Annotated in this window: 53 protein-coding genes, 1 tRNA gene and 1 pseudogene (1 of these 55 only partly in view); 24 read left to right on the forward strand and 31 right to left on the reverse strand. The window is 60.6% G+C overall.

Annotated features, from left to right (window positions below):
- The 4 genes from QNH97_RS01285 to QNH97_RS01300 form a co-directional block, all read right to left on the reverse strand.
- Positions 1–328, reverse strand: the start of a protein-coding gene (locus tag QNH97_RS01285) for an ABC transporter permease (RefSeq protein ID WP_283555247.1). It extends 362 nt beyond the left edge of the window; only the first 328 of its 690 coding nucleotides appear in the window; its start codon is at positions 326–328; the stop codon falls past the left edge of the window.
- Positions 325–1,020, reverse strand: coding sequence for an ABC transporter permease (locus tag QNH97_RS01290; RefSeq protein WP_283555248.1), 696 nt, complete (start codon positions 1,018–1,020; stop codon positions 325–327). The genes QNH97_RS01285 and QNH97_RS01290 overlap by 4 nt, the downstream gene beginning before the upstream one ends.
- A gap of 78 nt (positions 1,021–1,098) precedes the next feature.
- Complete coding sequence (locus QNH97_RS01295; protein WP_283555249.1) at positions 1,099–1,851, reverse strand: ABC transporter substrate-binding protein; 753 nt, start codon at positions 1,849–1,851, stop codon at positions 1,099–1,101.
- A gap of 13 nt (positions 1,852–1,864) precedes the next feature.
- Complete coding sequence (locus QNH97_RS01300; RefSeq protein WP_283555250.1) at positions 1,865–2,638, reverse strand: ABC transporter ATP-binding protein; 774 nt, start codon at positions 2,636–2,638, stop codon at positions 1,865–1,867.
- A 395-nt stretch (positions 2,639–3,033) separates the two neighbouring features.
- On the opposite strand from QNH97_RS01300, the gene QNH97_RS01305 reads away from it, so the two are divergent.
- Positions 3,034–3,483, forward strand: coding sequence for a carboxypeptidase regulatory-like domain-containing protein (locus QNH97_RS01305; RefSeq protein WP_283555251.1), 450 nt, complete (start codon positions 3,034–3,036; stop codon positions 3,481–3,483).
- A gap of 9 nt (positions 3,484–3,492) precedes the next feature.
- Here the strand turns inward: QNH97_RS01305 and QNH97_RS01310 are convergent, their stop codons facing one another.
- The 11 genes and pseudogenes from QNH97_RS01310 to QNH97_RS01355 all read right to left on the reverse strand — a co-directional run bounded on the left by QNH97_RS01310 (position 3,493) and on the right by QNH97_RS01355 (position 12,694).
- Positions 3,493–3,939 (reverse strand): hypothetical protein, encoded by a 447-nt coding sequence (locus QNH97_RS01310; RefSeq protein WP_123345529.1) that lies wholly within the window; start codon positions 3,937–3,939, stop codon positions 3,493–3,495.
- A 44-nt stretch (positions 3,940–3,983) separates the two neighbouring features.
- Positions 3,984–6,218 carry an ATP-binding protein gene (locus QNH97_RS01315; protein WP_283555252.1) on the reverse strand — a complete coding sequence of 745 codons (2,235 nt, stop codon included), beginning with the start codon at positions 6,216–6,218 and terminating at the stop codon, positions 3,984–3,986.
- The gene (locus tag QNH97_RS01320; protein WP_283557583.1) at positions 6,215–6,820 is read right to left on the reverse strand and encodes a biliverdin-producing heme oxygenase; all 606 of its coding nucleotides are present in this window, start codon (positions 6,818–6,820) and stop codon (positions 6,215–6,217) included. The genes QNH97_RS01315 and QNH97_RS01320 overlap by 4 nt, the downstream gene beginning before the upstream one ends.
- A gap of 225 nt (positions 6,821–7,045) precedes the next feature.
- Positions 7,046–7,207: pseudogene (locus tag QNH97_RS29390) on the reverse strand (PDDEXK nuclease domain-containing protein); the annotation flags it as partial.
- 220 nt (positions 7,208–7,427) lie between these two features.
- Positions 7,428–7,835, reverse strand: a complete 408-nt coding sequence (locus tag QNH97_RS01325) for a hypothetical protein (RefSeq protein ID WP_283555253.1) — start codon at positions 7,833–7,835, stop codon at positions 7,428–7,430.
- 66 nt (positions 7,836–7,901) lie between these two features.
- A complete protein-coding gene (locus tag QNH97_RS01330) occupies positions 7,902–8,231 on the reverse strand; it encodes a DHCW motif cupin fold protein (RefSeq protein WP_123414909.1) in 330 nt (109 codons plus the stop codon).
- 191 nt (positions 8,232–8,422) lie between these two features.
- Positions 8,423–8,498: transfer RNA gene (locus tag QNH97_RS01335), tRNA-Phe, on the reverse strand.
- 102 nt (positions 8,499–8,600) lie between these two features.
- On the reverse strand, positions 8,601–8,873 hold the full coding sequence (locus QNH97_RS01340; protein WP_283555254.1) for an oxidative damage protection protein: 273 nt from the start codon (positions 8,871–8,873) through the stop codon (positions 8,601–8,603).
- Positions 8,870–9,937: an A/G-specific adenine glycosylase gene (gene mutY, locus QNH97_RS01345; protein ID WP_283555255.1), complete on the reverse strand. Its 1,068-nt coding sequence runs from the start codon at positions 9,935–9,937 to the stop codon at positions 8,870–8,872. Before mutY ends, QNH97_RS01340 begins: the two co-directional genes overlap by 4 nt.
- Positions 9,934–12,159, reverse strand: a complete 2,226-nt coding sequence (locus tag QNH97_RS01350; RefSeq protein WP_283555256.1) for an AsmA family protein — start codon at positions 12,157–12,159, stop codon at positions 9,934–9,936. The genes mutY and QNH97_RS01350 overlap by 4 nt, the downstream gene beginning before the upstream one ends.
- 127 nt (positions 12,160–12,286) lie before the next feature.
- On the reverse strand, positions 12,287–12,694 hold the full coding sequence (locus QNH97_RS01355; protein ID WP_283555257.1) for an acetyl-CoA sensor PanZ family protein: 408 nt from the start codon (positions 12,692–12,694) through the stop codon (positions 12,287–12,289).
- A gap of 262 nt (positions 12,695–12,956) precedes the next feature.
- On the opposite strand from QNH97_RS01355, the gene QNH97_RS01360 reads away from it, so the two are divergent.
- The 7 genes from QNH97_RS01360 to QNH97_RS01390 all read left to right on the forward strand — a co-directional run bounded on the left by QNH97_RS01360 (position 12,957) and on the right by QNH97_RS01390 (position 18,762).
- The gene (locus tag QNH97_RS01360) at positions 12,957–14,618 is read left to right on the forward strand and encodes an OFA family MFS transporter (RefSeq protein ID WP_283555258.1); all 1,662 of its coding nucleotides are present in this window, start codon (positions 12,957–12,959) and stop codon (positions 14,616–14,618) included.
- A 288-nt stretch (positions 14,619–14,906) separates the two neighbouring features.
- On the forward strand, positions 14,907–15,500 hold the full coding sequence (gene hisB, locus QNH97_RS01365) for an imidazoleglycerol-phosphate dehydratase HisB (protein ID WP_003186751.1): 594 nt from the start codon (positions 14,907–14,909) through the stop codon (positions 15,498–15,500).
- A complete protein-coding gene (hisH, locus tag QNH97_RS01370) occupies positions 15,500–16,138 on the forward strand; it encodes an imidazole glycerol phosphate synthase subunit HisH (protein WP_283555259.1) in 639 nt (212 codons plus the stop codon). The genes hisB and hisH overlap by 1 nt, the downstream gene beginning before the upstream one ends.
- Positions 16,138–16,392 (forward strand): DUF2164 domain-containing protein, encoded by a 255-nt coding sequence (locus QNH97_RS01375; RefSeq protein WP_003186749.1) that lies wholly within the window; start codon positions 16,138–16,140, stop codon positions 16,390–16,392. Before hisH ends, QNH97_RS01375 begins: the two co-directional genes overlap by 1 nt.
- 42 nt (positions 16,393–16,434) lie before the next feature.
- Positions 16,435–17,172 carry a 1-(5-phosphoribosyl)-5-[(5-phosphoribosylamino)methylideneamino]imidazole-4-carboxamide isomerase gene (gene hisA, locus QNH97_RS01380; protein WP_283555260.1) on the forward strand — a complete coding sequence of 246 codons (738 nt, stop codon included), beginning with the start codon at positions 16,435–16,437 and terminating at the stop codon, positions 17,170–17,172.
- 9 nt (positions 17,173–17,181) lie between these two features.
- Complete coding sequence (gene hisF / locus QNH97_RS01385; protein ID WP_123345509.1) at positions 17,182–17,952, forward strand: imidazole glycerol phosphate synthase subunit HisF; 771 nt, start codon at positions 17,182–17,184, stop codon at positions 17,950–17,952.
- 63 nt (positions 17,953–18,015) lie between these two features.
- Entirely contained in the window at positions 18,016–18,762 is a 747-nt protein-coding gene (locus QNH97_RS01390; protein ID WP_283555261.1) for a substrate-binding periplasmic protein, read from the forward strand.
- A 189-nt stretch (positions 18,763–18,951) separates the two neighbouring features.
- Here the strand turns inward: QNH97_RS01390 and QNH97_RS01395 are convergent, their stop codons facing one another.
- From QNH97_RS01395 to gpmI, 4 genes are all read right to left on the reverse strand, one after another.
- A complete protein-coding gene (locus tag QNH97_RS01395) occupies positions 18,952–19,734 on the reverse strand; it encodes a divergent polysaccharide deacetylase family protein (RefSeq protein WP_283555262.1) in 783 nt (260 codons plus the stop codon).
- A 1-nt stretch (position 19,735) separates the two neighbouring features.
- Entirely contained in the window at positions 19,736–21,052 is a 1,317-nt protein-coding gene (locus QNH97_RS01400) for a S41 family peptidase (RefSeq protein WP_283555263.1), read from the reverse strand.
- Positions 21,053–21,084: 32 nt separating this feature from the next.
- On the reverse strand, positions 21,085–22,377 hold the full coding sequence (locus QNH97_RS01405) for a murein hydrolase activator EnvC family protein (RefSeq protein ID WP_283555264.1): 1,293 nt from the start codon (positions 22,375–22,377) through the stop codon (positions 21,085–21,087).
- A 217-nt stretch (positions 22,378–22,594) separates the two neighbouring features.
- Entirely contained in the window at positions 22,595–24,124 is a 1,530-nt protein-coding gene (gene gpmI, locus QNH97_RS01410; protein WP_283555265.1) for a 2,3-bisphosphoglycerate-independent phosphoglycerate mutase, read from the reverse strand.
- 152 nt (positions 24,125–24,276) lie between these two features.
- On the opposite strand from gpmI, the gene QNH97_RS01415 reads away from it, so the two are divergent.
- From QNH97_RS01415 to secB, 3 genes are read left to right on the forward strand one after another with little or no spacing between them, the layout of a single operon-like run.
- Positions 24,277–24,690 (forward strand): rhodanese-like domain-containing protein, encoded by a 414-nt coding sequence (locus QNH97_RS01415; RefSeq protein WP_283555266.1) that lies wholly within the window; start codon positions 24,277–24,279, stop codon positions 24,688–24,690.
- Position 24,691: 1 nt separating this feature from the next.
- Positions 24,692–24,946 (forward strand): glutaredoxin 3, encoded by a 255-nt coding sequence (gene grxC, locus QNH97_RS01420; RefSeq protein ID WP_283555267.1) that lies wholly within the window; start codon positions 24,692–24,694, stop codon positions 24,944–24,946.
- A gap of 40 nt (positions 24,947–24,986) precedes the next feature.
- Positions 24,987–25,469, forward strand: a complete 483-nt coding sequence (gene secB, locus QNH97_RS01425) for a protein-export chaperone SecB (protein ID WP_283555268.1) — start codon at positions 24,987–24,989, stop codon at positions 25,467–25,469.
- Between the two features lie 159 nt (positions 25,470–25,628).
- On the opposite strand, the gene trmL is transcribed toward secB, so the two are convergent.
- Positions 25,629–26,084, reverse strand: a complete 456-nt coding sequence (gene trmL / locus QNH97_RS01430) for a tRNA (uridine(34)/cytosine(34)/5-carboxymethylaminomethyluridine(34)-2'-O)-methyltransferase TrmL (protein WP_283555269.1) — start codon at positions 26,082–26,084, stop codon at positions 25,629–25,631.
- Here trmL and QNH97_RS01435 point away from each other — a divergent pair.
- On the forward strand, positions 26,083–26,523 hold the full coding sequence (locus QNH97_RS01435) for a hypothetical protein (RefSeq protein WP_283555270.1): 441 nt from the start codon (positions 26,083–26,085) through the stop codon (positions 26,521–26,523). The two genes, trmL and QNH97_RS01435, sit on opposite strands and share 2 nt — an antisense overlap.
- Before the next feature lie 495 nt (positions 26,524–27,018).
- Here QNH97_RS01435 and ntrC read toward each other — a convergent pair whose 3' ends face one another.
- From ntrC to glnA, 6 genes are all read right to left on the reverse strand, one after another.
- Positions 27,019–28,455, reverse strand: a complete 1,437-nt coding sequence (ntrC, locus tag QNH97_RS01440) for a nitrogen regulation protein NR(I) (protein ID WP_123414924.1) — start codon at positions 28,453–28,455, stop codon at positions 27,019–27,021.
- Entirely contained in the window at positions 28,452–29,537 is a 1,086-nt protein-coding gene (glnL, locus tag QNH97_RS01445; RefSeq protein WP_256229453.1) for a nitrogen regulation protein NR(II), read from the reverse strand. Before glnL ends, ntrC begins: the two co-directional genes overlap by 4 nt.
- Positions 29,538–29,768: 231 nt before the next feature.
- Positions 29,769–30,389: a DUF4124 domain-containing protein gene (locus tag QNH97_RS01450; protein WP_283555271.1), complete on the reverse strand. Its 621-nt coding sequence runs from the start codon at positions 30,387–30,389 to the stop codon at positions 29,769–29,771.
- A complete protein-coding gene (locus tag QNH97_RS01455; RefSeq protein WP_283555272.1) occupies positions 30,386–30,904 on the reverse strand; it encodes a DUF4124 domain-containing protein in 519 nt (172 codons plus the stop codon). The genes QNH97_RS01450 and QNH97_RS01455 overlap by 4 nt, the downstream gene beginning before the upstream one ends.
- Before the next feature lie 219 nt (positions 30,905–31,123).
- Entirely contained in the window at positions 31,124–31,681 is a 558-nt protein-coding gene (locus QNH97_RS01460) for a chorismate mutase (RefSeq protein ID WP_283555273.1), read from the reverse strand.
- A gap of 120 nt (positions 31,682–31,801) precedes the next feature.
- On the reverse strand, positions 31,802–33,208 hold the full coding sequence (gene glnA / locus QNH97_RS01465) for a type I glutamate--ammonia ligase (protein ID WP_186638815.1): 1,407 nt from the start codon (positions 33,206–33,208) through the stop codon (positions 31,802–31,804).
- A gap of 328 nt (positions 33,209–33,536) precedes the next feature.
- Here glnA and thiI point away from each other — a divergent pair, with 328 nt between their 5' ends.
- Together thiI and typA are read left to right on the forward strand one after the other, a co-directional pair.
- The gene (gene thiI / locus QNH97_RS01470) at positions 33,537–34,991 is read left to right on the forward strand and encodes a tRNA uracil 4-sulfurtransferase ThiI (protein WP_283555274.1); all 1,455 of its coding nucleotides are present in this window, start codon (positions 33,537–33,539) and stop codon (positions 34,989–34,991) included.
- Between the two features lie 138 nt (positions 34,992–35,129).
- Positions 35,130–36,950 (forward strand): translational GTPase TypA, encoded by a 1,821-nt coding sequence (gene typA / locus QNH97_RS01475; protein WP_283555275.1) that lies wholly within the window; start codon positions 35,130–35,132, stop codon positions 36,948–36,950.
- 225 nt (positions 36,951–37,175) lie between these two features.
- Here the strand turns inward: typA and QNH97_RS01480 are convergent, their stop codons facing one another.
- On the reverse strand, positions 37,176–37,613 hold the full coding sequence (locus tag QNH97_RS01480) for a YkgJ family cysteine cluster protein (RefSeq protein WP_283555276.1): 438 nt from the start codon (positions 37,611–37,613) through the stop codon (positions 37,176–37,178).
- A 254-nt stretch (positions 37,614–37,867) separates the two neighbouring features.
- Here QNH97_RS01480 and QNH97_RS01485 point away from each other — a divergent pair, with 254 nt between their 5' ends.
- The 5 genes from QNH97_RS01485 to QNH97_RS01505 all read left to right on the forward strand — a co-directional run bounded on the left by QNH97_RS01485 (position 37,868) and on the right by QNH97_RS01505 (position 47,439).
- Positions 37,868–40,318, forward strand: a complete 2,451-nt coding sequence (locus QNH97_RS01485) for a glycogen/starch/alpha-glucan phosphorylase (RefSeq protein ID WP_283555277.1) — start codon at positions 37,868–37,870, stop codon at positions 40,316–40,318.
- A 289-nt stretch (positions 40,319–40,607) separates the two neighbouring features.
- Entirely contained in the window at positions 40,608–44,222 is a 3,615-nt protein-coding gene (locus tag QNH97_RS01490) for a DUF2339 domain-containing protein (protein ID WP_283555278.1), read from the forward strand.
- Positions 44,219–45,595: a DUF3999 domain-containing protein gene (locus QNH97_RS01495; RefSeq protein ID WP_283555279.1), complete on the forward strand. Its 1,377-nt coding sequence runs from the start codon at positions 44,219–44,221 to the stop codon at positions 45,593–45,595. The genes QNH97_RS01490 and QNH97_RS01495 overlap by 4 nt, the downstream gene beginning before the upstream one ends.
- 233 nt (positions 45,596–45,828) lie before the next feature.
- Positions 45,829–46,839, forward strand: coding sequence for a class 1 fructose-bisphosphatase (locus tag QNH97_RS01500; RefSeq protein WP_283555280.1), 1,011 nt, complete (start codon positions 45,829–45,831; stop codon positions 46,837–46,839).
- Between the two features lie 3 nt (positions 46,840–46,842).
- The gene (locus QNH97_RS01505; RefSeq protein WP_283555281.1) at positions 46,843–47,439 is read left to right on the forward strand and encodes a DUF924 family protein; all 597 of its coding nucleotides are present in this window, start codon (positions 46,843–46,845) and stop codon (positions 47,437–47,439) included.
- Positions 47,440–47,445: 6 nt separating this feature from the next.
- Here the strand turns inward: QNH97_RS01505 and QNH97_RS01510 are convergent, their stop codons facing one another.
- From QNH97_RS01510 to QNH97_RS01520, 3 genes are all read right to left on the reverse strand, one after another.
- Positions 47,446–47,778, reverse strand: a complete 333-nt coding sequence (locus QNH97_RS01510) for a type II toxin-antitoxin system RelE/ParE family toxin (protein ID WP_283555282.1) — start codon at positions 47,776–47,778, stop codon at positions 47,446–47,448.
- Positions 47,775–48,047, reverse strand: a complete 273-nt coding sequence (locus QNH97_RS01515; protein ID WP_283555283.1) for a type II toxin-antitoxin system Phd/YefM family antitoxin — start codon at positions 48,045–48,047, stop codon at positions 47,775–47,777. The genes QNH97_RS01510 and QNH97_RS01515 overlap by 4 nt, the downstream gene beginning before the upstream one ends.
- Before the next feature lie 138 nt (positions 48,048–48,185).
- On the reverse strand, positions 48,186–50,078 hold the full coding sequence (locus tag QNH97_RS01520) for a methyl-accepting chemotaxis protein (RefSeq protein ID WP_283555284.1): 1,893 nt from the start codon (positions 50,076–50,078) through the stop codon (positions 48,186–48,188).
- Between the two features lie 284 nt (positions 50,079–50,362).
- Between QNH97_RS01520 and QNH97_RS01525 the strand changes: the two genes are divergently transcribed.
- Both QNH97_RS01525 and QNH97_RS01530 read left to right on the forward strand, forming a co-directional pair.
- Positions 50,363–50,617: a hypothetical protein gene (locus QNH97_RS01525; RefSeq protein WP_092328762.1), complete on the forward strand. Its 255-nt coding sequence runs from the start codon at positions 50,363–50,365 to the stop codon at positions 50,615–50,617.
- 95 nt (positions 50,618–50,712) lie between these two features.
- Positions 50,713–51,282 carry a lipocalin family protein gene (locus QNH97_RS01530; RefSeq protein WP_283555285.1) on the forward strand — a complete coding sequence of 190 codons (570 nt, stop codon included), beginning with the start codon at positions 50,713–50,715 and terminating at the stop codon, positions 51,280–51,282.
- A gap of 121 nt (positions 51,283–51,403) precedes the next feature.
- On the opposite strand, the gene QNH97_RS01535 is transcribed toward QNH97_RS01530, so the two are convergent.
- Positions 51,404–52,768: a formimidoylglutamate deiminase gene (locus QNH97_RS01535; protein ID WP_283555286.1), complete on the reverse strand. Its 1,365-nt coding sequence runs from the start codon at positions 52,766–52,768 to the stop codon at positions 51,404–51,406.
- 143 nt (positions 52,769–52,911) lie between these two features.
- Here QNH97_RS01535 and hutC point away from each other — a divergent pair, with 143 nt between their 5' ends.
- From hutC to hutU, 3 genes are all read left to right on the forward strand, one after another.
- The gene (hutC, locus tag QNH97_RS01540) at positions 52,912–53,622 is read left to right on the forward strand and encodes a histidine utilization transcriptional repressor HutC (protein WP_283557584.1); all 711 of its coding nucleotides are present in this window, start codon (positions 52,912–52,914) and stop codon (positions 53,620–53,622) included.
- On the forward strand, positions 53,619–54,188 hold the full coding sequence (locus QNH97_RS01545) for a HutD/Ves family protein (RefSeq protein ID WP_283555287.1): 570 nt from the start codon (positions 53,619–53,621) through the stop codon (positions 54,186–54,188). The genes hutC and QNH97_RS01545 overlap by 4 nt, the downstream gene beginning before the upstream one ends.
- A gap of 449 nt (positions 54,189–54,637) precedes the next feature.
- Positions 54,638–56,326, forward strand: a complete 1,689-nt coding sequence (gene hutU / locus QNH97_RS01550; protein ID WP_283555288.1) for a urocanate hydratase — start codon at positions 54,638–54,640, stop codon at positions 56,324–56,326.
- Positions 56,327–56,357 lie beyond the last annotated feature (31 nt).

Consider the following 56,357-nt stretch of genomic DNA (forward strand, 5'->3'; position numbering starts at 1 on the left):
TGTAGGCGGCGGTGTGCAGGGTCATGGTGACCGTGGCGCACCAGAACGGATCGCGCAGATACGGCCACAACGCGCTGCTGCGCACGGCATCGAATTGCGCCAGGCCGTAATAGACCAGGAACAGCTGAACCAATAACGGCGTGCCACGAAAAAAGAAGATGTAGGCGTAGGGAAAAGCCCGCACGTACCACAGGCGTGAAGAGCGCGCGATGCCCAGGGGGATCGCCAGCAGCAGGCCGGCAATCACGGCGATGGCCACCAGTTCCAGGGTCAGTGTGGCGCCCTGGGCCAGCTTCGGCAGCCACTTGATGATGACTTCCCAGTTCATTGGGTGCTCCTGGCAAAACCACGGGCGGCGCGTCGTTCCAGTAGGTGCATGCCGATCATGGCGAGCACCGTCAGCCCCAGGTACATGAACGCCGCCACCATATAGAAGGTGAACGGTTGCTTGGACACGGTCACGCCGGTTTGTGCGTGGCGCATGATTTCTTCCAGTCCGATCACCGAGACCAGGGCCGTGTCTTTCATCAGGATCATGAACAGGTTGCCAAGGCCGGGCAGGGCGATGCGCCACATCTGCGGCAAGATCAGTCGAGTGAAGATGCGCCACTTGGACAGGCCCAAGGCGACGCCGGCTTCACGATGACCCTTGGGAATCGCCAGGATCGCGCCACGAAACACTTCCGTGGCATAGGCGCCAAAGCACAGGCCCAGGGCGACGACGCCAGCGGCGAAGGCGTTAAGGGCAAGGTCGGGATAGCCGACGGATTCGCCCAAGGCCCGCATCAGGTTGACGGTGCCGAAGTAGATCAGCAGCACCCAGAGCAGCTCCGGGATGCCGCGGACCAGTGTCGAATAGGTGCCGCCAAGCCATTGCAGCGGCTTATACGGGGACGTCTTGGCCAAGGCACCGAGCAGGCCGAGCACCAGCCCCAGGCACAGGGCCGAGAGTGCCAGTTTGACGGTCATCAGCGCCCCTGCGGCGAGCGCCGGGCCGAATCCGTAGAGATCGATCATCATGGGTGTGTGTTCATATCGCGGCAGGCTTTGCAAAGGGCCGGCGCTGCCGGGGAGCAGCGTCGGCCAGGCACGTCAGCATCAATAGATGTTGAACGGGAAGTACTTGTCGTTGATTTTTTTATAGGTGCCATCGGCGACGATTTCTTTCAGTGCGGCGTTCAGCTTGTCGCGCAGCGGGTCACCCTTGCGTACGGCGATGCCGATCTTGTCGCTTTCCACCAGCGGGTCGCCCTTGAATTCATAAGCGCGGCCGGCCTCGGTTTTCAGCCAGTCGTAGTTCACGTATTTGTCCGCCAGAATCGCGTCGACGCGGCCGGAGGTCAGGTCCAGGTAGGCGTTTTCCTGAGTGTCGTAGAGCTTGAGGGTGATGGCGTCCTCATAGTTGTCTTCAAGATAAGTGCCGGCCAGGGTAGAGCGTTGGGCGCCGATGACCTTGCCTTGGAGCGAGTCTTTATCGGTTTTGAAGTCGACGTTCTTGGGTGCAATGAATTGCAGCTTGTTGGAGTAGTACGGGTCGGTGAAGTCCACGGCCTGCTTGCGCTCGTCGGTGATCGACAGCGAAGAGATCAGGAAATCGAATTTCTTGGCGTTCAGGGCCGGGATGATGCCGTCCCAATCGGAAGTGACCACTTCGCACTCGACTTGCATCTTGGCGCACAGGGCGTCGCCGATGTCTTTATCGAAACCCACGACCTGGCCGCTGGCGTCCTTGTTGTTGAACGGCGGGTAGGCTGCTTCGATGCCCATCTTCAGTTTGTCGGCTGCCATGGCACTGGCTGAGAAGACCAGGCTGGCGGCTGCGGCCAGGAGGAATTTCTTGTAGGTCTGCATGTGTACTGCTCCGTTAGCGGTTGCTAGACATGAATTGTTTGCAGCGTGCCGAAAGCGGGTTCTCGAAGACCTGCTGCGGCGATCCTTGCTCCTCGACCAGGCCCTGATGGAGGAACACCACTTCGCTGGAAACCTGACGGGCGAAGCCCATTTCGTGGGTCACCAACAGCATGGTGCGACCCTCTTCGGCCAGGGCGCGGATCACACTAAGTACTTCCTGAACCATTTCCGGGTCAAGGGCGGAGGTGGGTTCGTCGAACAGGATCACTTTGGGCTGCATCGCCAGCGTGCGGGCGATGGCGGCGCGTTGCTGCTGGCCGCCGGACAGCTCGCCAGGGTAGGCGTGGCGTTTGTCGGCGATGCCGACCTTGGCCAGCAAGGCTTCGGCGACTTCGACAGCTTCGGCCTTGCTTTGGCCGAGCACCCGGCGCGGGGCTTCGATGATGTTGTCGAGCACGCTCATGTGGGGCCAGAGATTAAAGTTTTGAAACACAAAACCGATCTCGCTGCGCATGCGGTTGATCTGTTTGCCGTCGGCGGCCACCAGTTCACCGTTTTTCGCTGCCTTGAGCTTGAGCTCCTCGCCGGCCACCAGAATCTGCCCCTGGTTGGGGTTTTCCAGCAGGTTGATGCAGCGCAGGAACGTGGATTTGCCGGAACCGGAGGAGCCCAGGATCGAGATCACATCGCCGTCGCGGGCGGTCAGCGAGACGCCTTTGAGCACCTCCAGCTGGCCGTAGCGTTTGTGCAGGTTGCGGATTTCAAGCGCGGGCGTGGCCTGGGCCATGTGCGGTCCTCATGGTGTGTGCTCCCTTGCTGTTGGTGGCCTTCCTGGCGAGGCGGCCAAGCTAGCATGCGTCCGAATGGCCGCCAACAGTGCTGCGGGTGGTAAACCGGGGATGTGCGGCAGGTTGTCGCATCGGCGCAGCAGACTGTCGCGTCATCAACAACCGAACGGCCGCCTGGACCCTTGCTACCGGTGAAAAGCCCGGGGAGTCGCGTAAAAAAAGGCGCGATGGTGCCAGCTTTGGGCGGGGGTTGGAAGGGTTAATCGGATGAGCGTGTCGCTGTGCTTTGAGGGGTTTCTCGGTTTCCGTTCATAGCCAATAGATCTAAACCTTGGCGTGTAATCAAAATCAAAAGAGAACTCATGAGCTGTTTCCAGTACCTGGAGTCCTCGCCATGAAGCATAGCCATTACTTTTTGCTGCCCTTCCTCGTGCTTGGCGCACTGTTGTTTCCCGTCATGCTCAGCGCCACGAACCTGGCCCCAGTAGACAGTGCCGGCGTGCAGGTCCAGCCGCAACAGCAGAACGGCATCACGTACCTGTCCGGAGGGATTGGCGAGGATGAAGCCAGCGCTATTGGGCAGGCCCAGGGTTACAACCTGCACATGACGTTCGCCGTCGGGCCGGAAAACAAATACATCCCGGATGTGAGCGTCGCCGTTCAGAATGCTTCAGGGCAAACGCTGCTGACGCTGAACGAGGCGGGCCCGCTGGTTTACGTACAGTTGCCGCCGGGCAAGTACACGGTGGTGGCGACACGCAACGGTGAGGCGCGGCGCGACACCGCCGAAATCGGCAGCGGCGCCGCACGCAAGTTGGTGTTCCATTGGAACAGTGACGAATAGCTGAGCGGCTTATTCGCTGGCCGGCTCTTCCATCGACTGGCGATAACGGTCCAGCGCTTCGCTGAAGTCCTTGATGAACTCCGGGGTGCTGAGCCAGCGCTGCGCCGTTTCGCGGTCCATTTCGTCGACCCACATGCGGTAGTCCACCAACATGTCGGCCGCCAGATTGGTGGCGGCCATGCTTTCGTTTTCAGCGTTTTTCAGGTCCAGCAGGCCTGGGCGTTCGCTGATCATCACACTCAGGGACGCGAGCAGCGTGTCGAGCATTTCGCTGCGGCTGATGGCCTCCGCTTCGCGCAGTTTGGCAAACAACTCCAACACGTAGACCGGTGGTTGCGCGGTGGCATGGGCCGGGTCGCCATACATCGGGATGGATTTACGCCCACTCATGCGGATCTGCTTGGCTTTGTCTTTGGCGCGCTTTGCACGTTTTTGCTGCTTGTTCGGTGAGGCCATTGGGCTTCGGTTTCCAATTTCGTTAGGGGAGGAGCGTGCCCGGTTCAGTCGATTTTCGGCACGGTAAAGCAGAATTCGCTGCCCTGGCCTGGCTGGCTTTCGGCGTACAGTTTACCGCCATGGGCCTGGACAATCCCCTTGGAAATATACAATCCCAGACCGGTACCATTCGGGTTTCCTTCCTTGACCGTCCAGTAACGGTCAAAAACGTGAGGCAACTGCTCCGCCGTAATGCCTTCACCGGTGTCGCGAACGCTGAACACGATTTCATCACCCACCGACATCGCACTGATGCCCACTGCGCCGTCCTGAGGCGTGAACTTGATGGCATTGCCAATCAAGTTGGACAACACCTGGAACAATCGCTCGGGATCGGCGTTGATCCTCAGGTTGGGTTCGGCGTGGAAGGATATGTCGATGGCCTTGGCGGTGGCCAGCGGCGTCAGCAGCGAGCATGCGTCTTCGAATATTTGGCTGACGTCCATCGGCTGGGGGTTAATGGTGTAGCGCCCAGCGTCGATACGAGAGGTGTCGAGCAGGTCTTCCAGCAACGCGTTCATGCGGCTGGCGGCCTGTTGCATGGTATCGATGGCTGAGGCAATGCGTTTTGAGCTGTGGGATCCGTCGGAGCTGAAGGCCTTTTGCATCATGCCGCAGAGCATGGAAATGATCGTCATCGGGTTGCGAAGGTCATGGGAGACAACTGCCACCAACTCATCGCGGGACTGTACGGCCTGGCGTTCCTTGTTGACCTGTCGGGCCAAGTCGTTTTCCAGGGCCGAACGCCGCAGGTCGTTGGCGGCGAACAGGTCGCCATGGGTCCATTTCGTGCTGATGCCGGCCATCTCGACTTTCCAGATTTCGAAGGACGTCCGGGGGCGCAGGCGCAGGCCGGTCTCGCTGTTTTCCAGGTCCAGGGGCTTTTGCGGATCGCCGCTCCATTGGATGGTTTGCTTGACCTCGGGGCGAAACCACAGCACGCCATTTTCCACAGGTTTTGGCAGGTGGATCGCCAGCACGCCGCTCGCCACGTCCTGATAAGCCTGGGCCGCAGGGAAAACGCTGCTTAGGCTGTGATGGGAGAACACCGGTTGACCGGTCGCCAGGACCCATTTGTGCAGCTCACGGATCTGCTCCGGTTCCGGGCATTGGCCATGGCGGTGCAGTTTGTTGTTTTCGAAGATCGCGACGCCAGTGGCTCCGGTCAGGTCCATCAGCCGTTGTGGGTCATGGGATAAACCGTCGAAGACATTGTCGCTGGACTCCGCCATGACGGTGGCGAGGACCTTGAGGTCATCAAGCTTGGCGTCCCGTTGGCGAGTCAGCTCCAGCGCTTCCATGGCGCTGATCTGCAGCGACAGCACTTGGCCGATGGTTTGGCAGGCCATGCGCATTTCATGGGGGACAAGCAGCGGCTGGCGGTTGCCACAGCTGATCAACCCCCACAACCGCTCGCCTTCCATCAGCGAGATGCTCATGGACGACAGCACGCCCATGTTCTTCATGTATTGGCGGTGGATCGGCGAGACGCTGCGCAGGGTGGAAAAACTCAGGTCCAGCGACGCCTGGGTGTCAGGCCGCAACTCCGGTACCAGCGGTATTGGGGCATAGTCGGCATTGGGGATGATGCGCAGCCAGTTGGTGCGGTACAGCTCGCGGGCCTGTTCGGGAATATCCGATGCCGGGAAAAACAGGCCTTTGTAGAGCTCCATCGACGGCGCGCTGGCTTCGGCGATCACCTGCCCGTGGCCTTCCTCTTCGAAACGATAGATCAGCACGCGATCGTAGCCGGTCATGGCCTGGATTTCCCGAACGCTGATTTCGTACAGGGCCTGGAGCGTTTTTGCACTTTGCAGACGCTGCAGCATGCGGCCCATATTGGCCTCGCCGCTGGCGCCTTCGGGGCGATAGTCGCTCAGGTGTTGCTCCAGTTCGACGATCAGGGCGCCCTGGTGACGATGAACCAATGCGTCAAAACGCTGCTGGTTTATGACGATAGCCACGGGCACGTTGTCGCTTTCCACGTCGGCGCGACAGGCGACGAGGATGGCTTCGGCCTGCTCCGGGCCGAACAGTGCGTCGAGCGTCTGGCCCAGAAGCCTGTCGGGATCGTGCCCCATCAACTGCAACACGTTGGCGCTGACCTGACGGATCACGAAGTCGGGCTCGGACAACATCAACAACACGCCGTGAGGCTGGATGGCCCCGGGGAAGCGGATCGGTTCGTCTGCGCAGTTGACCAGCAGTTCTTCGAAGGCTTCCTGGTTTTCCGGGTTCATAACAGTACCTTTTGGCTGTCCAGCCAGCGTTCGAAATAAGTGAACGTCGCTTTGGCGGCGCGTGTGACTTCGAACACCTGGGCGTCGCCAAGGTTCCTGTCGCCCAGGTATTGGAGAAAATCCTTCCAGCGTCGGCCAGTCAGCTCGCCATACACATTGAGGAAGGCTGCGCCGCTGGAGGCGTCAAGACCCAACTGCTCGGCCACCCTACGCCGCAGGATCTGCCCACCGAGCGTCGCGCCTTCCAGCACATAGGACACGCCGAGTGCCGCGGCACGGGAGTCGATCAACGGCAACGCCTGGCAGGTGGGCAGCGCTTCGATAGCGGCCTCTTCCAAGCCCAGTGCCGTGAGATCTGCCCGCAGGACCGGAAGTTTGATCCGGAGGGATTGGTCCAGCCCGGTCGGCGTCAGTGCAAGTACATGAAGACGTTGTTCCAACGGTTGATAAAAACCGTAGTAGGCCGCCATCAGGCGCCGATACAGATCGAGGTCCAGTTGTTCGGAGAAAAACGGCAGGCGCTTTTCCAGGGCGATGTGCCGTTCAGCGGTTTCGGTCCGCAATGCCTGGATCAGAGAGGGGTGGGGAGCGGCCGATGACATGCGAGATAGAGCTCTTTGATTGGAGCGTTGCGGAAAAAAACGCATGAATCTTACATGGGTTTTTGTGTGTGCAGTCATCGTCGGCATTGGCGGCCCGAGGAATTCCAGAACCACCGGGTCCCTGACGATATCCCTTGGACCGAGGTTCAGTTCCTTGAGGTTGACGAGGGCCTCCTGCTCCACCGCCGGCCGGTCGCGGCTGGCCAGTAGGCGTTCGGATCCGCCTTGTTCGAATTCAATGATGTGTCGCCCGATCTGCCAGCACGTTTGTACCTGGAGCGTATCAACGGCGCGCAAGACCTTCTGGCGTGCCTGCTGGATCAGTTGGCCGAGTTCACTGATCAGTGGCGCGAGCTGCGGGTCGTCTTGAGGTGAAATTGAAGTCATCGATGGGTCCAGCCATTGAGGGGGCGGACCCAAAGCATGCTCCGGAGGAAGTGTTGCTGATGCAGGACGGGGCTGATTGCCCTGGAGGAAATAAAGGTGATTCACGCAGTAGGGAGATGACGCCGCTATATGTCGATTAACCCTGGTCTGTAGGAGCTATCCCAGCAGAGTGTCATCCACCGCAAGCGCCCTCGCCACAAAGCGTCTGGCGGGGCGGTGCTCAGGCAGAGTCTTGCGCCAGCGCCTGGGATGCGGCCACATAATCAGCCTGGAATTGCTTGCTCTCGACCCAGTCCAGTGCGGTCTGCTCATCGACGCCGGTGGTCATGCGCCGATATTCGATCAGGGCGGTAATGATGAAGTCAGTGGCTTCTTCCTCACCTTCCTGTTCCAGCACGAGCGCCAGCAGTGGATGTCCCAGGAAGACCGCGCACATGGCCTGCTGGCTGACCTTTTCAGCGGCGTGCATGACCTGGAACAACTCCGATAGATCCACCGTCTCCAAGTCGATGCGCTCCTCGTTCGGATCGAGGAACTCGTTCGGCGCAGCGGCGCGTTGAATCCGGTTTTTCTTGGCCTTCGCCTTGGCGCGCTGGTTGCGTTTCTGCTGCTTGTCTGCCGATGACATGGTCAGATTCCTGACATGAAAAGTAAGGCCGCCTATCCTACAGCTTCATGGCGAGCGCTTCGAATCTCAATCGACCACGAACAAGGTCGCACCCAGCGACGTTGAAGAACGATGAGGCTCGGCCTGGTCGGCCACTTGATAACTCATGCCAGGCTTGAGCACGAACTGCCGCCCGTCCTCCAGCTCAGTGTTCAACTCACCCTTCAGGCAAAACAGAATGTGCCCCTTGGTGCACCAGTGATCGGCAAGATACCCCGCCGTGTATTCCACCATCCGGACCCGGATGTTCCCGAACTGCCGGGTGCGCCAATAGGCGGTTCCGGTGACGCCTTTGTGTTCGGTAGGTTCGATGGTTGACCAATCGGTGGTGCCAAAGGGGATGCCGGTGATGTCCATGTCGACTCGTCTGTCGGGGGATGGACGAATGTAGCCGAGTCGGTGGGGCGGAGGGAAGAGCACGACTTGATGAGCTATCCAGCCCTCGCTATTGGCGTTCTGCTTGCGAAGGCATCTCTACGGACAGGGTGCAAAAAACCCAGCCAATAAAAAAACCCCGATCAATTTCTTGATCGGGGTTTTCGGTATTTTGGTGCCCAGAGACGGAATCGAACCGCCGACACGGGGATTTTCAATCCCCTGCTCTACCGACTGAGCTATCTGGGCAACGGGGCGCATTAAACGGGTTTTTCAGGGGGTCGTCAAGCACGTTTTCAAAAAATATTTAATTATTACCGTCGCTTACGATCCGCCCCGGTTCTGAGCGGCTTATTCGGACGGCGGCACGTAGCCTTCGGCCTTGGCGTATTCTTCGCCGGAAAAGAACTTGTCCATCTCGCCTTGAAGGTATTTGCGGTCTTCGGCGTTCATCATGTTCAGGCGTTTTTCGTTGATCAGCAGGGTCTGGTGTTTTTGCCAGTCGCCCCAGGCCTTGGCCGAGACGTTGTCGTAGATATCCTGGCCTTTGGCGCCCGGAAATGGCGCGCGCTCCAGGCCTTCGAGTTCTTCTTTGTACTTGCGGCACATGATGATGCGGGTCATGACGACTCTCCTGCGTTCAATACGGCGGCCGCGCGTTCGAGCAAGGTTTTGACCGGGGCGGCAAGGCCCAGGCGCGGCGGGGTGGCGAGGTTATACCAGAGCCAGTCGGCCTCGGCCACGTGATGGCCGGTTTCCCGGACCCGGACCAGCCAGGGTTCGATCGCCAACTGGAAGTGGCTGAAGGTGTGCACCAGGCTTGGCATTTCCTGTTGCTTGCCCAATTCCAGCGAGTGTTGCAACGCCAAGTGCTGCAAGTCGTCGAGGTCGTCGAGTTCCGGCAGGCTCCACAGGCCGCCCCACAGGCCGACGGATGGGCGACGGTAAAGCAGAATCGCGCCTTCGTGGTTGGCCAGCATCGGCATCAGGGTGCGTTTTTTCGGCACTTCCTTGCGTGGCTTGGGGATCGGATAGCGCGTCTCCAGGCCCAGCATGTGGGCTTCGCAGCCTTTTTTCAGTGGGCAAAGCAGGCAGCTGGGCTTGCTGCGGGTGCAGAGCGTGGCGCCCAGGTCCATCATCGCCTGGGTGTAGGCGTTGACCCGGTCCTGGGGCGTGAAGCGCTCGGCGGTGGCCCATAGCTGTTTCGCCACCTTGGGTTCGCCCGGATAGCCCTCCTGGGCGGTGAAGCGCGCCAGCACGCGCTTGACGTTGCCATCGAGGATCGGCGCCCGCAGGCCCATGCTGATGCTGGCGATGGCGCCAGCGGTGGACAGGCCGATTCCCGGCAGTTCGGTGAGCTTTTCCACGTCGCGGGGGAACTCACCGTCGTACTGGTCGACGACAATTTTCGCGGTCTTCTGCAGGTTGCGAGCGCGGGTGTAGTAGCCCAATCCGGTCCACAGGTGCAGCACTTCGTCCTCTGGCGCCGCGGCCAAGGCTTCCACCGTAGGCAGCGAGGCCATGAACCGGTCGAAGTAATTGAGCACGGTGCTGACCTGGGTCTGCTGCAACATGATTTCCGAGACCCACACCCGATATGGGGTGATGTCCTGTTGCCAGGGCAAATCGTGGCGCCCGTGGCGGTCGAACCAATCCAGTACGGCGGTGGAAAACTGCTCGGCTGTCATCGCTTGAACAGTCCCTTGAGCGCGTTTTTCAGTTCGGGACTGACCTTGTCGCCCAGCTTCTCGTCGATCTTGTCACCGAGGCGGTCGCCGGCCAGCTTCGCCGCCACCTTGCCCAGCCCCTCGTTGTCCAGTCGGCAGGCCTTGGCACCCAGCTCCAGCGGCCCGCGGCAGCGCAACGGCCATTCGACGTCGACGTAGCGTTCGTTGACCTGGCAGGCCGGGTCGGGCATGTCGCTCTTGTCGCCTTCGACGATGATGCCGACGCGGTAGTCCATGCCCAGCACCCGCAGGTCGATATCGCCATTGCCGTTGACGGTCATGCCGGGGATGCGGACTTTCAGGTCCGGGTTGCTGGCCACGCCATTATGGAAGGTGAGGTTGCCGTTGAGTTGTTGGAACGGTGTGTCCTTGCCCCGCGGTTCGCCACTGAGGGTTTCACGATTCAGGGTGGCGATGGCTTTGCACAGTTGCTGTTCGAGGTTGGCATTGAGCAGCATGCCATCGTTGATGACGAACCCGGCGTTGCCGTTGAGGCTATCGATCAGGGCCTTCTGGCTGTTGCCGCTGGCGGTCACGGCGCTGTTGAGGGTCACCAGGCCTTTGACCGGCGGATTCTTGCCTTGGCTTTCGATGATTTTTTCGGCCGGCACCCGGTTGACGCGGGTTTGCAGGCTCAACTGCGGCGTGGGCTGGCGTACGTCCAGCGTGCCTTTGGCTTCGAAATTGCCGTTGTAGAGATCGCCTCGCAGGTTTTCCAGGGTCAACAGGCCGCCCTGGCCGGTTGCCTTGAGGGCGGCATTCTGAATAGGCAGTTTATCGAGGGTCAGTTGGCCAAAGGTCAAGTCGGCATCGAGGTCCAGTTTGCTCAGGCGCTCCGCCGGAAACAGCCGGTCGTTGCTCCAGGCCCCCTGGGTCGGGGAGCTCGGTAGCGGGGTGCTGCCAGCACCGGCCATGGCGCTGGCTTCGGTGTTGCTGACCTCGGCCTCACGAGCCGCCTTGCTGCTGTCGGCTTCAGCGGATTTTGGCGGCAGGTAGCGGTCAACGTTGAACGTGTCGGCCTTGAGTTGCACCCGCAGGGATTGCTTGGCGAAGTCTTCCACGACGATACGACCGCTAAAGTTGCTGTCGTCGACTTTCAGGTTGATGTCATTGAACGCGGCGCTGGTCGGTGAGCCGGCAATGTGGCTGACCAGTTCGACCTTGCTCAGACTGCCTTCGGCCATGGCCGGCAGTTTCTGGCCGATGCTGTCGACAAAGTTTGCCAGGTCAAACTGGGCGATCGACAGGCCGCCATTCAATTGCGGTGTTTTGTCGAGGTCGTTGACCTTCAGTTCGCCCAAGGCACGCAGTTGGTTGAGGGACAGCTTGATGCCGGTCCATTCGGCGACGTTTGCGGCCTTGTCCAGGGACAACTGGCCTTGAGCTGCGAAGTTCAGGCTCTTGCCCTGCAAGGGGTCGCCCGTGGCCTCGCCGGACAGCTTCAGGTCTTCGAACTTGTAGCGCTGCAAGGCGCGTTCAAAGCGTAGCTCGCCAGTGACTTCGGTGCGCACGCGCACGGCCGGCTGGTTGCTGGACAGGAAGGCGGTGAGGGTGACCGGGATGTTGGTGGAGTCGTGGACCGGGCCAGTGCTCAATTGGATGCTTTCAGCGGTGAACAGCTTGCCGGTCTGCTCGTCGGTGTATTCGACCCGGGCGTTGTTCACGGTCAGGCTGTCGATGTCCAGGCGAGTGGGCTGGGCCGGCTTCTCTGCCGGGGCGCTGGCGGGCGGGGCAGGCTGTTCGGCCGGGGCCGGAGCATTCGCCGTCGTTGCGGAGGCGGGCGCCTTGCCGATGTCCTCCCAATTGCCGTGGCCATTCTTGTCACGATTGAGTCGCAGGTTCAGGCCTTCGACCCGAACGTCGCTCATCTGCACTTCCCGGCGCAGTAAGGGTATTACCCGCACCGACAGGCCGAGCATCTGCAGGTCGGCGAAAGGTTGTGTCGGGTTGGTCAGTGTGGCGACGCTGGCGTCATGCAACTCCAGACCCAACCATGGAAACAGGCTCCAGCCTATGTCGCCATTGAGGGTCAGCTCAATGTGGGCCTTGTCGCGGGCTATCTGGCGGATCTCTTCCTTATAGTCGTTGGGATCGAAGAGGTGGGTCAGGGCAAAAGCCAGGGCCACAATGATCAGCAACAGCCCGAGAAGTACCAGACCCAGGATTTTGCCGAACGCTTTCATGGGCGAGTCCTTGTAGGTTGAGTTCAAAATTTAGCCTGGGAGTATAACGCCCTGAATTGGTGGCGCGTTGGGTGATCGTTCTTCGTTCCCTCGCAGGCAGGCCACAGGGGTTTGTGTTTGGCTTTAACTAGCATTCATCCAGCGGCAATTTCAGTTTGGCCGCCAGCGCCTGGGCTTCCAGATGCCCGGGCGGTGCCAACAGACGTAGCTCTGCACCGTTTTCCTCGGCGGTTCTGCGCGCTTCACTCGCCAGCCGTTCAGCCACGCCACGCCGGCGGGTAATATTTCGTACGCACATTTGAGACAAGTGCCAGACGTTCTGGTGCCGTTGCAGGCGTGCGGCGCCGAGTAGCCGGTCATTGAAGCGGGCTGCGATCAATGAGCCGTCTTCCAGGCAGCTTTGTACAAGTTGTGCGGCATCGTCAAAGGGCCCGAACAGCCAGGCCGGGGCATCTCGGTAGATCTTGTGCAGGTCCTGCTGGTCCTGCTGGTCCTGGCAGGTGGCGTCGTTCAGGTGCTCGACAACAATGGGCATACAAATTCCTGAAAAATAATCGGTTCATGCCCTACAGAAAGTGAGCAATGGCGCGATAAGACAAATGACACGAAAAAGGTGATATCACTTTGATTCTTCTGTCACGATCAAATGGTAACCTTTGCTTGTTCGCCCGTCCTTATGCGGCGTAATGTCGCACCAAGATGGAGCTTCACCACAAAATACAGCCAAGCCTGCGTGCAATGAAGGCTGAGGGTGATGCGTGGCTGGCGAACCATTCTAACAACTGGGGGATACACAAATGAGCACGAGCATCACGGCGGACGGCATCGCCGATCAGCCTGCGTTCCTCTCCAAGGAACGCATTATCGCCAAGCCCGGCTTCAACCGGTGGCTGGTTCCACCGGCCGCGCTGGCCATTCACCTGTGCATCGGCATGGCCTATGGCTTCTCAGTATTCTGGTTGCCACTGTCCAAAGCCTTGGGTGTCACCAAGGCCGTGGCCTGCGCACCGGACATGAGCTTCATCTCGCAAGTCTTTTCGTCCCAATGTGACTGGCCGATCTCGATGCTCGGCTGGATCTACACTCTGTTCTTCATCTTCCTGGGTTGCTCGGCAGCCATCTGGGGCGGCTGGCTGGAGCACGCCGGGCCGCGCAAGGCCGGTGTTGTATCGGCATTGTGCTGGTGCGGTGGCCTGCTGATTTCAGCGCTGGGTATCTATACCCACCAGATCTGGCTCATGTGGGTCGGTTCTGGCGTCATCGGCGGTATCGGCCTGGGCCTGGGCTACATCTCCCCGGTGTCGACCCTGATCAAGTGGTTCCCGGACAAGCGGGGCATGGCCACCGGCATGGCGATCATGGGCTTCGGTGGTGGCGCGATGGTAGGTGCCCCGTTGGCGGCAGCGCTGATGAGCAATTTCTCTTCGCCGACTGAAGTCGGTGTATGGCAAAGCTTCCTGGTCATGGCTGCGATCTACTTCGTATTCATGATCGGTGGCGCCCTGTCCTACCGTGTTCCGCCGACCGGCTGGAAGCCTGAGGGCTGGACCCCGGCACCGAAGAAAGCCGCGAACGCGATGATTACTCATCGCCATGTTCACGTGAGCGTAGCCTGGAAAACCCCGCAGTTCCGTCTGGTATGGCTGGTGCTGTGCCTGAACGTATCGGCTGGTATCGGTATCCTGGGCATGGCTTCGCCACTGTTGCAGGAAGTGTTCGGCGGCAAATTGCTCGGCACCGACCTGGCCTTCGGTCAGTTGGATGCCATGCAGTTGGGTCAAATTGCTGCCATCGCGGCCGGTTTCACCGGTCTGCTGAGCCTGTTCAACATTGGTGGTCGGTTCTTCTGGGCATCCTGCTCGGATTACCTGGGCCGTAAAAACACCTATTTCGTGTTCTTCGCCTTGGGCTTTGCCCTGTACGCGCTGATCCCGAACCTGGGCCATCTGGGCAGCGTCGCGCTGTTCGTGGCGGCGTTCTGCATCATCCTGTCGATGTACGGCGGCGGTTTCGCCACCGTGCCGGCCTATCTGGCGGACCTGTTCGGTACGCAAATGGTTGGCGCGATCCACGGTCGTCTGCTGACCGCTTGGGCCGCGGCGGGCGTACTGGGTCCGGTACTGGTGAACTACCTGCGTGAATATCAGCTGAGCATCGGCGTTGAACGTGCCGCGGCCTACGACATCACCTTGTACATCCTTGCTGGCCTGCTGGTACTGGGCTTCCTGTGCAACCTGATGGTCCGCCCGGTCGCCGACAAGTACTTCATGACCGACGCCGAGCTGGCTGCCGAACAGGCGCTGGGCCATGACAAAGGCGCCGACAGCACCACTTCGCTGGAGTGGAAAGCCGCGCCGGGCACCAAGCCGCTGGCGATCGCCGCCTGGCTGGTGGTGGGCATTCCGTTGGCGTGGGGCGTGTGGGTCACCCTGCAGAAGACGGCGGTGTTGTTCCAGTAAGCAATAAACGAGGCTAGCCCGGAGCGATGGGTTTCGGGCAAACCCTGTGGGAGCGAGCTTGCTCGCGATGAGGGAGGTCAGTCGACAGAGTGTTGTCTGACCCACCGCTATCGCGAGCAAGCTCGCTCCCACATTTGTTTCAGGTGTGGCAAAAAACTTGTATGGACATGTCTATCGCCGACAGCGCGGGGAACAACCCGTCAGGGATATCACCTCCCGTGTTTCTGTTTGCCGCTCGCGCCCCTATAATGGCTGCCTTTTTCGCCCAATGATTTTGCGGAGCTGGTGATGGCCGAACGTAAGGCGTCTGTCGAGCGCGACACTCTGGAAACCCAGATCAAAGCCTCGATCAACCTGGATGGCACCGGAAAGGCCCGGTTTGATATCGGCGTGCCTTTTCTTGAGCACATGCTGGACCAGATCGCCCGTCACGGGCTGATCGACCTGGACATCGTCAGCAAGGGCGATTTGCATATCGACGACCACCACACGGTGGAAGATGTCGGTATCACCTTGGGGCAGGCCTTCACCAAAGCCATCGGCGACAAAAAAGGCATCCGTCGCTACGGCCATGCCTACGTGCCGCTCGATGAGGCGCTGTCGCGCGTGGTCATCGACTTCTCTGGTCGTCCGGGCCTGCAGATGCATGTGCCGTACACCCGCGCCACCGTCGGCGGCTTTGACGTTGATCTGTTCCAGGAATTCTTCCAGGGCTTCGTCAATCACGCCAACGTGACCCTGCACATCGACAATCTGCGCGGGCACAACACCCACCACCAGATCGAAACCGTGTTCAAGGCGTTCGGCCGCGCGCTGCGCATGGCCGTGGAGCTTGATGACCGCATGGCCGGGCAAATGCCTTCGACCAAGGGCGTCCTGTAATGCAGACGGTCGCGGTGATCGACTACGGCATGGGCAACCTGCACTCGGTGGCCAAGGCCCTCGAGCACGTGGGTGCCGGCAAGGTGCTGATTACCAGCGATGCCGACGTGATTCGCGAAGCTGACCGGGTGGTATTCCCCGGCGTCGGCGCGATTCGCGACTGCATGGCCGAGATTCGTCGCCTGGGCTTCGATTCGCTGGTGCATGAAGTCAGCCAGGACCGTCCTTTCCTCGGCATCTGCGTGGGCATGCAAGCCTTGCTCGAACGCAGCGAAGAGAACGACGGCGTCGATTGCATCTCCATGTTCCCAGGCCAGGTGAAGTTTTTCGGCAAGGGCCTGCATGAAGATGGCGAGCACCTGAAAGTCCCGCACATGGGCTGGAATGAAGTGAGGCAGACGGTGGATCATCCGCTGTGGCACAACATCCCGGACCTGGCGCGCTTCTATTTCGTGCACAGCTACTACATCGCGGCCGGCAATGCGCGGCAGGTGGTGGGCAGCGGTCACTATGGCGTCGATTTCGCCGCGGCCCTGGCCGACGGTTCGCGATTCGCCGTGCAATTCCACCCCGAGAAGAGCCACACCCATGGCCTGCAGTTGCTGCAGAACTTCGCGGCGTGGGACGGTCGCTGGTAATGGCGCGCAAGAAACCGCCGATCCTCACCCTCACTCCCGAACAGGAGAGTGAAGCGAACCGCAAGATCCAGCGGTTCATGGAGGAGCGTTTCGAGCTGGACCTGGGTTCGTTCGAAGCGGCGGAAATTCTTGACCTGTTTACCCGTGAAATTGCGCCGCACTATTACAACAGGGCGATTTTCGATGTGCAGACGCACCTTAAAGAAAGGTTCGAAAGCATTGAAAGCGACTTGTGGGCGCTCGAGAAAAACTGATTTTCGAGCCAAGCTGAATATTCGTCTTTGAAGGTTTTTCAGATGCTGATTATCCCCGCTATCGATCTCAAGGACGGCGCTTGCGTACGTCTGCGTCAAGGCCGGATGGAAGATTCCACGGTGTTCTCCGATGACCCGGTGAGCATGGCTGCCAAGTGGGTGGAAGGCGGCTGCCGTCGCCTGCATCTGGTTGACCTCAATGGCGCCTTCGAAGGGCAACCGGTCAACGGTGAAGTGGTCACGGCCATCGCCAAGCGCTATCCGCACCTGCCGATCCAGATCGGCGGCGGCATTCGTTCGCTGGAAACCATCGAACACTACGTCAAAGCTGGCGTGAGCTACGTGATCATCGGCACCAAAGCCGTCAAGGACCCTGGGTTCGTCGCCGAAGCCTGCCGCGCCTTCCCGGGCAAGGTCATCGTTGGCCTGGACGCCAAGGACGGTTTCGTCGCCACCGACGGCTGGGCTGAAGTCAGCACCGTGCAGGTGATCGACCTGGCCAAGCGTTTCGAAGCCGATGGGGTGTCTGCCATCGTCTACACCGACATCGCCAAAGACGGCATGATGCAGGGCTGCAACGTCCCGTTCACCGCCGCCCTGGCCGCCGCCACGAAGATTCCGGTCATCGCCTCCGGCGGTATCCACAACCTGGGCGACATCAAGGCGCTGCTCGACGCGAGGGCGCCAGGCATCATCGGGGCGATCACTGGTCGCGCGATCTACGAAGGTACTCTGGACGTCGCCGAGGCCCAGGCCTTTTGCGATTCCTACAAAGGCTGAGGACTCACCATGGCGCTGGCCAAACGCATCATCCCTTGCCTGGACGTGGACAACGGCCGGGTGGTCAAGGGCGTGAAGTTCGAGAACATCCGTGACGCCGGCGACCCGGTGGAAATCGCCCGCCGCTACGACGAACAGGGTGCGGACGAGATCACCTTCCTCGACATCACGGCCAGCGTCGACGGCCGCGATACCACGTTGCATACCGTCGAGCGCATGGCCAGCCAGGTGTTCATCCCGCTGACCGTGGGTGGTGGCGTGCGCACTGTGCAGGACATCCGCAACCTGCTCAATGCCGGTGCGGACAAGGTGTCCATCAACACCGCGGCGGTGTTCAACCCCGAATTCGTCGGCGAAGCGGCCCAGCACTTCGGCTCGCAATGCATTGTCGTCGCCATCGATGCCAAGAAGGTCTCCGGCCCTGGCGAAACCCCGCGTTGGGAAATCTTCACCCACGGTGGCCGCAAGCCCACGGGCCTCGACGCCGTTGAATGGGCGAAAAAAATGGAAGGCCTGGGGGCCGGTGAAATCCTGCTGACCAGCATGGACCAGGACGGCATGAAAAACGGTTTCGACCTGGGCGTCACTCGCGCCATCAGCGATGCCCTGGGCATCCCGGTCATCGCTTCCGGTGGTGTCGGCAACCTGCAGCATCTGGCCGACGGTATTATCGAAGGCCACGCCAGCGCGGTATTGGCGGCGAGCATCTTCCACTTCGGTGAGTACACCGTGCCGGAAGCCAAGGCCTACATGGCGCATCGCGGTATCTGCATTCGCTGATCGCTGGACACCATGGCGGGCCCAAGGCACTCTTGGGCACACCATGGATTGCGGTAGCCCGACATGCTCAAACGCCTCGTTCTTGCCTTTGCCGGTGCCACGTTACTGCTCGCAGGCACCGCCCGCGCCGCCGATACATCATTGGTGTTGCTGACGGAAAATTTCCCGCCGTACAACATGGCGAAGAATGGCAAGAACTTCGCCCAGGACGGAAACATCAATGGCATCGCCGTGGACATCGTCCGCGAGATATTCAAGCGTGCCGACATCTCCTACAGCCTGACGCTGCGTTTCCCTTGGGAGCGAATCTATAAGCTCGCCCTGGAAAATCCTGGTTACGGTGTGTTCGTCATGGCGCGCCTGCCAGAGCGTGAAAAACTCTTCAAATGGGTCGGCCCTATCGGCCCGGATGACTGGATCATGCTCGCCAAGACTGACAGCAAGATCACCCTCGACTCGCTGGAGCAGGCGCGTCAATACCGGATTGGTGCCTACAAGGGCGACGCGATTGCCGAGACGCTGGCCAAGCAGGGGCTGAACCCGATTGTCGTATTGCGCGATCAGGATAACGCCAAAAAGCTGGTCAACGGCCAGATCGACCTGTGGGCCACCGGCGACCCGGCCGGGCGTTACCTGGCGCGTCAGGAAGGGGTGAACGATCTCAAGACCGTGTTGCGTTTCAACAGCGCCGAGTTGTACCTGGCGTTGAACAAGGACGTGCCCGACGACGTGGTCGCCCGGCTTCAAGGTGCTCTGGATGAGCTGCGCAAGGAAGGCGCGGTGGACGCGATCATGGCGCGGTATCTCTGACCGCTGGAAAAAACCTGTGGGAGCGAGCCTGCTCGCGAAAGCGGTGGGTCAGCTTGCAGAGATGTTGAATGTGCCGCCGTCATCGCGAGCAAGCTCGCTCCCACAGTGGTTCTGCATCGGGCACAAGATTTGTGTTCACAGCAGATCCCCTGTGGGAGCGAGTTTGTTCGCGATGGCAGCGACGCGGTTCTACCGATAAACCCCATCTTTCCCATGCCCAACCATCGCCTGATTGCTGCGCAGGCTGATCATCGACTTGATATCGATCCACTCGATGCCCTGGGCCTTGAGGCGCGGCAGTTCGCGTTCGAGCACCGCCAGGGTCTGCGGGTAGGGATGCCCGATCATCACCGCCGAGCCTTGCCGATGGGCTAGTTCAATGGCCACCTGAAGTTGATGGGCGATGGCCGCTTCGGTGCGTTCGTCGTCCAGGAACACATCCCGCGACACACTGGCCAGGCCGATTTTCTGCGCCTCGGCAGCGGCGACGGTCTGAGCGCTGGTGCGGCTGTCGACGAAAAACTTGTGGCGCTGCTGCAAGTTCGCCATCAACCACGCCATGGCCGCGGGTTGGGCGGTCATGCGGCTGCCCATGTGGTTGTTGATCCCGCTGGTGTAGGGCACAGCGGCGAAGGCGGCGTCGAGGCGTTTTCCCAGTTCTTCGATAGGCAGGTCCGGATGCCAGGCGAATGGGCCGGTGGCTGGGTCCATGGGCATGTGCAGCATAACCAGCTTGCCGGCGCGATGGGCTTCGCGGGCAAATTCGGCGGCGTGGGGTGTGTCGGGCATGATCGCGGCGGTGACCGGGCCGGGGAGGGCCAGTACCCGGCGATCCCGGGGCAGGTTTTGCCCCAGGTCATCGATGATCAGGCTCAGGTAAGCCTTTTGCGGTGAAGGGGCTGGTGTGGCGGGCGCAGCAAAGGCAGCGCTCGCCAGACAGCACAGCAGGCCGAGGATGAAGCGCCGGCCCATCTCAGCGGCCGGACGTGATGTTCAGTCCTTTGAGCAGGCTCAGGGCCTGGGCCAACTGGTAATCGTCATCCTGTGGCATCGGCTTGGCCTTGGCGCCGGAGCCGGTCGGTTTGTCGGCACCGCCATTGCCATTGCCCAGGTGACCTTGCAGGTCGGCTTCCTTGAAGTACTCGCTGTCCTGTTCGTTGGTGATCTTGGCCTTGCGCACCTCGATGTCCGGGACGATGCCCTGGGCCTGGATGGAGCGACCGTTGGGCGTGTAGTACAGCGCGGTGGTGATCTTCAGGGCGCGGTCGTTGTTCAGTGGCAATACGGTCTGCACCGAGCCCTTGCCGAAACTGGTGGTGCCCATGACCACGCCGCGCTTCTGATCCTGCAGGGCGCCGGCGACGATTTCCGAAGCCGAGGCGCTGCCGCCGTTGATCAGCACCACCAGTGGCACGGCTTCGCTCAGGTCGTTGCCGGTGGCCGAGAAGCGCAGTTCGGAGTTGGCGATACGACCCTTGGTGTAGACGATCAGGCCCTTGGTGATGAAGTGGTCCACCACTTCCACCGCCGATTGCAGTACGCCGCCGGGGTTGTTACGCAGGTCCAGGACCAGGCCGTTGAGCTTCTTGCCGTTGTCCTTGCGCATCTTGGCCAGGGCCTTGGCGACTTCTTCGCCGGTCTTGACCTGGAATTGGGTGATGCGGATGTAGCCGTAGCCCGATTCCAGCAGTTGGCTCTTCACGCTTTTGACCTGGATGACCGCACGGGTCAGGGTCACGTCGAACGGCGTGCCGCCGTCGCGCACCAGGGTCAGGGTGATCTTCTGGCCGATCTTGCCGCGCATCTTGTCGACCGCTTCGGTCATGCTCTGGCCACGCGTCGGCTGGCCATTGATCTTGACGATGAAGTCGCCGGCCTGGATGCCAGCCTTGGAAGCGGGGGTGTCGTCGATGGGCGAGACCACTTTGACGAAGCCGTCTTCGCTGCCGACCTCGATGCCCAGGCCGCCGAACTCGCCGCTGGTGCTTTCCTGCAGCTCGGCAAAATCGTCCGGGCCCAAGTAGGCCGAGTGCGGATCAAGGTTGCTGAGCATGCCCTTGATGGCGTTCTCCAGCAGCATCTTGTCATCCACCGGTTCCACGTAGGCGGCCTTGATCCGGTCCATGACTTCGGCAAAGGTGCGCAGCTCGTCCAACGGCAGCGGGGCTTTGGTGGTCGCGACCGTGGCGGCTGGCGCCGATGGGGCCGGGTCAGCGGCGAAAACCAGGGGCGCGCCGATCACAAGGGCGATCGTCAGGGCCAGCGAGGTGAGGCGGGACAAATGCAGCATGTCGAACGAACTCCTTAATTGGATGGGCGCGCTTATCCTTGCGCACGACACCATTGGGCCGGGTCACTGGGGCGACCCTGCTGACGAATAGCGAAATACAGTGCTGGCGTGTCCTGCCCGCCACTGTTACCGACCGTGGAAATGGACTCACCGGCCTTGACCACATCGCCCGCGGCCTTGAGCAGCGTCTGGTTATGACCGTACAGACTCAAGTAGCCGTTGCCGTGATCCAGGATCACTAGCAGGCCGGCGCCGCGCAGCCAGTCGGCGAACACCACACGCCCGCCATGCACGGCATGCACCTGACTGCCGGCAGAGGCGCTGATCATCACGCCGTCCCACTTGGTGCGGGTGTCGTCGCCACGGGTTTCACCGAAGCGCGCAAGTAATCGACCATTGACCGGCCATGGAAGTTTGCCACGGGCCGAAGCAAAAGCGCCGCCAAAGGTTTCGCCAGCACTGGAAACCAGTACGCCAGGGCTGGATTTTACCGGCTTGCGCGGCGCATCGCTGGAGTCAGCTTCGGCCTGGGCTTCACGCAAACGCTTTTTTTCGGCTTCCTGCTGGGCGATCAGCGCTTTCTGGCGCGCCTCTTCTGCCTCTCGAGCCTGGCGGGCCAGGGTTTCCTCGATGGTTTTCAGCACCGTTGCCAGCTCAGCCTGATCCTGCTCGCGGGCCTTGAGCTTGCTGTCGCGGGCCTTCACGTCATCGTTCAGCTTGGCCAGGGCCACCTGACGCTCTTTGCGAACCTTTTCGAGTTCATCGCGCTGGGTGTCCAGGCTGCTTTTCTGCACCAGCAACTGGGCTTGCTGCAGTTCGATGTCTTTCTCGACATTGGCCAGTTGGCGCAGGGTTTCGTTGAAGCTCTTGAGTTGTTCCAGGCGGGCCTGGCTCAGGTAATCGTAATAGGTGAGGGTGCGGGCGAATTTTTCGGGGTTCTGCTGGTTGAGCAGCAGCTTGAGATATTCCTGGCGGCCGTTCTGATAAGCGGCCCGGGCCTGGATGGCGATCAGTTTTTGCTGTTCAGTGCGCGCGCTCTGGAGTTTTTTTTTCTCTCCATCGAGTCGCTGCAGCTCGGATTCGCTTTTCTTCAGCTCTTTTTGCAGGGCATCGACCTGTTTCTCCAGCTTGCCCATCTCGGTCTCGGTGCCGCGCAGGTCTTTCTGCACGCTGGATTTTTCTTCCTGCAACTTGCCCAGCAGCTTTTTCAGCTCGGCAATGTCCTGACGCGTGGCGTCCAACTGCTGTTGGGTTTGCGCGCGCTCGTCAGCAAAGGCCGGTTGGAGCAGGCAGGTCAGAGCAAGGGCTATCAGGACGCGAAGCATAGAGGCGGGCGACACCAGGGAAAGGGACGGCCTAGTATGCCCGCCCCACGCTGCAAAAAAAACGCCCATTTGGGGCTGTGTGATAACTGGCCCGAAAAACACTGAAAACCCCCATGTGGGAGCGAGCCTGCTCGCGAATGCGCCGGGTCAGCCGACTTCAAAGTTGACTGATGCACCGCTTTCGCGAGCAGGCTCGCTCCCACAAGGGTTGGGTCGATCAGACCAGGATCGAAGTCCCGGTCATCTCCGCCGGCTTCTCCATCCCCAGCAACATCAGCATGGTCGGCGCCACGTCAGCCAGTACACCGCCGTCGCGGACCTTGAAGTCGCGCTTGCCGACATAAATGAACGGCACCGGCTCGGTGGTGTGGGCGGTGTGGGCCTGGCCGGTGGATTCGTCGGACATCTGCTCGACGTTGCCATGGTCGGCCGTGATCAACGCTTCGCCGCCGACTTTCTCCAAGGCCTCGACAATGCGGCCCACGCAGGTGTCCAGGCATTCCACAGCCTTGACCGCCGCGTCGAACACGCCGCTGTGGCCCACCATGTCGCCGTTGGCGTAGTTGACCACGATCACGTCGTAGCGCTGGTTCTCAATGGCGTCGACGATGCGGTCGGTCACCTCCGGTGCGCTCATTTCCGGTTGCAGGTCGTAGGTGGCGACTTTCGGCGAGGGAATCAGGATGCGTTCTTCGCCCGGGAAGGGCTCTTCGCGGCCGCCGGAGAAAAAGAACGTCACGTGGGCGTACTTTTCGGTTTCAGCGATGCGCAGTTGGGTCTTGCCGTTTTTCGCCAGGTAGTCGCCCAGCACGTTCTCCAGGCTGCCTGCGGCGAAGGCCGACGGCGCGGGGATGCTGGCGGCGTATTGGGTCAGCATGACGAAGCCGGCCAATTTCGGCTGGCGGGCGCGTTCGAATTCCTTGAAACCGTCTTCGACGAACACGCGGGTCAGCTCGCGGGCGCGGTCGGCACGGAAATTCATGAACACCACGGCGTCGCCGTCTTCGACTTTCACGGGCTCGCCGATGGTGGTGGCCTTGACGAATTCGTCGCTTTCGCCGCGCTCATAGGCCGCTTGCAGACCTTCCTGGGCGGTGGCCGCGTTGAACTCGGCGCTGCCGTCGACGATCAGGTTGTAGGCCTGGGCCACGCGGTCCCAACGGTTGTCGCGGTCCATGGCGTAGTAGCGGCCGACGATGCTGGCGATGCGGCCCTTGCCGAGAGCCTGGAAGGTGGCGTCCAGCAGTTCGATCGACGAGGTGGCGCTTTTCGGCGGTGTGTCGCGGCCATCGAGGAAGGCGTGCAGGTAGATCTTCTCGGCGCCGCGCTTGAAGGCCAGTTCGGCCATGGCGATCAGGTGATCCTGGTGGCTGTGGACGCCACCGTCGGACAGCAGGCCCATGAAATGCACGGCCTTGCCGGCGGCCACGGCTTTGTCCACGGCGGCGCAGATGGTTGGGTTCTCGAAGAATTCGCCGTCGCGGATCGATTTGGTCACGCGGGTGAAGTCCTGGTACACCACGCGACCTGCGCCGAGGTTCATATGGCCGACTTCGGAGTTGCCCATCTGCCCGTCCGGCAGGCCGACGTCCATGCCGCTGCCAGAGATCAGGCCGTTCGGCACGGAGGCCCACAGGCGGTCCAGCACAGGCTTCCTGGCCGCATACACGGCGTTGGATTCGTGGCTGTCACTGTGACCAAAGCCGTCGAGAATCATCAGGACCAAAGGTTTAGGCGTAGTAGTCATGGAATCCACTCGTGGCTGGTTAAAAGAAGACGATGGAAAAGGGACGGGCAGTTTAAAGGTAAGTTCCGACGGCGTCACCGCCGGGCGGGGTTTGGCCGGCCTTGCGTGCTGTGTATACTGGCCGACATTTTAACGCCCTGGAACCTCCTTCGATGGTTGCTCACCTGATTGAATTTGCCACTAACCACTACCTTCTTGTCGGTATCTTCGTCGTACTGTTGGCGTTGCTGGTCGCCCATACGATGCAGGGCGGCGGCCGTAGCCTGAGCACTGGCGAGCTGACCGCGCTGGTCAACAAGGATGCCGGCGTGGTGGTGGATATCCGCCCGAGCAAGGATTACGCCGCTGGTCACATTGTCGGGGCGGTGAACATTCCCCAGGACAAACTGATCGCGCGCATCGGCGAACTGGAAAAACACAAGGCCAAGACGCTGATTCTGGTGGACGCTCAAGGCCAGCACGCGGGTACCCTTGCCCGTGAGTTGATGAAGTCCGGCTTTACCGCCGCCAAGTTGTCCGGTGGTGTTTCGAGCTGGAAAGCCGACAATCTGCCTCTGGTGAAGTGATATGACCCAGGTTGTTGTCTATTCCAGCGACTACTGCCCCTACTGCTCCAGAGCCAAGTTCCTGCTCCAGAACAAAGGTGTGGCTTTCGAAGAGATCAAGGTCGACGGCAAGCCGCAACTGCGTGCCGAGATGAGCCAAAAGGCCGGACGCACGTCCGTGCCGCAGATCTGGATCGGCAGCACCCATGTGGGCGGTTGCGATGATCTGTTCGCCCTGGAGCGCGCCGGCAAACTCGACGCAATGCTCAAGGCCTGAATTTCCTATTAATAGAACCTGAAAGTAAGAAGGATCTGCGATGACTGACCAACAGAACACAGCTGCCAGCGAAGAAGAAGCCGCACCGCAATTCTCCTTGCAGCGCATTTATGTCCGTGACCTGTCCTTCGAGGCCCCGAAAAGCCCGGCGATCTTTCGCCAGCAGTGGGAGCCGAGCGTAGGCCTGGACCTGAACACCCGCCAGAAACCTCTGGAAGACGACTTCCACGAAGTGGTACTGACCCTGTCGGTCACCGTGAAGAACGGTGACGAAGTGGCGTTCATCGCCGAAGTGCAGCAGGCCGGGATCTTCCTGATCAAGAACCTGGATGCCGCTTCGATGAGCCACACCCTGGGCGCGTTCTGCCCGAACATCCTGTTCCCTTACGCCCGCGAAACCCTGGACAGCCTGGTGACCCGCGGTTCGTTCCCGGCCCTGATGCTGGCTCCGGTGAACTTCGATGCGCTGTACGCGCAAGAACTGCAGCGCATGCAGCAAGAAGGCGGCGCGACCGTTCAGTAAGCGTCGACCGTCGGGCATAGCGTCCGACAGCCAGGCACAAAACCTGTGGGAGCGAGCTTGCTCGCGATGGCGGTGCACCAGTCAACATTTACGTCGGCTGATCCACCGCTATCGCGAGCAAGCTCGCTCCCACAGGAGTTTCTGGCTTGCGGCGCCGACTCAGGCGAAACCGTTCTGCCGCCACGCCTCATAAACCGCCACCGCCACGGTGTTGGACAGGTTCAGGCTGCGGCAGCCTTCGCGCATCGGCAGGCGCAGGCGTTGTTCGGCGGGCAGAGAGTCGAGCACCTCGGCTGGCAGGCCACGGCTTTCCGGGCCGAACACAAACGCATCGCCCGCGACGAAGCTGGCGTCATGGAACGGCCGCGAACCCTTGGTGGTGAAGGCAAACAAGCGCGGATGTCCAAGGCTTTCCAGGCAGCTGGCGAGGTCGGCGTGACGCTGCAAAGTGGCATACTCGTGGTAGTCGAGGCCGGCGCGGCGCAGGCGTTTGTCGTCCATCTCGAAGCCCAGCGGTTCGATCAAATGCAGGTGGCAGCCGCTGTTGGCGCACAGCCTGATGACGTTGCCGGTATTCGGCGGAATTTCCGGTTGAAAAAGGATGACGTGAAACATGCACGGCTCCGCAGATAAAGATGAGCGGCATTCTACGCCGCAAACTGATCGGCGTTCGAAGCTTATGCCTCGGGTGATGGGCTCTTTGGCGATCGTCGGCATGATGGTCGGGCTGATGATCGGCCGCCTGACCACGCCCGACCCAAGCGTGCTGCAACAGATCGAGGTGACTGACGGCGCGCTGGTGGCCTGGTTCAACAACGAGCCCAAGTTGCATGGGGAAGTCATCGACGGCTCGGTGGCCCTGTTGTTCGACGCCGAAGGCCGACCGCAGAAGGGTCAACTCAAGCTCAATGGCAAGGGCGTGAACTGGCGGGTGCGTTTGAGTGACAAGGGCTTGTTGCTGACGTTGGTGGCGGCGCGTCCGCTGCGGGGGGAGTGGACCGGCAGCGAGGTCGATGACCGCTGGCGGCTGGAGGTCCGTCTCCAGGAGCAATAAAAGAGGGAATCCCCGGCCTGCCTGTACCAAGGTTCCCAAAACGGGAGGGCTGCGGTTAGCGCGCAGCCCTGGTGTAAAGAAGGGAAACCTTGACCTGCCTGTATCAAGGCCCCCAAAACAGTGGGCTCGATGAGCCCGGTATAAAAGAGGGGAATCCCCGGCCTGCCTGTACCAAGGTCCCCAAAACTGGGTAGTGATAGGGTTATTGCAGGGCGCGTGCCAGTTTTAAACTATTTGTCACAAAAACTCTTTTTGTGATGAAAAAGCCCCGTATTCCGGGGCTTTTGCTTTTATACAGGCTGGATTTATCAGGTTGGATCGAATGCTTCAGGTTCGCCGGATGTGCGCACTTGCGGTTCACGGTGCATTGCTGCGGTGCATGGCGCCTTTAAAAGCATCGCGAGCAAGCTCGCTCCCACAGGAATTGCGTTTCCCTTGTAGGAGCGAGCTTGCTCGCGATTGGGCCTTCAAATTCAGCGAAGGGCTAAAGACCGATCAGCCCTCATCCCCGTCATCATCATCCCCACCATCGACCTTCATCCCCAGCTCCTTGATCTTGCGAGTCAAGGTATTGCGGCCCCAGCCCAGCAGCACGGCGGCGTCGCGGCGGCGGCCGGCGGTGTGTTTGAGGGCAGTTTCGATCATGATCCGCTCGAAGCTCGGCACGGCGCTGTCCAGCAGGCTCGACTGGCCCCGGGCCAGGGCCTGGTCGGCCCATTGGCGCAGTGCCTGTTCCCAGTTGGTCACGGGCGCCGAATCCTGCGGCAGGCTCAACAGTTCTGGGGGTAGGTCGCTGATGTGCACTTCACGACCCGAAGCCATCACCGTGATCCAGCGGCAGGTGTTCTCCAGCTGACGCACGTTGCCGGGCCACGGCAGGTTCTTGAGGTATTCCTCGGTTTCGCTCTTGAGCAGCTTGGGCTCCACCGCCAGTTCCTGGGCCGCGCGGCTGAGGAAATGCCTGGCCAGGGTCGGGATGTCTTCGCGACGGTCGGCCATGCGCGGGATATGAATGCGGATCACATTCAGGCGGTGGAACAAGTCCTCACGGAATTTGCCGGCGTGAACCAGGGTTTCCAGGTTCTGGTGGGTCGCTGCAATGATGCGCACATCGACCTTGACCGGCGTATGCCCACCCACTCGATAGAACTCGCCGTCGGCCAGCACGCGCAGCAGGCGGGTCTGGGTGTCGGCCGGCATGTCGCCGATCTCATCGAGGAACAGTGTGCCGCCGTCCGCTTGTTCGAAGCGCCCGCGTCGTAGGTTGGCCGCACCGGTGAACGCGCCTTTTTCGTGGCCGAACAGCTCGGATTCCATCAAGTCCTTGGGAATTGCCGCCATGTTCAGTGCGATGAACGGTGATGCCGCCCGTGGACTGTGGCGGTGCAGCGCATGGGCGACCAGTTCTTTACCGGTGCCCGACTCGCCGTTGATCAGCACGGTGATGTTGGAGTGGCTCAAGCGCCCGATGGCGCGAAACACTTCCTGCATCGCCGGCGCTTCGCCGATGATTTCCGGGGTGCGGGCCAAGGCCGGCACCTCTTCCATGCCCTGTTGTTCCTGGGCATGCTGGTTGGCGCGCTTGACCAGCGACACCGCTTCATCGACGTCGAATGGCTTGGGCAGGTATTCGAAGGCGCCGCCCTGGTAGGACGCCACGGCGCTGTCCAGGTCCGAATGGGCGGTCATGATGATCACCGGCAGCCGTGGATGCTGCTCGCGAATCCGGGCCAGCAGGTCCAGGCCGCTGGCGCCGGGCATGCGGATGTCGGAGATGATGACGTCCGGTTGCTGACGCGCCAGGCGACTCATCACCCCGTCGGCGCTGTCGAAGCTCTGGGTGGTCATGCCTTCCTGTTGCAAGGCTTTTTCCAGGACCCAACGGATAGAACGGTCGTCATCGACGATCCACACGGTTTCACTACGGCTCATGTCGATGTGGCTCCTTGTTCCAGTGGCAGGAAGATCGAGAACGTGGTGTGGCCGGGGTGGCTCTCACACTCGATCAAGCCCTGATGCTGACTGATGATGTTCTGGGTAATGGACAGGCCGAGCCCGGTACCGTCCGGGCGACCGCTGACCATGGGAAAGAAGATGGTTTCCTGCAGCTCCGTGGGAATGCCCGGGCCGTTGTCGATGATTTCGATCTTGGTCACCAGGCGATGACGCACGTGGCCGATGGTGAATTGGCGCATGGCGCGGGTGCGCAGGCTGATGCGGCCCAGGCGCAGCTCGTTTTGGCTGCTGATGGCCTGCATCGCGTTGCGCACAATGTTCAGCACAGCCTGGATCATTTGCTCGCGGTCGATCAAGACGTCGGGAATGCTTGGGTCGTAGTCGCGCACCAAGGTGATGCAGCCCTGGCTTTCAGCTTCCACGAGGCTGCTGACGCGCTCCAGCACCTCATGGACGTTGCACATCGCCAGGGAGGGCAGTTTGTTCGAGCCGAGCATGCGGTCCACCAGGTTTCGCAAGCGGTCGGCTTCCTCGATGATGACGTTGGTGTAGTCCTTGAGGCTTTCTTCCGGCAGTTCACGGGCGAGCAACTGTGCGGCGCCGCGAATCCCGCCGAGGGGGTTCTTGATCTCGTGGGCCAGGCCGCGCACCAACATCTTGCTGGTTTCCTGCTTGGACAACTGGGCCTCTTCCTTGGTGATGCGCAGCAGGCGATCACGGGGGTGGACTTCCAGCAGCAGCAGGGTGGCGCCGTTGTTCAGGATCGGGGTGACCGCGTAGTCCACGGTCAGGGTTTGGCCGGTCAGGGCGGTGAGCATCGCTTCACGCTTGGTGAAGGGATGAGCCTGTTCCACCGCTTGACGCAAGGAATTGAGGGCCTCGGCGGATTCGGTAAACAACTCGCTGATGAACTGCCCATGGCTGCGCTGGCCGCTGACGGCCAGGAGCATTTCCGCCGCCGGGTTCATGTACTCGAGGCGCAGTTCGGCATCAAGCAGGATGGTCGCGGTGGTGAGGTTGTCGAGTAGCAAGCGGTGTAGTGCGTCGCTTATGGTCATCAGGACCTCTTTTGGAGCGTAGCAAGCACGTGTATGACGCGCCGGTACAATGAAAATGCAAAAACCAAACCAAGGCTCCGAAAAGAAGCGTTTAGAGCCTCAAAAAGGCTTTATTCGCCCGTTTGCGTGGCGTTCTGCCAGTTTTTACGGGTACTTTCGAACCAAAATGGGATGAGGCCTGGGTATCCGTGCAAGTTTGCGCACCAATATAGTGCGCTCGCTTGGGCGACGTTAGAAGAACGGCAGGATGCTGCTTTTTTCTTCGGGTTTGTCGGCGAGGGGGCATTCGGGACGCTGGCCGTAATCGGCGGTGATGCAGGGTTTGACGCGGCGTTTCTGCGCCAGGGACATGCGCTGCATGTGGAAGGGCTGGTTGGCAGTGCGTTCGACGACGCGGCCTTGTTCGTCGAGGATTTCCACCGCCAGGTGATGGGTGCCCCGATCGATGTTACTCAAGGCAAACACCGGGCTCGGCCCTGGTGCGCCCGTGGGTTGGCCGTCGAGCAGCAGGCGATAGCGATGGCCTTTTTGCAGCGGGGGTTCGCTGGTGGCGCTGGCGATCAGCTCCCCTGCGGTGCTGCGTATCGTGGCGTCCGGCTCCGGGATCAATAGCCGGAGCATTTCGTAATGGAACAGCGGCTCGGGTGGCGCTTTGGGCGCTGGCGCCGGGGCTGTACTTGAGGGGGGCGACGGCATCCGGTTGCCGGGTGGCAGTTGCACTTTCTTCGCATTGCCGGGGCGCGGCTGATCGGTGAAGACGCGATTGCCTTGGGCATCGATGTAGGTATAGACCTGCGCCATGCCCGGCAGCGCAGTCACCAACAGGCTCAGGGCGAGCAGCCAGCGAATCACGGCTGGTGCACTCGCTGTACGGTGAAGGTCACGGTTTCACTCTGTTGCACGAGATGTTCCCCGTCGATGACTTGCACCGCCAGGCTGTGCTCGCCCCGATCGATGTTCACCAATTGCAGGCGCGGCACGTTGCTCGACTGGCCATAGGGTTGACCGTCCAGCAGCAGCCGGAACAGATGGGGACTTTGCAGGCGTGGTTGCGCCCGAACGCCAACGGTGAACGTGCCGTTATTGGCGCGCAAGGCCTCTTCAGTGGGAATGTCCGTCAACTCCAGCACTTCGTAGGCATCGCGCGATTCTTCCTGGGTCGTGGGAGTCGTGGGCGCGTCCGGGCTGGCTGGAGGCTGGCGTTCGATGCTGTTGAGCGGCGGCAACTCCACCGTTTGGGCCGGTACGCCTTGGGGCGGCTGGTTGCTATAGGCGGTGTTGCCATCGGCGTCGGTGTACTTATAGATCTGCGCCGCGGCAGGCAACGCCAACAGCAGCAACAGCAATGCTGGAAACCCACGACCCATAAAATCGACCGAAAACTAAAAGTGTTGGCTTGCAGCATAGGTCAGGGAGGGCCATTGGCCCAAGTTGTTGCGCGCAACCTTTTATAGAGTTGGGGATGGCGCCGACCCAGTGTGGCAGCGAGCTTGCTCGCGATAGCGGAGTGTCAGTCACAGAAGTGTCGGCTGTACTGGCCCCATCGCGAGCAAGCTCGCTCCCACACTGGATTAGTGTTGTTGGTCTCAGGCTTTTGGCGTTATGCACAGCTCTGCGGTTGCCCGGATCAGGGCGAGCCGGTGCACCGGGTGCTGCTTGTTGCTATGGGTAGCCTGGGCCAACCATTGCGGGCACTGCGGATCGGTGCGGTAGGGGGCGAAGTCGGCCAGTTGCTGCAGCAGGCGCTTTTGCAATCGGTCGAGCTGCGGGCGAATCTGCCCCACCAGGTCCGGGCGGGGGAGGTCCGGGGCCTTGCCTTCCAGGGTCCAGTCGGACAAGTTGATGTATTGCACCAGTTTGTTGGCTTCTATCTGGGCGGCGAAAAACGCTTCCACGGTTTCGCCAGGCAGCTTGTAGGCCGGCGCCTGGGCGACGGCGGCGGCAATGACTTCACGCTCGCGCTGACGGTCTTCTACCGGTTTATGGCTGTCCCATTTGCTCAGCGCCACTTGATCGGCGATGGCCAGGCGTTCGCCAATGGCACTCAGCAACGGGGTAAGGGCGTCGGGGGCAGGGGTTGCTTCGGCGGCGGTGGCCAACAGCGCGGCAGAGAGGGCAAGGCCAAGTTTGAAGCGCAAAGTCATGGGCAGTCTCGTCTTCTAGGGAGGAGCAACGAGCCATCATGCACGCAACCCGCACCCATAAAAAAGGCCTCCCGAAGGAGGCCTCTCTTTATTCACGCCGCGTGTTGCGGCGCTACCGGATCAGCAGCTGTAGTACAGCTCGTATTCCAGTGGGTGTACGAAGGTGCGAACCTTGATTTCTTCTTCGCTTTTCAGTGCGATGTAAGCGTCGATGAAGTCATCGCTGAATACGCCGCCCTTGGTCAGGAACGCACGGCCCTTGTCCAGCTCTTCCAGGGCTTCTTTCAGGCTGCCGCAAACCTGTGGGATTTCCTTGGCCTCTTCAGGCGGCAGGTCATACAGGTTTTTGTCAGCGGCATCGCCAGGGTGGATCTTGTTCTGGATACCGTCCAGGCCGGCCATCATCAGTGCAGCGAAGGCCAGGTACGGGTTGGCAGCCGGATCCGGGAAGCGCGCTTCGATACGGCGGGCTTTCGGGCTGTTCACGTAAGGAATACGGATCGAAGCGGAACGGTTGCGAGCCGAGTAGGCCAGCATGACCGGTGCTTCGAAGCCTGGTACCAGACGCTTGTAGGAGTTGGTCGACGGGTTGGTGAAGCCGTTCAGGGCCTTACCGTGCTTGATGATACCGCCGATGAAGTACAGGGCGGTGTCCGACAGGCCGGCATAGCCTTCGCCAGCGAAGGTGTTCTTGCCGTCTTTGGAGATCGACATGTGAACGTGCATGCCCGAACCGTTATCGCCGTACAGAGGCTTAGGCATGAAGGTCGCGGTACGACCGTATGCATCGGCAACGTTGTGTACGCAGTACTTCAGGGTCTGGACTTCGTCAGCCTTCTTGACCAGCGTGTTGAATTTCACGCCGATTTCGTTCTGGCCGGCAGTTGCCACTTCGTGGTGGTGAACTTCGACGGTCTGGCCCATTTCTTCCAGTGCGTTGCACATGGAGGTACGGATTTCGTGGTCGAAATCGAACGGAGGAACCGGGAAGTACCCGCCTTTGACGCCTGGACGGTGGCCCTTGTTGCCGCCTTCCACGTCCTGGTCGGACATCCAGGAGCCTTGCTCGGAGAAGATCTTGAACATCGAACCGGAGATGTCGGACTTGAATTTGACCGAGTCGAAGATGAAGAACTCAGGCTCAGGACCGAAGAAAGCGGTATCGCCGATACCGGTGGACTTCAGGTATTCCTCGGCGCGGTGGGCGATGGCGCGTGGGTCGCGGTCATAGCCTTGCATGGTGGACGGTTCGATGATGTCGCAGACCAGGATCAGGGTCGGCTCTTCGGTGAACGGGTCCAGGACGGCGGTTTCGTCGTCCGGCATCAGGATCATGTCGGAGGCTTCGATGCCTTTCCAGCCAGAGATGGAGGAGCCGTCGAACATTTTCCCGATTTCAAAGAATTCGTCGTCCAGCGCATCACGGGCCGGCATGGTCACGTGATGTTGAGTACCTTTGGTGTCAGTGAAGCGCAGATCAATCCACTTGACGTCATGATCTTTGATGAGTTGAACCGACTTCGACATATGTCCTCCGGGTGGCTTCGGGCGGGTAGTGGAGTGCCCTTAGATATGGGTGATGCCGGCGCGAATACTCTGCCAAGGCAACCTGCCTCACAAGGGAGCAATTTGCATGCCAGTGCCCCAGCATAGGTTTTTTGCACCAAATCCACGCTTTTGAAGGGCTTAATCAAAGATTGTCAGACAATAACGCACTGCAATGTGGCGCCACTCATCGACAATGATCCGTTTTGGTGCACGCAAAACCATCTGCACATTAACTGGTTAAACCTTGAGCAATTTCCGCTATAATCCGCGCCCCCCTTTTTCGGCTGGCCGTTCGCGCGCTGTTTTCATGAAACTAATCGTAAAAGTCTTCCCCGAGATCACCATCAAGAGCCGCCCGGTACGGATGCGTTTCATCCGCCAGTTGGCCAAAAACATCCGTACCGTGCTCCGTGATCTGGACCCGGTCGTGGTGGTGAACGGCGTGTGGGACAACCTCGAACTGGAAACCCGCGTCAGCGAGCCGAAGATCCTGAAGGAAATCACCGAGCGCCTGAGCTGCATGCCGGGCATCGCGCACTTTCTCCAGGTCGATGAATACCCGCTGGGGGATTTCGACGACATCCTGGCCAAGTGCAAGCTTCATTATGGCGACGCCCTGGCCGGCAAGATTTTTTCGGTGCGCTGCAAGCGTGCCGGCAAGCACCTGTTCAGTTCGATGGACGTGGAGAAGTACGTCGGTAGCCAGTTGCGCCAGCAGTGCGGTGCCGCCGGTATTTCGTTGAAAGACCCGCAGATCGAAGTGCGCATCGAAATTCGCGACCAGCGGCTGTTCGTGATCCACAGCCAGCACAACAGCATCGGCGGTTATCCGCTGGGTTCGCTGGAGCAGACCCTGGTGCTGATGTCCGGCGGCTTCGACTCCACGGTGGCTGCCTACCAGATCATGCGTCGCGGATTGATGAGCCATTTCTGCTTCTTCAACCTCGGTGGGCGCGCCCATGAACTGGGCGTGATGGAAGTGGCGCACTTCATCTGGAAGAAGTACGGCAGCTCCCAACGCGTGTTATTTGTGAGTGTGCCGTTCGAAGAAGTCCTGGGCGAGATTCTCGGCAAAGTCGATAACAGTCATATGGGCGTCATTTTGAAGCGTATGATGTTGCGCGCCGCTTCACGAATTGCCGACCGCCTGCAAATCGACGCGCTGGTGACCGGCGAGGCGATCTCCCAGGTGTCGAGCCAGACGTTGCCGAACCTGTCGGTGATCGACTGCGTGACCGAGAAGCTGGTCTTGCGTCCACTGATCGCCAGCCACAAGCAGGACATCATCGACCAGGCCAACGAGATCGGCACCGCCGATTTCGCCAAGCACATGCCCGAGTACTGCGGGGTCATCTCGGTGAACCCCAAGACCCATGCCAAGCGCGGGCGCGTGGAGCATGAAGAGAAAGAATTCGACATGGCGGTGCTCGAGCGTGCGCTCGAGAACGCCAGGCTGGTGCCGATCGATCGGGTAATCGATGAATTGGGCCAGGACATCCAAATTGAAGAAGTCGGCGAAGCGCTGGCCGGTCAGATCATCATCGACATCCGTCATCCGGACGACGCTGAAGACGACCCGCTGAGCATCACCGGCATCGAGGTAAAAACGATGCCGTTCTATGCAGTGAACGCGCGTTTCAAGGAACTGGACCCTACTCGCCAGTACCTGCTGTATTGCGACAAAGGCGTGATGAGTCGCCTGCATGCCCACCATTTGCTCAGTGAGGGGCATGCCAATGTGCGCGTTTATCGACCGAGCTAAGTGCCCGGGGCTGTTTGCCTGTGGCCTGCGTCACCGGCCCCCCGACGCCGCCGACAAGCTGTAACGGCTTTGTCGGACTCAACGTAAATCGCTGCCACGACCTGTCAGCACACCGAATCCTCTGATCGAGATACACAAGTGATCGAAAATCTACGCAACATCGCCATCATTGCTCACGTTGACCATGGTAAGACCACCCTGGTAGACAAACTCTTGCGTCAATCCGGCACCCTGGAGCGCAACGAGCTCAACGACGAGCGCGTGATGGACTCCAACGACCAGGAGAAAGAGCGCGGTATTACCATCCTGGCGAAAAACACCGCCATCAACTGGAACGGCTACCACATCAACATCGTGGACACCCCGGGCCACGCCGACTTCGGTGGTGAAGTAGAGCGCGTGATGTCGATGGTCGACTCCGTGCTGCTGCTGGTCGATGCCCAGGACGGCCCTATGCCGCAGACCCGCTTCGTGACCAAGAAGGCTTTCGAAGCCGGCCTGCGTCCGATCGTGGTCATCAACAAGGTTGACCGTCCAGGCGCGCGTCCGGACTGGGTTCTGGACCAGATCTTCGACCTGTTCGACAACCTCGGTGCCACCGAAGAACAGCTGGACTTCAAAGTCGTCTACGCCTCGGCCCTGAACGGTATTGCCGGTCTGGAACACACCGACATGGCTGAAGACATGACCCCGCTGTACCAGTCGATCGTCGACAACGTACCGGCGCCTAAAGTTGACCGCGATGGTCCGTTCCAGATGCAAATCTCGGCACTGGACTACAACAGCTTCCTGGGTGTTATCGGCGTCGGCCGCATCGCTCGTGGCCGCATCAAGCCGAACACTCCGGTTGTCGCTATCGACGCCGACGGCAAGAAGCGTAACGGTCGTATCCTGAAGCTGATGGGTCACCACGGCCTGCACCGTATCGACGTTGAAGAAGCAGCGGCCGGCGACATCGTCTGCATCAGCGGCTTCGATCAACTGTTCATCTCCGACACCCTGTGCGACCCACTGAACGTCGAAGCGATGAAGCCGTTGACCGTCGACGAGCCAACCGTTTCCATGACTTTCCAGGTAAACGACTCGCCTTTCTGCGGTAAAGAAGGCAAGTTCGTGACGTCCCGTAACATCAAGGAACGTCTGGACAAAGAACTGCTCTACAACGTTGCTCTGCGCGTTGAAGAAGGCGACACCGCCGACAAGTTCAAAGTCTCCGGCCGTGGTGAGCTGCACCTCTCGGTACTGATCGAAACCATGCGTCGCGAAGGCTTCGAAATGGGTGTTGGTCGTCCGGAAGTGATCATCCGCATGGTTGACGGCGTGAAGCACGAACCGTACGAAAACGTGACTATCGACCTGCCGGAAGAATCGCAAGGTTCGATCATGGAACAGATCGGTATCCGTAAAGGTGACCTGACCAACATGGTTCCGGATGGCAAGGGCCGTGTGCGCCTTGAGTACAACATCCCGGCTCGTGGCTTGATCGGTTTCCGTAACGAGTTCCTGACCCTGACTTCCGGTGCAGGCATCCTGACCTCGATCTTCGACCGTTACGACGTGATGAAGTCGGGCGACATGTCCGGCCGTCAGAACGGCGTGCTGGTTTCGGTAGCCACCGGTAAGGCTCTGACTTACTCGCTGGAAACCCTGCAAGCTCGCGGCAAACTGTTCCTGGGTCACGGCGAAGACGTGTACGAAGGTCAAATCGTCGGCATCAACAGCCGCGACAACGACCTGGGCGTCAACCCGACCAAAGGCAAGAAGCTCGACAACATGCGTGCCTCGGGTAAAGACGAAACCATCGCTTTGGTTCCGCCTATCCGTTTCACCCTGGAGCAAGCTCTGGAATTCGTTCAAGAAGACGAATTGTGCGAAGTCACTCCTAAGTCCATCCGTCTTCGCAAGAAGATCCTGGGCGAAAGCGAGCGTACCCGCGCTGCCAAGAAAAACAGTAACTGAGTCCAGACTTAGTTAGCGGCTAAAAAAAACGCCCCTGATTGTGAGATCAGGGGCGTTTTTTTGTGCCTGGGGTTTGTGCGGTGCTTGTCAGGGCCCCTTCGCGAGCAGGCTCGCTCCCACAGTGGATATACGTCGGACACAAAATCTGTATCCGCTGAAAATCAACTGTGGGAGCGAGCTTGCTCGCGATGAGGCCGGCTCAGGCGCCGCTGAACCAGCAGTCGATCAGAATTTATCCAACGTCCGCGGACTCCGCTCACGCTCCACTTCCTTGGGCTTGTAGGCGCAGTACCCTGGCCGCGGCCCAATCCGCGGATGGTTGCGGCAGGTGTCCGGGCGCTTCTCATAAATGGTGCACAGCCGGCTCTTGCGGTCCAGATAAAGGCAATCGTTGTTGCTCATGCGCTGGAGCGTGAAGATTTCCGACTTTTGGTTATAGCGCTCGACGATCCCTTCCTTTTGCAGGCGCTTGGCGATGTTTTTTGGCGGGTCGCCCAGTTCGAACTCATCGACGATGCCGATCCGGATCAGGTCCTTGATCTTGGCCTCCACCGGCAGCGTGCAGCAGCTCGATACGCAGGAACCGCACATCGGGGCGGAGTACTTGGCCCAGGTATCGAGTCGGTCGATCTCCGCGGCGGCGATCAGGTTGGGCTTCATCATCAAGGTTTACCGGCATGCATCAGGGCGCGCGATCATACCGGGACTGGTGAAATTTTGAACGACCATCTGCCGGTTTTTTTTCATCTGCGCTAAAACCCTCAAGGACCGGCACGCCCCCTGCATTCATTTGCCCATCCGGCAATTCTCTGGCGACGATTCTCCGACACTCGGGGAAATCCACCGAACCAAGAGCCTGTACCGTCTGTCAGACCGACTAGGCTCAGACAATTCCATGCTCGTTCGAGGTCTCATCAATGACTCAAGAACCACTTGTTCGCGAAGCCGAAGTCGCTGCATTTCGCGACGCCGTGTTGACCAAACTCACTTATGCCGTCGGCAAGGACCCGGATCATGCGTTTGATCACGATTGGTTCGAAGCCATTGCCCTTGCTGCCCGCGACCACATGGTCGAACACTGGATGGACCATACGCGGCAGATCTACCGCAAGGGCCAGAAGCGTGTCTATTACCTCTCCCTGGAGTTCCTTATTGGCCGCTTGCTCTATGACAGCCTGAGCAACCTTGGCCTGCTGGACACTGCCCGTGAAGCCTTGACCGAGCTGGGCGTGGACCTGGAACGGATCCGTCTGCTCGAACCCGACGCGGCGCTGGGTAACGGCGGCCTCGGCCGGTTGGCGGCGTGTTTCATGGAAAGCATGTCCACCCTGGGTATCGCCGGCCATGGCTATGGCATTCGTTATGAGCACGGCCTGTTTCGCCAAGCCATCGTCGACGGTTGGCAGCAGGAACAGACCGAGCACTGGCTGGATTTCGGCAACCCGTGGGAGTTCGAACGGCCGGAAGTGGTTTACCCGATCGGCTTTGGCGGCAGCGTCGAAACCGTGACCGATGACGCCGGCAATACTCGGCAAGTCTGGACGCCGGGTGAAACCGTGCGGGCCATTGCTTATGACACCCCGGTGGTGGGTTGGCGCGGTGCCAGCGTCAACACCCTGCGCTTGTGGCGTGCCCGAGCAGTGGAAGACCTGCATCTGGAACGCTTCAATGCCGGCGATCACCTGGGCGCGGTAGCGGAAGTGGCCCGGGCTGAAAGTATTTCCCGCGTGCTTTACCCCGCCGACAGCACCGAAGCCGGCCAGGAACTGCGCCTGCGCCAAGAATATTTCTTCGTTGCCGCCTCGTTGCAGGATTTGCTGCGCCGCCATCGCAACATGCACACCTCAGTGCTGACCCTGGGCGACCACGCGGCGATCCAGCTCAACGACACTCACCCGTCGATCGCCGTCGCGGAGCTGATGCGTCAATTGGTGGACGTCTACGACGTGGCCTGGGATGCGGCCTGGCAGGTGACCCAGGACACGCTGTCCTACACCAACCACACGCTGCTGCCCGAAGCCCTGGAAACCTGGCCGGTCGGGCTGATGGAGCGCATGTTGCCCCGGCACATGCAGATCATTTACCTGATCAACGCCCAGCACATCGATTCGCTGCGGGCCAAGGGCGTGCATGATTTCGACGTGCTGCGCTCGGTTTCGCTGATCGAAGAAGACAATGGTCGTCGGGTGCGCATGGGCAACCTGGCATTCCTCGGCTCCCACAGCGTCAACGGCGTATCCGCGCTGCACACGCAACTGATGCGCAGCACGGTCTTCTCCGAGATGCACAAGCTTTATCCGGATCGGATCAACAACAAGACCAACGGCATCACCTTCCGCCGCTGGTTGTTCCAGGCCAACTCGGAACTGACCTCGATGATGGTCGACGCACTTGGCCCAAGCGTGCTCGACAACCCCGAGGAACGCCTGATCGAACTGGAGCCGTTCGCGGATAAGCAGGCGTTTCGCAAACAATTCGCCGAGCAGCGCCTGCACAGCAAGAAGGCCCTCGCGTACCTGATCCACGAACGGCTGGGCATCGCAGTGAACCCGGCGGCGATGTTTGACGTGCAGGTCAAACGGATCCACGAATACAAGCGTCAGTTGCTTAACCTGATGCACACCGTGGCGCTGTACCAGGCGATTCGCGCCGAGCCGGAAGTGGATTGGGTGCCGCGGGTGAAGATCTTCGCCGGCAAGGCCGCCGCCAGTTACCACCAGGCGAAGCTGATCATCAAGCTGACCAACGACATCGCCCGGGTGGTGAACAACGACCCGACCGTGCGCGGCTTGCTCAAAGTGGTATTCCTGCCCAACTACAACGTCAGCCTGGCCGAAAGCATCATCCCGGCGGCGGACCTGTCGGAGCAGATTTCCACGGCCGGTTTCGAAGCGTCGGGCACCAGCAACATGAAATTCGGCCTCAATGGCGCGCTGACCATCGGCACCATGGACGGCGCCAACGTGGAGATGCATGAGCGCGTGGGCGGTGAACACATGTTCATCTTTGGCCTGACCGCTGAGCAGGTGGAAGCCCGCAAGCAAAACGGCGAATTCAGCGCCGCGCCAGACATTGCCGCGTCCCACCGGCTCAACGATGTATTGCAGGCGATTCGCGGTGGGGTGTTCTCGCCGGATGATCCCATGCGCTACGCCGGGCTGGTGGACTCGTTGGTGGACTATGACCGCTTCCTGGTCTGCGCCGATTTCGACGCCTACTGGCATGCCCAGCTCAAGGTCGAAGAGCGCTGGCATGACTCCAAGGAGTGGTGGCGTTCGGCGGTGCTCAACACCGCACGCATGGGCTGGTTCTCCTCGGACCGGACCATTCGTGAGTACGCCACCGACATCTGGAAAGCCCTGGAGTAGCATTTGCTGTAAGAAATGTGAGCGAAGCCCAACGGTGATTGGGCTTCGTCGATATACTAAGCGCCAGTTTCGCCGGGTTGTGTGGCCGGACTCAGTAATTGGCAGCGCCAACATTCCAATGTGGGAGCGAGCTTGCTCGCGATAGCGGTGTATCAGTCAACCTTAAGGTGTCTGTCATGCCGCTATCGCGAGCAAGCTCGCTCCCACAGGGTTTGGGGGGGCACTAGACTGATCCAGGCATCGCATCACCCCGGTTACGCCCGCAACGGGCCGCTTAGGGATATCGACCATGCAATGGATCTTGACGCTGTTGGGCCTGGCACTTGGCTGGGTGGTGGATGAGTCGTTCGCCGATGCGCTGATAGGTGCGTTGGTGGGGCTGGGCATCGCCCAGGCGTTTGGCCTGAGTCGCCTCGGCGCCCAGGCCGCCAAGCAACAGATCCTATTGCAAGAAACTCAGCAGGACTTGATCACGCTGCAAGCGCGTCTGTCTGTGCTTGAGCGAAGCGATGCTCCTGCCCCGAGTGACCCGGTGCCGGCGCCGGAAATCGTCGCGGCCCAGGCACCGAAGCCCGAGGTTCGAACCGAGCCAGAGCTGGTCTGGGAGCTGCCGTCAGACCTTGAACCGATTTCTGCGATGGCCACGCAAGCCAGCCAACCGTTGCCCGATGACGTGTGGCGTTCTGCTCCAATCGCCCCCAGGACGACCGCCCGCAAACCGGCTCCGTCGGAACCGGTTGTTGCTGAACCCGTTGCTCCCCGTGGCCCGAATCTGTTTGACCGAGCCTTGCTGGGCGCGCGCAACTGGCTGTTTGGCGGCAACACCGTGCTGCGGGTCGGCGTGGTCTTGTTGTTCCTCGGCCTGGCATTCCTGCTGCGCTATGCCACTGAAGGCATGGTGGTGCCGATCGAATTGCGTTACGCCGGCGTCGCGGCCAGTGCGTTGGGCCTGCTGGGCCTGGGTTGGTGGCTGCGTCAGCGCAACAGCAACTATGCGCTGATGCTGCAGGGCACCGGGATCGCGGTGCTGTACCTGACAGTGTTCGCTGCGATGCGCCTGCATCCGTTGCTCGATTCGAAAGCCGCCCTGGGCTTGCTGGTGGCCGTCACGGTGTTCTCGGCGATCCTGGCGGTGACCCAAAATGCCATGGGGCTGGCCGCGGCCGCTGCGCTGGGCGGGTTTGCCGCGCCGATCCTGACCTCTACCGGCAGCGGCAACCACGTTGCCCTGTTCAGTTATTTCATCCTGCTCAATGCCGGCATCCTCGCGATTGCCTGGTTCAAGGTCTGGCGGCTGCTCAATCTGATCGGCTTTGTCGGCACCTTCGGTATCGGTTTCGCCTGGGGCCTGCGCTCCTATGCGCCGGAACTGCTGTGGAGCACCGAGCCGTTCCTGATCCTCTTCTTCCTCATCTACCTGGCGATTGGCTTGCTGTTCACTCGCCGCAAACTGTTGGAAATGAACGACGCCCCCGAAGATGACAGCCGGGATGCCCTGCTGCGCTGGTCGGCGCGCAAGGGCGATTACGTCGACGGCACGATGCTGTTCGCCCCGCCGCTGGTCGGCTTCGGTTTGCAGTTCGCGCTGGTGCAGCATCTGGAGTTCGCCGCGGCGTTCAGCGCCCTGGCCCTGGGCATGATCTACATGGGCCTGGCCCGCCTGCTGATGGGTGGACGCGCCTTGCTGTTGGCCGAGACCTGCCTGGCCCTGGGGGTGATTTTTTCCAGCCTGGCGATTCCCTTGGGGCTCGATGCCCGTTGGACAGCAGCGGCCTGGGCCGTGGAGGGCGCGGGGATCTTCTGGCTGGGCCTGCGTCAGCAACGACCTTTCGCGCGAGCCTTTGCCCTGCTGCTGCAATTGGGTTCGGCGCTGGCCTTCCTCAGCGAGTTGCGATCTGGCGAAAGCAGCCTGCTCGATGGCTCACCGCTGGGGGCATTGATGCTCGGCGGCGCGTTGCTGTTCACTTTCTACCAACTGCGCAAGGCAGTGCCTGAGCACACCGCGGTTTGGGAGCGCCAAGGCCTGCCAGTGCTGGCTGTGCTGGGGCTGAGTTTCCTCTACCTGCTGGCGCCGCTGTTTTTATTCACCCACGGCACCGCCATTGCCTGGGCCCTGGCCGGATTGGCGACGCTGTTTGTTGGCCTGCGCCTGCAATCGCGCAGCTTCCTGTTCACCGCGTTCGCGGTGCAACTGCTCGGCGGCGCACTGTTCCTGTTGCGCTTGCAAGGTGCCGAAGGAGATTCGGCGGCGGTATTCAGTGCCGGTTGGAGCGGTCTGCTCAGCGCCTCGCTGATCGGCCTGGCGTTGATTGGCGGTATGTTGCTGGCGGCGCGTGACGACATGGTGCGCAACGATGTTCGATTGCTGCGCGGGTTGTCGGTGGTGTTGCTGGCGGGACTGGTGCTGATCAACCTTGCCGTGCTGTTCGTCCTGCCTTGGCAAACCGCGAGCGGTGTGTGGGCGGCCAGCGGTCTGTTGATCATCTGGCTTAGCCTGTACCTGAAGCAGCGCGTGAGCTTTGTATTTGGCCTGCTGTTGCAACTGCTCGGCGGCGCGTCGTTCCTGATGGCGGGGCCAGCGCTGCTGGGGCCGCTCAATGCCGAGGACCTGCGGCCCCTGGCCCACAGCGGGTTCTGGACGCCGCTGGTGCTGGGTCTGGCGGCGTTGGTCGGCGCATGGCGATTGCAGCGCGGTCATTCGGCGACGGTATTCGAAGCCTTGAGCTTGCGGCGTCTGTCCGAGCTGCTGTTGATCTGGGGAGCTGCTTGGTGGGCGCTGGCGTGGGTCAGCGAAGTGCTGCGCTTTGCCCCGGCGAACCTGCAGGGCGGCTTGCTACTGCTGGTCGCGGCGATCAGCGTGGCGCTGTGGACCGTCCTGTCGCTGCGTTTGAAATGGCCGGCGCTCGGACTGCTGTGCACCCTGCTGATACCAGCGGCGGGCTGTGTGCTCGTCGCAGCCTGGGACAGCCGCTACCACCCGGCGGCGGACTTCGGCTGGCTGGCCTGGCTCGCGGTGTTCGGCGTGCATTTCCTTTCCCTGAAACGTCTGGCGTCGACGTTGCCGGCCCGGGCACGCAGCACTGCCCATGTGCTCGGTTGCTGGCTGCTGATCGGCGTGCTGGCGCTGGAGCTGCGTTATGGCCTGCTGCTGTTGTCCGAGCAGTACAACGCCTGGCGCTGGTTGGGTTGGGCGATCCTGCCGAGCGTGTACCTGGTGCTGATGGCCGCGCCACGTGCCTGGCCGTGGCCGGTATCGGCCCAACCGCGTGAATATCGTGTCTATGCGGCGGCGCCCCTGGCGCTGTTGATGCTCGGTTGGTTCTGGCTGGCCAACACTTTCAGCGACGGCACTGCCGAACCGTTGCCCTATGTGCCCCTGCTTAACCCGCTGGAGCTGGGCCTGCTGTTCGCCCTGTTCGGTGTCTACGTCTGGGCCCGCAGTGCGGTGGCGCAACTGGCTATTCGCTGGGCCCATGCCGAGCAGGTCGCCCAGTTGATCGCCGGTGTGTCTCTGTTTGCGTTCTTCACCGCCCTGGTGATGCGCAGTGCCCATCATTGGATGGGGGTTGCGTTCGAGCTTGATGCGTTGCTTGAATCCATGTTCGTGCAGGCCGGGCTGTCCATCGTCTGGACCCTGATTGCCCTGGGCTTGATGATCGGCGGGCATCTGCGGCACCGGCGTGAAGTGTGGCTGATCGGCGCGGCGTTGATTGCCGTGGTCGTGGCCAAGCTGTTCTTTGTTGAGTTGAGTAACCGTGGCGGTCTGGCGCGGATCGTGTCGTTTATCGGCGTGGGTGTATTGCTGCTGGTGGTGGGCTACTTCGCGCCACTGCCGCCAAAACGTGCGGAACCGGCCTCCGAGGCCGAGCCGCCGATGCCTGTCAGTGAGGGAGTGTCATCTTGAGTCGCAAGTTGAGTCGAATCGGGCTGGGTGTGGTCGGGTTATGGGTGGCCTTGTCGGCCACGGCCCAGGAGCAACCGGCGGACTTCATCCATCAGGTGCCATTGTCCTTGAGCGGCGAGGGGCCGTGGTATCGCCTCCCGTTGCCACTGGACGTTCAACTGCAAGCGCGGCAGACCGACCTCAGCGATCTGCGGGTCTTCAACGCGGCCGGGCAGCCTCAGGCCTACGCGTTGGTGCGTGAGTCGGCACAGAACCGGGAAAACCGCATCCTCACCGACGTGAAGTGGTTCCCGTTGTACAACGCCGCCGACGACAGCGAGCGCGCGCCTAGCGTACGTGTGCAGTCGAACGCCAATGGCACGCTGGTAGAAGTCCAGCCATCGAGTCGGCTCGAAGCGGGGGAGGAGGAGCTGCGCGGTTGGTTGCTGGATGCCAGCGCGATCAAGGCGCCGTTGCAGCAGTTGATCCTCGATTGGACCAGTGAGCGCGACGGCTTCCAACGGTTCACCATCGAAGCCAGTGACGACCTGCAGCACTGGCAATCATGGGGTGAAGGCCAGGTGGCGCGCTTGACCTTTGCCGATGAGCGGGTCGAGCAGCATGAGGTGAACCTGCCGGGACAACCGGCGCGTTATCTACGGTTGCTGTGGGATTCGCCGTCCTCGGCGCCGGTGCTGACCTCGGCCCAACTGCAAAGCGCCAGCCGTGAAAGCCTGCCGTTGCCGCTGGTCTGGTCGCAACCGTTGGCCGGTAGCTCCACGAAGGCCGGTGAATACACCTGGCAGTTGCCCATGGGGCTGAACATCGAGCAGGTGCAGATCGAGCTGAGCCAGGCCAACAGCCTGGCGCCGGTGACCCTGGCCGGGCGCCGTGAAAGCAGCCATCCATGGCAGTCGATGGGCAGTGGTTTACTGTATCGCCTGACCCAAAACGGCCAGGATGTGCTGCAAGACCAGTTGCAACTGTCCGGCCAAACCGTGCAGCAATTGAAACTGACGGTGGACGAGCGGGGCGGCGGCCTGGGCGCTGAAGCCCCGGCCCTGCGCTTTGCAGTGCGTCCGACCCAGGTGGTGTTCCTGGCGCGCGGCGAAGGGCCCTATAGCCTGGCGTTGGGCAGCGCGACGGTGAAAGCCGCCAGCTTGCCCTTGACCACGCTGGTGCCCGACTACAAACCGTCGCGCCTGGCGACGCTGGGCACGGCGACAGTCAGCGGCACGGCCACTTCGACACCGGCTGCCGCCGCCGCAACCACGCCGGTCACGGTGGATACCAACTGGAAGAAAATCGGCTTGTGGGCGGTGTTGCTGCTCAGCGTGCTGTTCCTTGCAGCGATGGCGTTCAGCTTGCTGCGCAAGCCGCCGGTCAAGAGTTGAGGTGACTTCATCGCGAGCAAGCTCGCTCCCACAATAGGCCGTGTTCGTCGAAACAACGCGGTCAACTGTGGGAGCGAGCCTGCTCGCGATTCGGTCTGCCAGCGAGCCAAAATCCACAAGCGACCACCACCCCGTGAACTCAATCCTCCATTCCCCGTCTCATAGGAGGAATTAAGTCCCGACTCGCGCTAAACTGCGCTGGTTTTTCCGCCCCTTATCCTTCGGAGCCGTCCATGTCCCGCGTTACCTTGAGTCGCTATTTGATTGAGCAGACCCGTAGCAACAACACCCCTGCCGATCTGCGCTTTTTGATCGAAGTGGTGGCGCGTGCATGCAAGGAGATCAGCCACGCCGTGTCCAAAGGCGCCCTGGGTGGTGTCCTGGGCAGCATGGGTACTGAGAACGTGCAGGGCGAAGTGCAGAAGAAGCTCGACGTGATTTCCAACGAAATCCTGCTCGAAGCCAACGAATGGGGCGGTCACCTGGCCGGCATGGCGTCCGAGGAAATGGACAATGCCTACCAGATTCCGGGTAAATACCCCAAGGGTGCCTACCTGCTGGTATTCGACCCACTGGACGGTTCGTCGAACATCGATATCAACGCGCCGGTCGGTACCATCTTCTCGGTACTGCGTTGCCCGAACGAATACCTGAGCCAGAACGAAGCCTTGAATGAAAAGGCCTTCCTGCAGCCAGGCACCGAGCAGGTCGCCGCCGGTTATGCCATCTACGGTCCTCAGACCATGCTGGTGCTGACCCTGGGCGACGGCGTCAAAGGCTTCACCCTGGATCGTGAGATGGGCAGCTTCGTCCTGACCCACGAAGACATCACCATTCCTGAAACCACCCAGGAATTCGCCATCAACATGTCCAACCAGCGTCACTGGGAAGCCCCGGTTCAACGCTACGTCAACGAATTGCTGGCTGGCGAAGAAGGCCCGCTGAAAAAGAACTACAACATGCGCTGGGTCGCCGCGATGGTGGCCGACGTGCACCGTATCCTGACCCGTGGCGGTCTGTTCATGTACCCGCGCGACAGCCGCGAACCGTCCAAGCCGGGCAAGCTGCGCCTGATGTACGAAGCCAACCCGATGTCGTTCCTGGTTGAGCAGGCCGGCGGCGCTTCCACCGACGGTCACCAACGCATCCTCGACATCCAGCCTGAAGGCCTGCACCAGCGTGTGGCGGTATTCCTCGGTTCCAAGGAAGAAGTCGCCCGCGCCACGGCCTACCACAAGGAATAACACATGGCCGAGCCCTGGCAGCCGTTGCTCGATTGGTGGTTTGGTTCAGCCGGCACGCCGGACGAAATAGCCGCTGAGAAGGGCAAGCTGTGGTTCGGCAAACGCCATGATCGCCAGGCGTATGAGCGCTTTGGCGATCAGGTCGAGCGGGCCCTGGCCGGCGGATTGACCGACTGGGCGCAACGCCCGGAAGGTTGGCTGGCCCTGGTGCTGCTGCTCGATCAACTCCCGCGGATGATCTTTCGCGACACACCGAAAGCCTTTTCCGGTGACCTGCGCGTCCAAGCGCTGGTGGCCCAAGGCATGGCTGCGGGTTTCGACCGGCAACTCAAACCCATCCAGCGCGTCTTCATCTACCTGGTACTCGAGCACTGCGAAAACCTGGCGGTGCAGAACGAGGCCGTGTCGCGGTTCATCGACCTGGTCCGGGAGCAACCGGAGGCGGAGCGGGCGGTGTTTGAAGACAACTTGGATTATGCCGAGCGGCACCAGAAGATCATTTCGCGGTTTGGACGGTTTCCCCATCGCAATGCGGTGTTGGGGCGCGAGTCTACGGCTGAGGAAATGGAGTTTTTGAACAGGCCAGGGTCGCGATTTTGATGCGCTCTATTGCTCGCTTCGAAGCAAGCGTTTCATTAGCAGCGCGGGCAAGCTCTTGCGGCTGTCGACGATGATGTGGATGTAGACCGTCTGGCCTCGCACTTCATAAATGATCCTATTCATTGCTGAAAGGATCTGTCGATATTGACCGAGATTAAGCCTTTCGATTTCTTCCGGGATTGATCCTGCATAAGGCAGTGTTGCCAGATGACGGATCGCTGCTTTCAGACTGGCATAGGTGTTTTGCCATGTTTGAGAAGAAAACCGCTCGATCAAATAAACGCGGAGCTCTTTAAGATCTGTTTCAGCCGGTTGAAGGATGACAACCTTTAAGCTCATTGAACGTCAGCCCTGTCCAGCTCAGTGAAGACATCCTCAATATCCCGAAAATTACCTTCTTCAATTTCCCGGTTGCCCATGGCCAACAGCTTCAACAGCGCCATGGTGTCTTCTTGCTCTTCGAAGCTTTTCACATCCATGACTACGAGCTTGGCTTCACCGTTTTGGGTGATGATCAAAGGCTCCCTACTTTCTGTGATGGTCTTTACGATTTCAGCGGTGTGGCTTTTCAAATAGCTGATGGGTTTGATTTGGGATGACAGCTTCATGACGTAAGCCCCGACAGATTGACTGGACTGAGTTTAGTCTTAATTCGGTCTTGCGTCAGGTGGTGCCGACCAAAAGTATTTTTGCTCAGGCTGACTGGCCCCATCGCGAGCTTGCTCGCGATGGGGCCAGTCCAGGCACTAGATCCGAAAGCTACCCACCAACTGCTTCAACCGCGCCGCTTGCTGCTCCAAGTCGGCACAGGCGCGCAAGGTGGCTTGCAGGTTTTCCACGCCTTCCTGGTTCAGCGTGTTGATTTCGGTGATGTCGACGTTGATCGACTCCACCACGGCGGTTTGTTCTTCGGTGGCGGTGGCCACGGATTGGTTCATGCCATCGATTTCACCGATGCGCTGGGTCACGCTGCCCAGACGTTCGCCGGCCTGGTTGGCGATGCCGACGCTGCTTTCGCTCTGGCGCTGGCTGTCGGTCATGGTCAGCACCGCTTCCCGTGCGCCGACTTGCAGCTCTTCGATCATCTTCTGCACTTGCTGCGCCGAATCCTGGGTGCGGTGGGCCAGGTTGCGCACTTCATCGGCCACCACCGCGAAGCCGCGCCCGGCCTCACCGGCCCGGGCGGCTTCGATGGCGGCGTTCAGGGCGAGCAGGTTGGTCTGCTGGGAAATACTGGTGATCACCTCGAGAATCTGGCCGATGTTCACCGTATTGCTGTTGAGGACTTCGATGTTGCCGCACGAGTCGCTGATCTTGGCCGACAGCTGCTGCATGGCTGCGATGGTTTTATCCACCACGTGCTGACCGTCTTCGGCCAGGCTGCGGGCATCGCTGGAATGCTGCGAGGCGAGGGCGGCGTTCTGGGCGATTTCCTGGGCGGCGGCGCCGAGTTGATTGATGGCCGCGGCGACGCTGCTGGTGCGCGAAGCCTGCTGGTCGGAATTGAACATCGACGAGTTGGAGGCGCTGACCACGCGTAGGGCGACTTCGTTGACCTGGCCGGTGGCCGAGGCCACTTCGCGGATCGACGTATGGATGCGCTCGACAAAACGGTTGAAGGAGGTGCCCAGTGCGCCAAACTCATCGTGGCCGTGGATGACCAGGCGTCGGGTCAGGTCACCTTCGCCTTCGGCGATGTCATGCATGGCGCGGCCCATGGTCAGCAGCGGTTGCATCAGCACGCGGATCAACATGCCCAGCAGGGCGATGATGAATACCACGGCAATGGCCATGGCGATCAGTGCCGAGGTACGGAACTCGCTGAGCATCGCCAGGGCGGTGTCTTTGTCGAGCACCAGCGCGACATACCAGTTGGCTCCCGGCACGCCATTGACCTGCGTGAAGGAGATGAATTGGACCTTGCCGTCGAGCTCAACTTCTTTCATGCCCGGGCTGATTTGCAGCGCGCCGTCGGGGTAGGCCTCGGACAATGTCTTGAGCACGCGCTTGCTGTCTGGGTGGATCAGGATCTTGCCGTCGGCGCTGACGATGAACGCGTGGCCGTGACCGCCGAAGTTCAGCGAGTTGATGATGGCGCTGACGCTTGACAGGTCGATGTCCGCACCGGCCACGCCGATCATCTGACCCTGGTGCTGGACCGGCGTGGCGACGGTAATCACCAGCTTGCCCGACGAAGCGGCGATGTAGGGTTCGGTGACGATGGCTTGTTGTGCACTGTTGGCGGCCTTGTACCAGCCGCGGGCGCGCGGATCGTAATCGGCGGCGCGATTACCGGCCGGTACCGAGAACATCACACCGTCAGTGCCGCCGAAGTAGCTGAGTTGGAAGTTGCCGGTGTACGCCGGCAGGCCCACCGCGCGTTTGAGGCTGTCGGCACTGCTGCCGTCTACGGCGATCTGCTGGGCCAGCGATTGCAACAGTTGGGTGCGGCCTTCGATCCACGTCTGAATGTTGCGGCTGGTCAGGCTGCCGAGCTCTTGCATGGAAATTTCGGTACTGGTGTGCAGGCTCTGGCGCTGACGATAGTCGTTGAACAGGATGAAACAGGCGAATGCAACGGCTACCACGAGCGCTGCAGCCAACAGGATTTTGTGGCTGAATTTCATGTTTCTGGTCATTTAGAACGCTACCGCAGAGAAGCTGGTCAGGAAGGGGTGTCAATTTGCCATAACGCAGTCGTCTGCGCTGTTTCTTTTTATCGGCGCTCAAGGCCGCCTCATCAGCCGTCAGCGGTTCAATTCCGATGAAATGCACGACCGTGTCACAAACTGAATGTTTCACCGGTGAAACACCTGTCCGAGGCCCAACAAATACTAGGGGTGTCGGGGAACCAGATAGGGCTTTTCTCTTCTAAGGTTCTGGTTGGCACCCTGCCACCCCCTTCCGTTCCAGGAGTTACACCATGTCGCTGCGATCTATCGCCTTGTTGTTTGTGTGCGTCGTGTTGACTGCATGCAGCAAGGTCAACCAGGAAAACTATTCGAAGCTGTCGGCCGGTATGCCCAAGGCTGAAGTCGAAACGTTACTGGGGAAACCGACCGATTGTTCGGGCGCGCTCGGCATGTCCAGTTGCACCTGGGGCGACCAGAAAAGCTTTATCAGCGTGCAGTACGCCGGTGACAAAGTGTTGATGTTTTCCGGCCAAGGCCTGAAGTAAACCGGGGATAGTCGCCTGTGTGGTCAGTTCGTCCGCTCCAATGCGGATGCCAGAACCGACCACGCAGGCCACTCAGTGCCCGCGGGAGAAAAATAATGATGCGGTTATTGTTAGTGCTTTTAGCTGGCCTGTTTTTGGCTGGCTGTGCCACTTCTGGCGAAGACCCGTTGGCACCCAAGACTGTCAATAGTGTCAACCTCAAGCGTTACCAAGGGACCTGGTACGAGTTGGCCCGTCTGCCGATGTATTTCCAGCGCAACTGTGCGCAATCCGAAGCTCACTACACCCTCAAGCCTGACGGCAATGTGGGCGTGCTCAATCGCTGCCTGACGTCTGACTGGCAGTGGGAAGAAGCCAAGGGCACTGCTACACCGCAAGTGCCGGGCAAGACCGATAAGCTCTGGGTCGAGTTCGACAACTGGTTTTCGCGGATCGTGCCGGGCGTGGCGAAAGGACAGTACTGGGTGCTGTACGTCAGCGACGACTACAAGACCGCCATCGTCGGTGACCCGAGCCGCCGTTATATGTGGCTGCTGTCCCGTACGCCGACCGTCAACAGCGTTGTGCGCGAAGAACTGCTGAGCAAGGCGCGTCAGCAGGGCTATGACACGACACGGCTGATCTGGCGCGCGTCGGATCGGCAGATGGCCAAGACTTCGGATTAACTGCCTCCGAATAGCCAATGTGGGAGCGAGCTTGCTCGCGATAGCGGACTTTCAGTCAACCTATATGTTGAAGGTAAAGGCCCCATCGCGAGCAAGCTCGCTCCCACATTTTTTATCCGTGTCAGCCCAGGAGTTCGCGCAATACCCGGGTAAACGCCCGGGCGCTTTGCTCTTCCATGGCATGACGCCCGTCCCGCACAACCCATTGGCCGCCGACCATCACGTCGCGTACCTGACGATCCCCGCCGGCAAACAACCAGCGATTCAGAATCCCGTCGCCCTGGGCCGTGGCTAGGTACGGATCTTTGCCATCGAGCACCAGCCAGTCGGCGCGCTTGCCGATTTCGAGGGCGCCGACCGGTTGCCCCAGGGCCTGGGCACCACCCTCCAGCGCCGCATCAAACAAGGTGCGACCGACCATCGGCTGATCTGTCCGGTACAACCGATTGCGCCGTTGATCCCGCAAGCGTTGGCCATATTCCAGCCAGCGCAATTCCTCCACCACGCTCAGCGATACGTGGCTGTCGGAACCAATGCCCAGGCGTCCACCCTGAACGAGGAAGTCCACGGCCGGGAAAATACCGTCGCCCAGATTGGCTTCGGTGGTCAGGCACAGACCGGCAATCGCCCGGCTGTTGGCCATGAGGCTGACTTCGTGAGCATCGGCGTGGGTGGCGTGGACCAGGCACCAACGCTGATCCACCTCGGCATTTTCGTACAGCCATTGCAGTGGACGGGCGCCGCTCCAGCTCAGGCAGTCGTCGACTTCCTTTTGCTGTTCGGCGATATGGATGTGCACCGGGCAATGACGGTCGCTCGCGGCCAGCACCTCTTGGATCTGCCCAGGCGTCACGGCACGTAAAGAGTGAAAGCACAAACCCAACGCCTGAACCGGTTGTCCGGCCAGGATCGGCTGCAAGCGTGATTGAAGCTTCAAGTAGTTTTCGGTGCTGTTGATGAAGCGCCGCTGTCCGTCATTGGGTGCCTGGCCGCCAAAACCGGAATGGCTGTAGAGCACCGGCAGCAGCGTCAGGCCGATGCCGGCGGCGCTGGCGGCGTGACTGATGCGCAGGGCCAGCTCCGCCGGATCGGCGTAAGGCGCGCCGTCGGTGTCGTGATGCACATAGTGGAACTCGGCGACCGAGGTGTAACCGGCCTTGAGCATCTCGATGTACAGCTGTCGGGCGATGATGCCGAGTTGATCGGGGCTGATTTTTCCGACGAGACGGTACATCAAGTCGCGCCATGTCCAGAAACTGTCGTTGGGATTACCCGCCACTTCCGCCAGTCCGGCCATGGCGCGCTGGAAGGCGTGGGAGTGCAGGTTCGGCATGCCCGGCAGCAGCGGACCGCCCAGCCGTTCGGCACCGTCTGCGTGAGAATCGGCCTGGACATGAGTCAGGACGCCCTTGGCGTCGACTTCAAGACGTACATCATTGGCCCATCCACTAGGCAGCAGTGCGCGTTCGGCAAAGAAGGCGGACATGGTTCAACCTCATCGTGTGTAATTTGTATATACATATACAGACGTTTGCCTGGCCGGTAAACTCCGGCAAGCTAGCACCTTCATTTGCAGAACAAGGAACCGCCGTGCCGACTCCGCCTGCCAAACCGCCGCTGGCCGCTAACATGGGTGACAGTCCGGCGCCCTTGTACGCCCGCGTCAAACAGATGATTACCCAGCAGATCGACAGTGGGAACTGGCCGCCGCATTACCGCGTGCCGTCGGAAAGCGAACTGGTCAGCCAGCTGGGTTTCAGCCGCATGACCATCAACCGCGCCCTGCGGGAAATGACCGCCGATGGTCTGTTGGTGCGCATGCAGGGTGTTGGCACATTCGTGGCCGAGCCCAAGAGTCAGTCGGCGTTGTTCGAAGTGCATAACATCGCCGACGAAATTGCCTCCCGTGGTCATCGCCACACTTGCCAGGTCATCACCCTGGAAGAAGAGGCAGCCGGTTCCGAGCGCGCCCTGGCCCTGGACATGCGTGAAGGGCAGAAGGTGTTCCACTCCTTGATCGTGCATTTTGAAAACGACATTCCCGTGCAGATCGAGGACCGTTTCGTCAACGCACTGGTGGCGCCGGACTACCTCAAGCAAAACTTCACTTTGCAAACGCCTTACGCCTATCTGAACCAGGTCGCACCGCTGACCGAAGGCGAGCATGTGGTCGAAGCGATTCTCGCCGAGTCGAGCGAATGCAAACTGCTGCAGATCGAACGGGGCGAGCCGTGCCTGCTGATCCGCCGCCGGACCTGGTCCGGGCGCCAGCCGGTGACCGCAGCACGGCTGATTCACCCGGGTTCCCGCCATCGTCTGGAAGGTCGTTTTCATAAATGAGTGAGTTGAAGGTTTTACGCGCTGCGGATTACCCCTGCATGCCGTGGAAAAACGGCGGTGGCAGCACCGAAGAAATCACCCGCGATGCCGGCACCGGCCTGGAAGGTTTCGGCTGGCGCTTGTCGATTGCCGATATCGCTGAGTCGGGTGGTTTTTCCACGTTCGCCGGTTACGAACGGGTCATCAGCGTCTTGCAAGGTGACGGCATGAGCCTGAGCGTCGATGGCCAGGTCACGCGAGCCCTGCATCCTCTGGACCCCTTTGCGTTCAGCGGCGAGAGCCATGTCTATTGCACGTTGCTGGGCGGACCGATTCGTGACTTCAACCTGATCTATGCGCCGCAACGTTACCGCGCACGGTTGCAATGGATGGGGGGCCAGCAGCGGTTTTTCAGCGAGGCGGGAACGGTGCTGGTGTTCAGCGCAGCCCCGGGGTTGGCGATCAAGATCGGTGAGTCCACCGTTGACCTGGGCCTCTACGACTGCTTGCAACTGAGCGGTAACACCGAGCTGCTGGACCTCTCCACCCACGGCCAATGCTGCGTGATTGAGCTGACTGCCCATTGATTTCCGGCTAACACACTTTTGTGGCGAGGGAGCTTGCTCCCGCTCGGGTGCGCAGCGCCCGTCGCTTCTTGGGGGCCGCTTCGCGGCCCAGCGGGAGCAAGCTCCCTCGCCACAAAAAACCTCGCCTCGCTGTTCCCTCTTCGCGCACCAACTTGTTACCAAACGCCCCAGCGTGGCGCAGAACCACGCTTTCGTGACCCGCCTGTCTCCTTCATAAATCCCTACTTCAGAAATTTCATCTGGCTCTTAAACCGCTCAAGCGCGGGCCTTTCAGCCAATCCTTAAATCATTCTGGAACCTGTCCTGAACAAGTTGGCCGCTTGATTGCATATGCTTGTACATACAAGTAAAGACGTATGCGTATGAGTCACCGATCTTCTACGCAACGTTCGCTAAATCGCTGCCCACTGCCCGGGCTGGTCTGGATTGATCGCTGAGGAGTTTTTGCTGTGACCGACGCTACCCGCAAACCCGAAAAATACCGTGATGTTGTCATTCGCGCGCCCCGCGGTAACACGCTGACCGCCAAGAGTTGGCTGACTGAAGCGCCGCTGCGCATGTTGATGAACAACCTCGATCCGGAAGTGGCCGAGAACCCCAAGGAGCTGGTGGTGTACGGTGGCATCGGCCGTGCGGCGCGTAACTGGGAGTGCTACGACAAGATCGTCGAAAGCCTCACCAACCTGAATGACGACGAGACCCTGCTGGTGCAATCCGGCAAGCCAGTCGGCGTGTTCAAGACCCACTCCAACGCTCCGCGCGTGCTGATCGCCAACTCCAACCTGGTGCCCCACTGGGCCACCTGGGAACACTTCAACGAACTGGATGCCAAGGGCCTGGCCATGTACGGCCAGATGACCGCCGGCAGCTGGATCTACATCGGCAGCCAGGGCATCGTCCAAGGCACCTATGAAACCTTCGTCGAAGCCGGCCGCCAGCACTACGACAACAATCTCAAGGGCCGCTGGGTCCTGACCGCCGGCCTCGGCGGCATGGGTGGCGCCCAGCCGCTGGCTGCGACCCTGGCCGGTGCCTGCTCGCTGAACATCGAGTGCCAACAGGTGAGCATCGATTTCCGTCTCAAGACCCGCTACGTCGACGAGCAGGCCACTGACCTGGACGACGCCCTGGCCCGTATCGAGAAATACACCGCCGAAGGCAAGGCCATTTCCATAGCGCTGTGTGGCAACGCCGCCGAAATCCTCCCGGAAATGGTCCGTCGTGGCGTGCGCCCGGACATGGTCACCGACCAGACCAGCGCCCACGACCCGCTCAACGGTTACCTGCCGGCCGGCTGGACCTGGGACGAATACCGTGCCCGTGCCAAGTCCGAACCGGCTGCCGTGGTGAAGGCCGCCAAGCAATCGATGGCCGTCCACGTGAAAGCCATGCTGGCCTTCCAGACAATGGGCGTGCCGACCTTCGACTACGGTAACAACATCCGGCAGATGGCCCAAGAAGAGGGTGTCGAAAATGCCTTCGATTTTCCAGGGTTCGTACCGGCGTATATCCGTCCGCTGTTCTGCCGCGGCATCGGTCCGTTCCGCTGGGCCGCGCTGTCGGGTGACCCGCAGGACATCTACAAGACCGACGCCAAGGTCAAGGAACTGATCCCCGACGACGCCCACCTGCACAACTGGCTGGACATGGCCCGCGAGCGCATCAGCTTCCAGGGTCTGCCGGCGCGGATCTGCTGGGTCGGCCTGGGCCAGCGCGCCAAGCTCGGCCTGGCCTTCAACGAAATGGTGCGCAGCGGCGAATTGTCGGCGCCTATCGTGATCGGCCGCGACCACCTGGACTCCGGTTCCGTGGCCAGCCCCAACCGTGAAACCGAATCCATGCAGGACGGTTCCGATGCCGTCTCCGACTGGCCGCTGCTCAACGCCTTGCTCAACACCGCCAGTGGCGCGACCTGGGTTTCGCTGCACCACGGTGGCGGCGTCGGCATGGGCTTCTCCCAGCATTCGGGCATGGTGATTGTTTGCGACGGCACCGACGAGGCGGCCGAGCGGATCGCTCGCGTGCTGCATAACGATCCGGGCACTGGCGTGATGCGTCATGCCGATGCGGGTTACCAGATCGCAATTGATTGCGCGAAAGAGCAGGGGCTGAACCTACCGATGATTACCGGCGAGTAATACCGAGCGCTGTGGGGGCACGCTCGCTCCC

This window comes from Pseudomonas sp. G2-4 (genome assembly GCF_030064125.1).
GTDB lineage: Bacteria > Pseudomonadota > Gammaproteobacteria > Pseudomonadales > Pseudomonadaceae > Aquipseudomonas.

Coding starts and splice junctions, on each gene's coding strand:
- QNH97_RS01355 (WP_283555257.1), bottom strand. CDS start 12,694: ATGCCCATTGTTGTCGAGCACCTGAACGACGCCACCTGCCAGGACCAG.
- QNH97_RS01500 (WP_283555280.1), top strand. CDS start 45,829: ATGTCCCGCGTTACCTTGAGTCGCTATTTGATTGAGCAGACCCGTAGC.
- QNH97_RS01415 (WP_283555266.1), top strand. CDS start 24,277: ATGGTTGCTCACCTGATTGAATTTGCCACTAACCACTACCTTCTTGTC.
- grxC (WP_283555267.1), top strand. CDS start 24,692: ATGACCCAGGTTGTTGTCTATTCCAGCGACTACTGCCCCTACTGCTCC.
- hutC (WP_283557584.1), top strand. CDS start 52,912: ATGGGTGACAGTCCGGCGCCCTTGTACGCCCGCGTCAAACAGATGATT.
- secB (WP_283555268.1), top strand. CDS start 24,987: ATGACTGACCAACAGAACACAGCTGCCAGCGAAGAAGAAGCCGCACCG.
- QNH97_RS01320 (WP_283557583.1), bottom strand. CDS start 6,820: ATGTCATCGGCCGCTCCCCACCCCTCTCTGATCCAGGCATTGCGGACC.
- hisH (WP_283555259.1), top strand. CDS start 15,500: ATGCAGACGGTCGCGGTGATCGACTACGGCATGGGCAACCTGCACTCG.
- QNH97_RS01390 (WP_283555261.1), top strand. CDS start 18,016: ATGCTCAAACGCCTCGTTCTTGCCTTTGCCGGTGCCACGTTACTGCTC.
- QNH97_RS01535 (WP_283555286.1), bottom strand. CDS start 52,768: ATGTCCGCCTTCTTTGCCGAACGCGCACTGCTGCCTAGTGGATGGGCC.
- QNH97_RS01325 (WP_283555253.1), bottom strand. CDS start 7,835: ATGTCATCGGCAGACAAGCAGCAGAAACGCAACCAGCGCGCCAAGGCG.
- QNH97_RS01530 (WP_283555285.1), top strand. CDS start 50,713: ATGATGCGGTTATTGTTAGTGCTTTTAGCTGGCCTGTTTTTGGCTGGC.
- QNH97_RS01350 (WP_283555256.1), bottom strand. CDS start 12,159: ATGAAAGCGTTCGGCAAAATCCTGGGTCTGGTACTTCTCGGGCTGTTG.
- QNH97_RS01455 (WP_283555272.1), bottom strand. CDS start 30,904: ATGGGTCGTGGGTTTCCAGCATTGCTGTTGCTGCTGTTGGCGTTGCCT.
- QNH97_RS01295 (WP_283555249.1), bottom strand. CDS start 1,851: ATGCAGACCTACAAGAAATTCCTCCTGGCCGCAGCCGCCAGCCTGGTC.
- glnL (WP_256229453.1), bottom strand. CDS start 29,537: ATGACCATAAGCGACGCACTACACCGCTTGCTACTCGACAACCTCACC.
- thiI (WP_283555274.1), top strand. CDS start 33,537: ATGAAACTAATCGTAAAAGTCTTCCCCGAGATCACCATCAAGAGCCGC.
- QNH97_RS01330 (WP_123414909.1), bottom strand. CDS start 8,231: ATGGACATCACCGGCATCCCCTTTGGCACCACCGATTGGTCAACCATC.
- hisA (WP_283555260.1), top strand. CDS start 16,435: ATGCTGATTATCCCCGCTATCGATCTCAAGGACGGCGCTTGCGTACGT.
- QNH97_RS01490 (WP_283555278.1), top strand. CDS start 40,608: ATGCAATGGATCTTGACGCTGTTGGGCCTGGCACTTGGCTGGGTGGTG.
- QNH97_RS01480 (WP_283555276.1), bottom strand. CDS start 37,613: ATGATGAAGCCCAACCTGATCGCCGCCGCGGAGATCGACCGACTCGAT.
- hisB (WP_003186751.1), top strand. CDS start 14,907: ATGGCCGAACGTAAGGCGTCTGTCGAGCGCGACACTCTGGAAACCCAG.
- mutY (WP_283555255.1), bottom strand. CDS start 9,937: ATGACAGCCGAGCAGTTTTCCACCGCCGTACTGGATTGGTTCGACCGC.
- QNH97_RS01485 (WP_283555277.1), top strand. CDS start 37,868: ATGACTCAAGAACCACTTGTTCGCGAAGCCGAAGTCGCTGCATTTCGC.
- QNH97_RS01340 (WP_283555254.1), bottom strand. CDS start 8,873: ATGACCCGCATCATCATGTGCCGCAAGTACAAAGAAGAACTCGAAGGC.
- trmL (WP_283555269.1), bottom strand. CDS start 26,084: ATGTTTCACGTCATCCTTTTTCAACCGGAAATTCCGCCGAATACCGGC.
- QNH97_RS01300 (WP_283555250.1), bottom strand. CDS start 2,638: ATGGCCCAGGCCACGCCCGCGCTTGAAATCCGCAACCTGCACAAACGC.
- QNH97_RS01460 (WP_283555273.1), bottom strand. CDS start 31,681: ATGACTTTGCGCTTCAAACTTGGCCTTGCCCTCTCTGCCGCGCTGTTG.
- QNH97_RS01315 (WP_283555252.1), bottom strand. CDS start 6,218: ATGAACCCGGAAAACCAGGAAGCCTTCGAAGAACTGCTGGTCAACTGC.
- QNH97_RS01400 (WP_283555263.1), bottom strand. CDS start 21,052: ATGCTGCATTTGTCCCGCCTCACCTCGCTGGCCCTGACGATCGCCCTT.
- QNH97_RS01375 (WP_003186749.1), top strand. CDS start 16,138: ATGGCGCGCAAGAAACCGCCGATCCTCACCCTCACTCCCGAACAGGAG.
- QNH97_RS01525 (WP_092328762.1), top strand. CDS start 50,363: ATGTCGCTGCGATCTATCGCCTTGTTGTTTGTGTGCGTCGTGTTGACT.
- QNH97_RS01435 (WP_283555270.1), top strand. CDS start 26,083: ATGCACGGCTCCGCAGATAAAGATGAGCGGCATTCTACGCCGCAAACT.
- QNH97_RS01510 (WP_283555282.1), bottom strand. CDS start 47,778: ATGAGCTTAAAGGTTGTCATCCTTCAACCGGCTGAAACAGATCTTAAA.
- QNH97_RS01360 (WP_283555258.1), top strand. CDS start 12,957: ATGAGCACGAGCATCACGGCGGACGGCATCGCCGATCAGCCTGCGTTC.
- QNH97_RS01310 (WP_123345529.1), bottom strand. CDS start 3,939: ATGGCCTCACCGAACAAGCAGCAAAAACGTGCAAAGCGCGCCAAAGAC.
- gpmI (WP_283555265.1), bottom strand. CDS start 24,124: ATGACTACTACGCCTAAACCTTTGGTCCTGATGATTCTCGACGGCTTT.
- QNH97_RS01505 (WP_283555281.1), top strand. CDS start 46,843: ATGGCCGAGCCCTGGCAGCCGTTGCTCGATTGGTGGTTTGGTTCAGCC.
- ntrC (WP_123414924.1), bottom strand. CDS start 28,455: ATGAGCCGTAGTGAAACCGTGTGGATCGTCGATGACGACCGTTCTATC.
- hisF (WP_123345509.1), top strand. CDS start 17,182: ATGGCGCTGGCCAAACGCATCATCCCTTGCCTGGACGTGGACAACGGC.
- QNH97_RS01520 (WP_283555284.1), bottom strand. CDS start 50,078: ATGACCAGAAACATGAAATTCAGCCACAAAATCCTGTTGGCTGCAGCG.
- QNH97_RS01290 (WP_283555248.1), bottom strand. CDS start 1,020: ATGATGATCGATCTCTACGGATTCGGCCCGGCGCTCGCCGCAGGGGCG.
- QNH97_RS01405 (WP_283555264.1), bottom strand. CDS start 22,377: ATGCTTCGCGTCCTGATAGCCCTTGCTCTGACCTGCCTGCTCCAACCG.
- QNH97_RS01395 (WP_283555262.1), bottom strand. CDS start 19,734: ATGGGCCGGCGCTTCATCCTCGGCCTGCTGTGCTGTCTGGCGAGCGCT.
- QNH97_RS01545 (WP_283555287.1), top strand. CDS start 53,619: ATGAGTGAGTTGAAGGTTTTACGCGCTGCGGATTACCCCTGCATGCCG.
- glnA (WP_186638815.1), bottom strand. CDS start 33,208: ATGTCGAAGTCGGTTCAACTCATCAAAGATCATGACGTCAAGTGGATT.
- QNH97_RS01515 (WP_283555283.1), bottom strand. CDS start 48,047: ATGAAGCTGTCATCCCAAATCAAACCCATCAGCTATTTGAAAAGCCAC.
- QNH97_RS01305 (WP_283555251.1), top strand. CDS start 3,034: ATGAAGCATAGCCATTACTTTTTGCTGCCCTTCCTCGTGCTTGGCGCA.